Source organism: Bacillus suaedaesalsae, from assembly GCF_016890225.1.
Taxonomy (GTDB): Bacteria; Bacillota; Bacilli; order Bacillales; family SA4; genus Bacillus_BS; species Bacillus_BS suaedaesalsae.
The window spans coordinates 1-57671 of record NZ_JAFELM010000031.1; the positions used below are offsets into that span (position 1 = coordinate 1).

General features: G+C 36.2%; 57 protein-coding genes, 1 tRNA gene and 2 pseudogenes (1 of these 60 running past the window's edge). 12 read left to right on the forward strand and 48 right to left on the reverse strand.

Features of this window, described 5'->3' with window-relative positions:
- Window positions 1-648: 648 nt before the first annotated feature.
- On the reverse strand, window positions 649-906 hold the full coding sequence (locus tag JR050_RS11630) for a hypothetical protein (RefSeq protein WP_204203676.1): 258 nt from the start codon (window positions 904-906) through the stop codon (window positions 649-651).
- Window positions 907-1022: 116 nt separating this feature from the next.
- Between JR050_RS11630 and JR050_RS11635 the strand changes: the two genes are divergently transcribed.
- The gene (locus tag JR050_RS11635) at window positions 1023-1172 is read left to right on the forward strand and encodes a small acid-soluble spore protein P (protein WP_149219090.1); all 150 of its coding nucleotides are present in this window, start codon (window positions 1023-1025) and stop codon (window positions 1170-1172) included.
- Here JR050_RS11635 and selA read toward each other — a convergent pair whose 3' ends face one another.
- Window positions 1173-2573: an L-seryl-tRNA(Sec) selenium transferase gene (gene selA, locus JR050_RS11640; protein ID WP_204203677.1), complete on the reverse strand. Its 1401-nt coding sequence runs from the start codon at window positions 2571-2573 to the stop codon at window positions 1173-1175.
- Between the two features lie 157 nt (window positions 2574-2730).
- On the opposite strand from selA, the gene JR050_RS11645 reads away from it, so the two are divergent.
- Entirely contained in the window at window positions 2731-3129 is a 399-nt protein-coding gene (locus JR050_RS11645) for an Hsp20/alpha crystallin family protein (RefSeq protein ID WP_204203678.1), read from the forward strand.
- 115 nt (window positions 3130-3244) lie between these two features.
- On the opposite strand, the gene JR050_RS20430 is transcribed toward JR050_RS11645, so the two are convergent.
- Window positions 3245-3478: a SelT/SelW/SelH family (seleno)protein gene (locus JR050_RS20430; RefSeq protein ID WP_346726752.1), complete on the reverse strand. Its 234-nt coding sequence runs from the start codon at window positions 3476-3478 to the stop codon at window positions 3245-3247.
- Window positions 3479-3618: 140 nt separating this feature from the next.
- On the opposite strand from JR050_RS20430, the gene selD reads away from it, so the two are divergent.
- Window positions 3619-4671 carry a selenide, water dikinase SelD gene (selD, locus tag JR050_RS11655; protein ID WP_239454330.1) on the forward strand — a complete coding sequence of 351 codons (1053 nt, stop codon included), beginning with the start codon at window positions 3619-3621 and terminating at the stop codon, window positions 4669-4671.
- Between the two features lie 14 nt (window positions 4672-4685).
- On the opposite strand, the gene JR050_RS11660 is transcribed toward selD, so the two are convergent.
- The 6 genes from JR050_RS11660 to selB all read right to left on the reverse strand — a co-directional run bounded on the left by JR050_RS11660 (window position 4686) and on the right by selB (window position 10478).
- The gene (locus tag JR050_RS11660; RefSeq protein ID WP_204203679.1) at window positions 4686-4952 is read right to left on the reverse strand and encodes a hypothetical protein; all 267 of its coding nucleotides are present in this window, start codon (window positions 4950-4952) and stop codon (window positions 4686-4688) included.
- Window positions 4953-5105: 153 nt separating this feature from the next.
- Window positions 5106-5837, reverse strand: coding sequence for a phosphonate ABC transporter ATP-binding protein (gene phnC, locus JR050_RS11665; RefSeq protein WP_204203680.1), 732 nt, complete (start codon window positions 5835-5837; stop codon window positions 5106-5108).
- A complete protein-coding gene (gene phnE / locus JR050_RS11670; RefSeq protein WP_346726747.1) occupies window positions 5837-6592 on the reverse strand; it encodes a phosphonate ABC transporter, permease protein PhnE in 756 nt (251 codons plus the stop codon). The genes phnC and phnE overlap by 1 nt, the downstream gene beginning before the upstream one ends.
- A 16-nt stretch (window positions 6593-6608) precedes the next feature.
- Window positions 6609-7511, reverse strand: coding sequence for a phosphate/phosphite/phosphonate ABC transporter substrate-binding protein (gene phnD / locus JR050_RS11675; protein ID WP_204203681.1), 903 nt, complete (start codon window positions 7509-7511; stop codon window positions 6609-6611).
- Between the two features lie 74 nt (window positions 7512-7585).
- Window positions 7586-8590, reverse strand: a complete 1005-nt coding sequence (locus JR050_RS11680; protein ID WP_204203682.1) for a glycosyltransferase family 4 protein — start codon at window positions 8588-8590, stop codon at window positions 7586-7588.
- A complete protein-coding gene (selB, locus tag JR050_RS11685) occupies window positions 8583-10478 on the reverse strand; it encodes a selenocysteine-specific translation elongation factor (protein ID WP_204203683.1) in 1896 nt (631 codons plus the stop codon). The genes JR050_RS11680 and selB overlap by 8 nt, the downstream gene beginning before the upstream one ends.
- 172 nt (window positions 10479-10650) lie before the next feature.
- Between selB and JR050_RS11690 the strand changes: the two genes are divergently transcribed.
- Window positions 10651-10747, forward strand: a tRNA-Sec gene (locus JR050_RS11690).
- 322 nt (window positions 10748-11069) lie between these two features.
- Here JR050_RS11690 and JR050_RS11695 read toward each other — a convergent pair.
- Window positions 11070-11307: pseudogene (locus JR050_RS11695) on the reverse strand (YqaE/Pmp3 family membrane protein).
- A gap of 244 nt (window positions 11308-11551) precedes the next feature.
- Here JR050_RS11695 and JR050_RS20330 point away from each other — a divergent pair.
- Window positions 11552-11722, forward strand: a complete 171-nt coding sequence (locus JR050_RS20330; RefSeq protein WP_239454332.1) for a DUF8096 family protein — start codon at window positions 11552-11554, stop codon at window positions 11720-11722.
- A gap of 245 nt (window positions 11723-11967) precedes the next feature.
- Window positions 11968-13134 (forward strand): GGDEF domain-containing protein, encoded by a 1167-nt coding sequence (locus tag JR050_RS20705; RefSeq protein WP_346726748.1) that lies wholly within the window; start codon window positions 11968-11970, stop codon window positions 13132-13134.
- A 184-nt stretch (window positions 13135-13318) separates the two neighbouring features.
- Here JR050_RS20705 and JR050_RS20845 read toward each other — a convergent pair whose 3' ends face one another.
- Window positions 13319-13504, reverse strand: a complete 186-nt coding sequence (locus tag JR050_RS20845) for a peptidoglycan-binding domain-containing protein (protein WP_204203952.1) — start codon at window positions 13502-13504, stop codon at window positions 13319-13321.
- Window positions 13505-13675: 171 nt separating this feature from the next.
- Here JR050_RS20845 and JR050_RS11710 point away from each other — a divergent pair, with 171 nt between their 5' ends.
- A complete protein-coding gene (locus tag JR050_RS11710; protein WP_204203685.1) occupies window positions 13676-14185 on the forward strand; it encodes a hypothetical protein in 510 nt (169 codons plus the stop codon).
- A gap of 21 nt (window positions 14186-14206) precedes the next feature.
- Here JR050_RS11710 and nadE read toward each other — a convergent pair whose 3' ends face one another.
- From nadE to JR050_RS11735, 5 genes are all read right to left on the reverse strand, one after another.
- Window positions 14207-15034 carry an NAD(+) synthase gene (gene nadE / locus JR050_RS11715; RefSeq protein WP_204203686.1) on the reverse strand — a complete coding sequence of 276 codons (828 nt, stop codon included), beginning with the start codon at window positions 15032-15034 and terminating at the stop codon, window positions 14207-14209.
- Between the two features lie 12 nt (window positions 15035-15046).
- A complete protein-coding gene (gene nadD, locus JR050_RS11720; RefSeq protein ID WP_204203687.1) occupies window positions 15047-15661 on the reverse strand; it encodes a nicotinate (nicotinamide) nucleotide adenylyltransferase in 615 nt (204 codons plus the stop codon).
- Between the two features lie 26 nt (window positions 15662-15687).
- A complete protein-coding gene (locus JR050_RS11725) occupies window positions 15688-17163 on the reverse strand; it encodes a nicotinate phosphoribosyltransferase (RefSeq protein ID WP_204203688.1) in 1476 nt (491 codons plus the stop codon).
- Between the two features lie 55 nt (window positions 17164-17218).
- On the reverse strand, window positions 17219-17767 hold the full coding sequence (locus JR050_RS11730) for a cysteine hydrolase family protein (RefSeq protein ID WP_204203689.1): 549 nt from the start codon (window positions 17765-17767) through the stop codon (window positions 17219-17221).
- A 61-nt stretch (window positions 17768-17828) separates the two neighbouring features.
- Window positions 17829-18605 (reverse strand): NUDIX domain-containing protein, encoded by a 777-nt coding sequence (locus JR050_RS11735; protein ID WP_204203690.1) that lies wholly within the window; start codon window positions 18603-18605, stop codon window positions 17829-17831.
- Window positions 18606-18959: 354 nt separating this feature from the next.
- On the opposite strand from JR050_RS11735, the gene JR050_RS11740 reads away from it, so the two are divergent.
- Entirely contained in the window at window positions 18960-19169 is a 210-nt protein-coding gene (locus tag JR050_RS11740) for a methionine aminopeptidase (RefSeq protein ID WP_204203691.1), read from the forward strand.
- Between the two features lie 138 nt (window positions 19170-19307).
- Here the strand turns inward: JR050_RS11740 and JR050_RS11745 are convergent, their stop codons facing one another.
- The 3 genes from JR050_RS11745 to proC are packed head-to-tail and all read right to left on the reverse strand — an operon-like array spanning window position 19308 to window position 22584.
- Window positions 19308-20570 (reverse strand): glutamate-5-semialdehyde dehydrogenase, encoded by a 1263-nt coding sequence (locus JR050_RS11745; protein ID WP_204203692.1) that lies wholly within the window; start codon window positions 20568-20570, stop codon window positions 19308-19310.
- A gap of 18 nt (window positions 20571-20588) precedes the next feature.
- Window positions 20589-21701 (reverse strand): glutamate 5-kinase, encoded by a 1113-nt coding sequence (proB, locus tag JR050_RS11750; RefSeq protein ID WP_204203693.1) that lies wholly within the window; start codon window positions 21699-21701, stop codon window positions 20589-20591.
- 34 nt (window positions 21702-21735) lie between these two features.
- On the reverse strand, window positions 21736-22584 hold the full coding sequence (gene proC, locus JR050_RS11755) for a pyrroline-5-carboxylate reductase (protein WP_204203694.1): 849 nt from the start codon (window positions 22582-22584) through the stop codon (window positions 21736-21738).
- Window positions 22585-22944: 360 nt separating this feature from the next.
- On the opposite strand from proC, the gene JR050_RS11760 reads away from it, so the two are divergent.
- Window positions 22945-23379: a DUF2621 domain-containing protein gene (locus JR050_RS11760; protein ID WP_346726749.1), complete on the forward strand. Its 435-nt coding sequence runs from the start codon at window positions 22945-22947 to the stop codon at window positions 23377-23379.
- 42 nt (window positions 23380-23421) lie between these two features.
- Here JR050_RS11760 and JR050_RS11765 read toward each other — a convergent pair whose 3' ends face one another.
- The 4 genes from JR050_RS11765 to JR050_RS11780 form a co-directional block, all read right to left on the reverse strand.
- The gene (locus JR050_RS11765) at window positions 23422-23895 is read right to left on the reverse strand and encodes a CcdC family protein (protein WP_204203696.1); all 474 of its coding nucleotides are present in this window, start codon (window positions 23893-23895) and stop codon (window positions 23422-23424) included.
- Between the two features lie 101 nt (window positions 23896-23996).
- Entirely contained in the window at window positions 23997-24356 is a 360-nt protein-coding gene (locus JR050_RS11770) for a response regulator (protein WP_204203697.1), read from the reverse strand.
- Window positions 24357-24392: 36 nt separating this feature from the next.
- The gene (locus JR050_RS11775; protein WP_204203698.1) at window positions 24393-24821 is read right to left on the reverse strand and encodes a Na(+)/H(+) antiporter subunit B; all 429 of its coding nucleotides are present in this window, start codon (window positions 24819-24821) and stop codon (window positions 24393-24395) included.
- 76 nt (window positions 24822-24897) lie between these two features.
- A complete protein-coding gene (locus JR050_RS11780; RefSeq protein ID WP_204203699.1) occupies window positions 24898-25605 on the reverse strand; it encodes a cytochrome c biogenesis protein CcdA in 708 nt (235 codons plus the stop codon).
- 196 nt (window positions 25606-25801) lie between these two features.
- On the opposite strand from JR050_RS11780, the gene JR050_RS11785 reads away from it, so the two are divergent.
- Entirely contained in the window at window positions 25802-25969 is a 168-nt protein-coding gene (locus JR050_RS11785) for a Spo0E family sporulation regulatory protein-aspartic acid phosphatase (protein WP_204203700.1), read from the forward strand.
- A 464-nt stretch (window positions 25970-26433) separates the two neighbouring features.
- Here the strand turns inward: JR050_RS11785 and JR050_RS11790 are convergent, their stop codons facing one another.
- From JR050_RS11790 to yneA, 9 genes are all read right to left on the reverse strand, one after another.
- The gene (locus tag JR050_RS11790) at window positions 26434-28242 is read right to left on the reverse strand and encodes an ABC transporter ATP-binding protein (protein WP_204203701.1); all 1809 of its coding nucleotides are present in this window, start codon (window positions 28240-28242) and stop codon (window positions 26434-26436) included.
- A gap of 4 nt (window positions 28243-28246) precedes the next feature.
- A complete protein-coding gene (locus tag JR050_RS11795; RefSeq protein ID WP_204203702.1) occupies window positions 28247-29995 on the reverse strand; it encodes an ABC transporter transmembrane domain-containing protein in 1749 nt (582 codons plus the stop codon).
- A 385-nt stretch (window positions 29996-30380) separates the two neighbouring features.
- Window positions 30381-31451: a tRNA 2-selenouridine(34) synthase MnmH gene (gene mnmH / locus JR050_RS11800; protein ID WP_204203703.1), complete on the reverse strand. Its 1071-nt coding sequence runs from the start codon at window positions 31449-31451 to the stop codon at window positions 30381-30383.
- Window positions 31452-31687: 236 nt separating this feature from the next.
- A complete protein-coding gene (locus JR050_RS11805) occupies window positions 31688-31906 on the reverse strand; it encodes a YneF family protein (RefSeq protein ID WP_204203704.1) in 219 nt (72 codons plus the stop codon).
- 74 nt (window positions 31907-31980) lie between these two features.
- Window positions 31981-32421, reverse strand: coding sequence for a sporulation inhibitor of replication protein SirA (sirA, locus tag JR050_RS11810; protein ID WP_204203705.1), 441 nt, complete (start codon window positions 32419-32421; stop codon window positions 31981-31983).
- A 167-nt stretch (window positions 32422-32588) separates the two neighbouring features.
- A complete protein-coding gene (gene tkt, locus JR050_RS11815) occupies window positions 32589-34592 on the reverse strand; it encodes a transketolase (RefSeq protein ID WP_239454337.1) in 2004 nt (667 codons plus the stop codon).
- A 65-nt stretch (window positions 34593-34657) separates the two neighbouring features.
- Window positions 34658-34894 (reverse strand): DUF896 domain-containing protein, encoded by a 237-nt coding sequence (locus tag JR050_RS11820; protein WP_204203707.1) that lies wholly within the window; start codon window positions 34892-34894, stop codon window positions 34658-34660.
- 143 nt (window positions 34895-35037) lie between these two features.
- Window positions 35038-35682: a YneB family resolvase-like protein gene (locus JR050_RS11825; RefSeq protein ID WP_204203708.1), complete on the reverse strand. Its 645-nt coding sequence runs from the start codon at window positions 35680-35682 to the stop codon at window positions 35038-35040.
- Window positions 35683-35687: 5 nt separating this feature from the next.
- The gene (yneA, locus tag JR050_RS11830) at window positions 35688-36014 is read right to left on the reverse strand and encodes a cell division suppressor protein YneA (protein ID WP_204203709.1); all 327 of its coding nucleotides are present in this window, start codon (window positions 36012-36014) and stop codon (window positions 35688-35690) included.
- 156 nt (window positions 36015-36170) lie between these two features.
- On the opposite strand from yneA, the gene lexA reads away from it, so the two are divergent.
- Window positions 36171-36794: a transcriptional repressor LexA gene (gene lexA, locus JR050_RS11835; protein WP_204203710.1), complete on the forward strand. Its 624-nt coding sequence runs from the start codon at window positions 36171-36173 to the stop codon at window positions 36792-36794.
- Between the two features lie 36 nt (window positions 36795-36830).
- On the opposite strand, the gene JR050_RS11840 is transcribed toward lexA, so the two are convergent.
- The 5 genes from JR050_RS11840 to hflX all read right to left on the reverse strand — a co-directional run bounded on the left by JR050_RS11840 (window position 36831) and on the right by hflX (window position 41756).
- Entirely contained in the window at window positions 36831-37022 is a 192-nt protein-coding gene (locus JR050_RS11840) for a hypothetical protein (protein WP_204203711.1), read from the reverse strand.
- A gap of 343 nt (window positions 37023-37365) precedes the next feature.
- Complete coding sequence (glnA, locus tag JR050_RS11845) at window positions 37366-38700, reverse strand: type I glutamate--ammonia ligase (RefSeq protein ID WP_204203712.1); 1335 nt, start codon at window positions 38698-38700, stop codon at window positions 37366-37368.
- A gap of 47 nt (window positions 38701-38747) precedes the next feature.
- Window positions 38748-39146 carry a MerR family transcriptional regulator gene (locus tag JR050_RS11850; protein ID WP_204203713.1) on the reverse strand — a complete coding sequence of 133 codons (399 nt, stop codon included), beginning with the start codon at window positions 39144-39146 and terminating at the stop codon, window positions 38748-38750.
- Between the two features lie 134 nt (window positions 39147-39280).
- Window positions 39281-40549 carry a methionine gamma-lyase family protein gene (locus JR050_RS11855; RefSeq protein WP_204203714.1) on the reverse strand — a complete coding sequence of 423 codons (1269 nt, stop codon included), beginning with the start codon at window positions 40547-40549 and terminating at the stop codon, window positions 39281-39283.
- Window positions 40550-40562: 13 nt separating this feature from the next.
- Window positions 40563-41756, reverse strand: a complete 1194-nt coding sequence (gene hflX / locus JR050_RS11860) for a GTPase HflX (protein ID WP_239454377.1) — start codon at window positions 41754-41756, stop codon at window positions 40563-40565.
- A gap of 301 nt (window positions 41757-42057) precedes the next feature.
- Between hflX and JR050_RS11865 the strand changes: the two genes are divergently transcribed.
- Entirely contained in the window at window positions 42058-42681 is a 624-nt protein-coding gene (locus JR050_RS11865; RefSeq protein ID WP_204203715.1) for a trimeric intracellular cation channel family protein, read from the forward strand.
- 42 nt (window positions 42682-42723) lie between these two features.
- Here the strand turns inward: JR050_RS11865 and spoVK are convergent, their stop codons facing one another.
- From spoVK to JR050_RS11920, 11 genes and pseudogenes are all read right to left on the reverse strand, one after another.
- Window positions 42724-43665 (reverse strand): stage V sporulation protein K, encoded by a 942-nt coding sequence (gene spoVK / locus JR050_RS11870; RefSeq protein ID WP_204203716.1) that lies wholly within the window; start codon window positions 43663-43665, stop codon window positions 42724-42726.
- A 386-nt stretch (window positions 43666-44051) separates the two neighbouring features.
- Complete coding sequence (hfq, locus tag JR050_RS11875) at window positions 44052-44282, reverse strand: RNA chaperone Hfq (RefSeq protein WP_204203717.1); 231 nt, start codon at window positions 44280-44282, stop codon at window positions 44052-44054.
- 41 nt (window positions 44283-44323) lie between these two features.
- Complete coding sequence (gene miaA / locus JR050_RS11880) at window positions 44324-45259, reverse strand: tRNA (adenosine(37)-N6)-dimethylallyltransferase MiaA (RefSeq protein ID WP_204203954.1); 936 nt, start codon at window positions 45257-45259, stop codon at window positions 44324-44326.
- Window positions 45260-45467: 208 nt separating this feature from the next.
- Window positions 45468-47330, reverse strand: coding sequence for a DNA mismatch repair endonuclease MutL (gene mutL / locus JR050_RS11885; protein WP_204203718.1), 1863 nt, complete (start codon window positions 47328-47330; stop codon window positions 45468-45470).
- Window positions 47331-47346: 16 nt separating this feature from the next.
- A complete protein-coding gene (gene mutS / locus JR050_RS11890) occupies window positions 47347-49926 on the reverse strand; it encodes a DNA mismatch repair protein MutS (protein ID WP_204203955.1) in 2580 nt (859 codons plus the stop codon).
- A gap of 671 nt (window positions 49927-50597) precedes the next feature.
- Entirely contained in the window at window positions 50598-51137 is a 540-nt protein-coding gene (locus tag JR050_RS11895; protein WP_204203719.1) for an outer spore coat protein CotE, read from the reverse strand.
- A gap of 391 nt (window positions 51138-51528) precedes the next feature.
- Window positions 51529-51975, reverse strand: coding sequence for a YlbF/YmcA family competence regulator (locus tag JR050_RS11900; protein ID WP_204203720.1), 447 nt, complete (start codon window positions 51973-51975; stop codon window positions 51529-51531).
- Window position 51976: 1 nt separating this feature from the next.
- Window positions 51977-53515, reverse strand: coding sequence for a tRNA (N6-isopentenyl adenosine(37)-C2)-methylthiotransferase MiaB (gene miaB, locus JR050_RS11905; RefSeq protein ID WP_204203721.1), 1539 nt, complete (start codon window positions 53513-53515; stop codon window positions 51977-51979).
- A 338-nt stretch (window positions 53516-53853) separates the two neighbouring features.
- A complete protein-coding gene (locus JR050_RS11910; protein ID WP_204203722.1) occupies window positions 53854-54720 on the reverse strand; it encodes a 2-oxoacid:ferredoxin oxidoreductase subunit beta in 867 nt (288 codons plus the stop codon).
- A pseudogene (locus JR050_RS11915) lies at window positions 54707-56460 on the reverse strand (2-oxoacid:acceptor oxidoreductase subunit alpha). The gene JR050_RS11910 and the pseudogene JR050_RS11915 overlap by 14 nt, the downstream one beginning before the upstream one ends.
- Window positions 56461-56809: 349 nt before the next feature.
- On the reverse strand, window positions 56810-57671 hold the 3' portion of the coding sequence (locus JR050_RS11920) for a membrane dipeptidase (RefSeq protein WP_204203724.1). It continues 62 nt past the right edge of the window; 862 of the gene's 924 nt are visible here — the last part of the coding sequence; the start codon falls outside the window, past its right edge; the stop codon is at window positions 56810-56812.

Below are 57671 nucleotides of genomic sequence, written 5' to 3' on the forward strand. Positions count from 1 at the left end.
GCATGTATTAGGCACGCCGCCAGCGTTCGTCCTGAGCCAGGATCAAACTCTCCAATAAAGTGTTTGATTGCTCATTTACTTGCTGGCTATCTATTTAAATAGATAGTTTTAAAAATTTTTGCGTTGGTTAGAAACCAACACGCTTGACGTTTTGTTTAGTTTTCAAAGAACTTGTCTCACCGCTTAACTGGCGGACTATTAATATATCATGTTTCGGTAATAACATTCAATATGAACTTTTTTCCAATTTCTCAACTCTTTCTTTTAAAAGAGCAGATAATTACTATATCATGGCCTGCATTAAGTTTCCATGTGCAATTTTTTCCAAACTCACTCGAAAGCAAGATAGATTCTCTTAAACTACCAAAAGGACATTCTTCCGTTTTTCTAAATACTATAAAAATATTAGAAGAAGTAACACTTTGTTAAGAGAAGAAAACAACTATAACACGTTTTTCACCAATTACACAACATGAAGTTTTTTCCAGTTATTCCAGTATCGCTTCAAACATTTACAGTTGAGTTATTAACCTTAACGGTATTTATTAGGATATCCTAACAAGTCGTTTTACAAAAGAATTGCTATCCTTTATATGTTTTTTGGATAAACACAAATAAACTGCCGCACATTCACGGCAGTTTTAATTTCTAATGCTGATTCACTTCATTCACAATAGACTGAATGTCTTGCTGAAATTTAGCTAGTTGGTTCTTTTGAGTTTCAGAAGCTACTTCTAATGCATTTGTAATTTGTCCATATGCTTCGTTAATTTCACTTTTCAAGTGATTTAACTGAACTCCATAGTCACCACTTGTCACATCAATAGCTTGTGCGAGGTCCATTACTTCTTTCGTTCCTTGTTGCGCAGCTTGGAAAGCTTGCTGTTTATCCTTTTGATATGGCATAATGTTCTCCCCTTCATGGAAATTGTACTTTCATATTCTTCTCTATTGTTCAAGTAATCATTCGAAGAATAAAAATCGTATTTAATTTCATCCTATATATGAAGGAGGGATAACACATGACTAATAAAAACGATCATAAGGATATGGTTCGAAATTCACCAAAAGGTCAACATAGCGCAGGTCAACCCGAGCCGCTAAGTGGATCAAAAAAGGTGAAAAACCGCAATCACACTCGTCAAAAGCACAACTCTGGACATGATATGTAATTAAGCAAGATCAACTAACGCTTGCAGAATTACTTCGATTTCCTCATCTTGTAAAGTACGGAAATCAAATAAAACTTTGTCGTATTTTACTCTAGTTATAATACTTGTGGAATATAGGCGGAGTTCTCTTGATAGAGTCTCCGCATTTTTCCGTTCGTGCGATACTTCTGCTACAAAAGTTGGAAGCTCAACATCAGGAAGTGTACCACCGCCCACTTGCGAAAATGCTTCTCGAACCTCAACTTTAAACTGACCTCCAGTTAGCTTTGATCCGAAACGTTCAGCACGTTCTTTAATTACCATAGGCTCCACTAGCAAATCACGGATAACAGGAATGTCTTGCATCTTATGTTTGCCTTTGAGATAAGCAACGAGAGTAGCTTCTAAAGCAGCAAACGTTAGCTTATCAACACGCAACACTCGTGCCAGTTGATGTTTTTTTAATTTATCAATATATTTTTTCTTCCCAGCAATGATTCCCGCTTGTGGACCACCTAGTAGCTTGTCTCCACTAAACGAAACGATATCAGCCCCTTGCTTTATCACTTCATCTACAACAGTTTCATCACCTATTCCGTGTTTCCTGAAGTCGTATAAAGCCCCGCTACCTAAATCTTCATAATATATAATATCAGAATGTTTTTGAGCTAATTCAATTAAATCTTCAGTACTTACACTTTTCGTAAACCCAATCGTTTTGAAGTTACTCGTATGTACTTTCATTAGCATTTTTGTCTCTTCACTGATCGCATTTTCATAATCAAATAGGTGTGTTTTATTTGTTGTCCCCACCTCGATTAAATTAGCACCACTTTCCTCCATAATGGAAGAAATTCTAAACGAGCCACCAATCTCAACTAATTGACCTCTTGAGACAATAACTTCTTTGTCCTTTGCTAAAGCACGTAAAATCAAATACACAGCTGCTGCATTATTGTTTACGACCATTGCGGCTTCAGCTCCAGTTACCTCTTTAATAACCTTTTCAATAATATCGTGTCTAGATCCGCGCTCACCTTGTTCAATTTTATATTCTAAATTTGAATAATGGGTAGCGATCCTTACAACATGCTCTATTGCCTCTTTACTTAATCTAGCACGTCCTAGATTTGTATGTAGAATCGTCCCCGTTGCATTAATCACTTTTTTCAAAAAGCACTGACCGTACTCGTTTGCATCTTTTTCTAGTTCATCAAAAATATACGTGATAAAGTCTATTTTCGTCGGTTCACTTTTTTCAAATGTTCCTGCTAATAATTGTTCACGTATTTTATTTAAGGATTGTTGAGTCAACAAAGTTAATTTTTCTTGATCAAGCTTTAAGCTATTTTGTATGTCAGCAAAGCGCTCATGCTTTTGCAACTCATGAATTGGTGGTAAATATCTTAAGAATTGTTTCAAAACGTCCCCTCCGTATCTTGTCCTATCATTATAAATGGCTTTCAATCTTTACTCAAACTAACATAATAAAATTTTTCATATGTTCCCTACTAAAGTCCCACACAATTACTTGAAAGGCTGAATAAGATATTCATAAGACCAAGTTGGGGGGCTTGTAATGGATGAAGAAAAAAAGGAAGAAAAGCTACTAGATGTAGATGGAATTGAGGAATGGATGACCCAGTTTATCATTGACCCATTTTTTGATGGAAATGCTGATGGGATTCGTATGGAATTGTTCGAGACTGATTCTTCATACATTATAGAAGCAATTGTTCCAGGATTTCATAGACGTGAGATCATGATAAAAGTAGTGCAGGACGGTATTCATATATATTTTATAAAAGATGGTACCGAAATAAGGCGCTTTGTAAACCTCCCCTTCTCTCTATGCAAAAAGAGAATAACTGCCTCACTCGAACACAATATACTCGAAATCATGATTCATAAAAACAAGAAACAATTATCAAATTCAATGTCTCGTCATATAAAAATAAAGGAAGGAAGAAACCGATAATAAGGCTTCTTCCTTTTTTACATTTGGCTTTTCTCATAGCGCACTGTTATTTCGAACAAGTCAAGAACAACCTATATTGACCTAACAACGTTGACCAAAATGAATAAGCCTTACACTAACGAGACATTGTTTCAATAATTTCAGTTTCAGTAGGAAATCTTCCAACATCTAGTTTTGAAAAAACCTTCTCCCCATCAACAGTTACTTCAAACGCTCCACCTGTACTTGGTACTAATTCAAGGTTTTCAATTTCATGACGAAAATGAGAAAATAATTCTTCTGCGAGACCCGCAGCTTTTGGTGCGAAGTTTCACATCATACAAAATTCGATTTTCACTTTGTAACTCATCATATTGCCCCCTTAAGAACATTCTTTATCTCTATTTTAGTACAAGTTTATGTTTGAATCAAAATATAAAGTGATTTTAAACCATATTATTTGGAAAAATAGAAGGAGAACTTATATACTATGAACAGGGGGTGCGAATAATGAGTAATAAAAATGTTCGTCTAACACAATTATCCTCAAAGGCTGGTTGAGGATGTAAAATTGGTCCAAGTGACCTTGCGCAAGTTTTGCGTCAATTACCTGAAAGAGAATATGATCCAAACCTTCTAGTAGGTCTTGATACATCAGATGATGCTGGAGTATATAAATTAACGGAAGATATCGCGATTATTCAAACAGTCGATTATTTCACTCCAGTAGTGGATGATCCATATATGTTTGGTCAAATTGCTGCAGCAAACGCTTTGAGTGACGTGTATGCAATGGGTGGAAAACCTAAAACGGTTATGAATATCGTTGGCTTCCCTATAAAAGAATTAGGACCTGACGTATTGGCTGAGATTCTAAAAGGTGCTGCTGATAAAACGAAGGAATCTGGAGCCCTTATTGTTGGTGGTCATTCCATTGATGATAAAGAGCCTAAATTCGGTCTTTCTGTAACAGGATTAGTTCATCCAGACAAAATCCTTAAAAATGTCGGGGCAAAGCCAGGAGATGTACTAGTTCTCACGAAGCCAATTGGAGTTGGAATCATGACAACTGGTGTGAAGCGTGATGCGGTTACACCTGAGCAACTTCAAAAAGTGACAGATACAATGGCTACTTTAAACAAGGTTGCAGCTGAGTGCTTAGAAGGATTAAACCCAAATGCAGGTACAGATGTTACGGGCTTTGGTCTTTTAGGACATGCTAGTGAAATTGCAAGAGGCAGTGATGTTAGCTTAACGATTTACTACAACCAAGTACCTCTTCTCGATGGTACGGAAGAGCTTGCTAAAAAAGGCATTATTCCTGGTGGTACAAAGTCAAACTATAGCTGGCTTAGTGAATCAGTTCAGTATAGTGCTGATTTAACAGAAGAAGAAAAGCTTATTCTTTGTGATGCTGTCACTTCTGGTGGTCTGCTCGTAAGTTTGCCGAAAGATGAAGCAGAAGCTTACGTTCAAAAGCTACATGAAAATGGCGTTGTTGAAGCCGCTATTGTCGGTGAAGTTACAGAAAAACGTGATTGCTGTTTATACGCAGAAAAATAAGAAACAGGGAGACCTTAATTCCAAGGTCTCCCTGTTTTTATAATAAGCTTTTGGATGAGTATAGTAAGGAAAGCCACTCCGAAAAATGTGATGACAAAAAAGAATGGTGAACTAGTAATCCCAAATGCTACTTCTTTTGATAAAGTTTGAACATTTCCAAACTCGTTAGAAAACCCAGGTTTGTAATTCCATGTTTTTATAAAACCAATTGCAAAAGACCCAAGTATATAAATGGTGTGTACCACTAATGAAATGATTAATCCCCTCACAACTACCTTCATATAAGTCCCCTTTTACTCCCTAATAGAGCTAATCAATTATGATATCAAAAACTCCCCTTTATACCAGAATTACTCCTCCCCCATATAAAAAATGTAAACGAAGTGTATGAAAAGTGAAATAAAAAACGAGAACTCACATAGTAGTTTCTCGTTTTAATAAATATTCTCTAAATCCCCTTGTGTTAACTCATCTGGTTTCCCGTCAAAGACTACTTTACCATTAGCAACCCCAATGATCCTCGTTGCAAAATCTTTTGCTAATTTTACATCATGCAAGTTGATAATCATTGTTATATGATCTTGATCATTAATTTCTTTTAGAAGAGACATGACTGAAATAGATGTAGTCGGGTCCAAACTTGCAACAGGCTCATCACCTAAAATAATCTTCGGCTTTTGCACAAGTGCCCTTGCAATCGCAACTCGTTGTCGTTGACCACCACTAAGCTGACTCACGCGATTTTCTGCAAAATCCTTAAGACCAACTCGCTCTAACGCAAGAAGTGCTCGCTCTTTTTCTTCTTTTGTAAAAAGAAAGAACAATGCTCGGCCCAACGAGATGTTACCAAGGCTGCCTACAAGGACATTTGTTAATGTTGAAAGCCTGTCAATTAAGTTAAACGATTGAAAGATCATCCCAATCGAGCTTCTATAATGACGAAGTTTTTCACCTTTGTATCCGATGACACTTTCACCATTGTAACTTACATCACCACTCGTCGGTTCAACAAGGCGGTTTATACAACGTATTAACGTTGATTTTCCCGCTCCACTTAAACCTAGCACGGCAACAAACTCACCTTGCTCTATCGTAAAATTTATATCTTGCAGTGCAGGTCTATCAGATTTTTTATATTGTTTTTGTAATTGATTAACTTCGAGCATTATATCACCTTCTTACGTATCCACGCGCCAGTGAAATCAACAATCATAACAAGAACCATGATAAAGATTACTTCTGTAGCAACCATTTGGTAGTTAGCAATTTTGAAATCGACGAAAAGCATACTACCAATACCGCCTCCTCCAATAAAGCCTAAAATAAGAGATGCTCTTATCCCAACTTCAAGTCGATAAAAATAATTGGATAAGATATTGGGAATAATTTGCGGCAAGATACCGTACGTCGTAATCAACACTCTCTTCGCACCAACTGATCGTACCGCTTCCTGTGGTCCTTCATCAGATGCTTCAATGAGTTCTGAAATTAACTTTCCGAGAACTCCAATATTATGAAGTGCAATGGCGAGGACGGCTGGAAATGGACCTAATCCGAAAGTAGGTACTAACAGAAGACCAAATACAATTTCAGGAACTGATCGAAAAAAGTTTAATATCCATCTGGTCGTTGTATAAACCCACCTTGCAGGAGCCGTATTCCAAGCTCCTAAAAAACTCAATGGTAATGCAAAAATCAACCCTAAAAACGTCCCCATTACCGCAATTTGTAACGTAATGACAGATGCTTCAAGTGCATATTTTGCATTTGTAAAATCTGGTGGCCACCATTGTGTTTGTAAGAAGTCGATTGTTTTCCCTATGTCTAAAAATTCCCTAAAGGAAAATTCAACTCCATAGCCACTCCATAAAAGAATAGCCGCTGACAACACTGCCAACGACCATTTATTCATGTGTTTCATGTACTACACCTTCTTTTTAATTTGCAGCTGCTTGTTTTTTGGCTTCTCTAATACTTTCGTAATCAGAATCTGTTGCTTTCGTAAAACCTGATGCTGCAAATGCATCTAATATCTCTTTATCTTCTACCCTTAAGAAGGCATCTTGAATTTTTGCTACAAGCTCATCATCTACTGCTTTACTCACTGCCCAAGGATATTGGAAAAGCTTCTCAGATTCCCAGATAACTTTATAATCATCGCCAATTTTTCCATTCTTTTTCAATGTATTAAAAATGGCACTATCGATTGCACCTGCATCCACTTGGTTGTTTGCTACAGCAATAGCTGTTGCATCATGTCCACCAGTATATAATACTTGTTCAAATTGATGTTCATTTTGGTTTGTGAACACACCTTGTTCCTTTAATTCGATACTCGGAATTAAAGAACCCGAAGTTGAAGATGGATCACCAAATGCAAAGTTCAATTCCTTACTTTTTGCCACTAAATCATCTATTGATTGTAATGGTGAATCCTTATGTGTAATGATGTACGAATAGTAGAATGGCTCACCATCTATTAATTGTGTCATAATTGCTCTTGCACCACTTTGTTCATTAGCATCAATATAAGTGGCTGGGCCAAAATATGCCATGTTTACATCATCATAGTTCATTGCTTGAACAACTGCCTGGTAATCAGGATAAACCGTTACCTTTACTGGCATATCTAGTTCTGCTTCGAAGTGTTTTGATAACTTATCCATAGCGACCTGCATATTACCTTGGTTTAATGTTGGAATTACCCCAACAACTAATTCCTCAAGTTCTGCAGTTTCTGTTCCCGTTTTTGCTTCTTCTTTTTCAACCTTCTCTTCTCCGCCACATGCGGCTAAAACAAGAAGAACTACAATTGAAAGCATTCCCCAAAACTTTTTCATTTACATAACCCCCTATTTAATAACTAAACCTTACTTATCATAAAAAAACTTATTACTTTTGTCTATTAATTCGCTCAGACTAGTTGGTTATATAAAGCGATATAATGTTCAATTTCTTTCTCAAGGGAATGATGGTCTAAGATATATTGTTTTGCGCATTGAGTTAACTGATTAGTCTTTACGACGTCTGTTAGAAGAGAATAAGCCATTTCTACAAACTCTGATTTATTAGTAAACACCAATCCTGTTCTATTATGATCAACGACACTAATATTTCCTTCGTTATTTCTTACTAACACAGGACATCCACAGTACATCGCTTCCATAATTGAAGAAGGTTGCCCTTCTGATATAGACGTGTTTATCGTTAAATCAGCTTGCTCGTACAGCGACTTCATTTGCGAAAAGGGTACATCCTCTAAAAAGTGAACCCAATCATGATTTTGACAGAGACGTAAAACTTCTTTCGAAACTTCCTCTTCAATAACCACTCCAGCAATGATGAATTGTAAATCAGGAAAATGCATTTTTAGCCCTTGAATTTCATCCCACACATAAAGTGGGTCTTTAACTGCCCTTAGCCCTGCTGGTAATAGGATGATTGGTTTACCGGCAGGAACCTCCAGCGAAAGCTTTTGTTCGTTTTCAAACCATACACTTTGGGGGATAATTTCAACTGAACTGTTCGGATACGCAGCTAGTACCTTTTCTTTACCATCTTGTGTAAATACTGAAATGAAAGCTGCCCCTTCTATCATTTTCTTCATTTCTTCTAGCTGAGCAGGATTGGCTAAATCATGGTTAATATCTGTACCACCGTTTGTAAGAATGTAAGGTTTGTCTAGCGGAAGCTCCCGGCACATATTCCATTTAGCAAAGCGATACAGATGCAAAATATGGTATATCTCGCATTCTTTTAGTATTTCCTCTTTTTTATCTGTCCATCTTTCTTCTAAATAAGGAAATACATGAACATCAATTCCTGCCTCTTTTAAACCATGAACAATTCTTTTGGTTGTCGTTGCATTTCCTCTGTTACTTTTATAATAAGGCGTAAAAAAGGCTATTTTCTTATTCAATCGTATCTCTCACCCATACTCGATTTTGTTCTTCTCTACGTGTAATTTCTAATGCATCAAAAAGCTCCATCAATGGTATTAAGTATTTCCTTGAAAGATCTAGACTATCCTTTGCCACTTTTAAATCAAACGTGTTCTCAGTAGCTGCTCGTAGCTTCTTAATAGCCATTTCTAGGTTTTCTCTCGTAATCGCATTTTTTTCATCAAGGAAATACAGTTTATTCGTTGTTTTTAAGTAATGTTTTAATTCTTCCAGTACATCCTTTGGAATGCCTGACGCATTGCCATACTCTTCCCACGTTTTTACATTGAGTCCATCTTGTTGAATACTACTCATCAGTGATTCAATTCGCTTTTTCCAGCTTGGTGGATATGATGGTTCATAGTCCATTGTTGCAACGAACTGACTTTGTTTTTGTAAAAGGTTGTTTTGTAAGCCTTCATCTATTACTGTCGTTACCCATTCCTTTGGTACTTGATGACTAAGCACAGCAACAAGCTCTGCTTTACTCATACCAAATCGTAATGGATATTTTTCTTGGTATCCTTTTAACTGTTCATTAGCTTTTTGCAATAAAGAATCCTTTTCTGATTGTAAAGTAAACCCCTGCATCATTTCGATTAAATCATCCGAATCTTGTTTCAGTTCTTCAAGTTGCTCTTCCTTAAGAGAAGTTAATTGTAAAAGTTCTTTCTTCGGTAAGTATTTCTTTTCCTTTAATATGTCGATTACACGTTGAGTAGGCGTTCCTTCTTTTTTATTATGAAGCATTTGAATCGTTTCTTCACCGAATCGATATTTCTGACCATGTGGATCGAGGACCCATCCTCCTCCGATTGTCTCTGTTGGCGTAGGTCTTCTTAAAATAAATCGGTCACCACGTTTTGTTACAACATCTTCATCCAGTCGTAATTGACAAAGTACTTCCCCGCTCGCACCTGTCGCTTCATTTCGATCAAAGAAAATGATTTTCCCCATTACTTCTGAAGTTCCTAAGTGAAGCTTTATCGGTGTACGTTGTTTAATTGGATGCTTTAAGCTCTGTACGAAGGAAAGTGAAATATCAATCGTATTGGTAACAACGAAGTGCTCTTTATCAACAAGAACATCTCCACGTTCGATTTGATCCTTTGTTATATTGGATAGGTTAATTGCAACACGTTGCCCAGCAACTGCTTTTTCAGCCGGCTTATGGTGAACTTGTAGTTGTCGAGCCTTTGTCTCTTCTCGCGAGGGTAGGATCATTAACGTTTGGCCCTCAATTACAGTTCCTTCATATACTGTTCCCCTCACAACTGTACCTTGACCTTTTACGGTAAACACCTGGTCAATTGGTAGACGGAACGCACCACTCGCATTTCTCATCTCAAGTTGTTCGAGTTCTTCTTTTATTTTAGCTCGTAATTGGTCAATTCCAATACTTTTTAAACTATCTACTAATATAATGGGAGAATCTGCAAATACTGTACCTTGCAGTTGCTCCTTAATTTCTTCTTCTACAAGGTCTACAAACTCTTCATCTACCTTATCAATTTTAGAGACAGCAACAATACCTTTTTTAATGCCTAGAAATGATAAAATATCTAAATGTTCCTTTGTTTGCGGCATAACTCCTTCATCTGCCGCAACCACAAGGATAACTAAGTCAATTCCAGCAACCCCTGCAATCATTTGACGAATAAATCGTTCATGCCCTGGAACGTCAATGACAGAGGCTGATATGTTGTCTCCTAACTCTAGTGGAGCAAAACCTAATTCTATTGAAATTTGTCTCTCTTTTTCTTCCTTGAGACGATCTGTATCTACATTTGTTAATGCTTTCGTTAATGACGTCTTACCATGGTCAATATGACCCGCCATCCCAACTGTAAAATAATGCTTGTCCACGTATGCTCACTTCCTTCATCTAATCCAACCTTAACTTTACATGGAATAAACGATTGTTTCAAGCAGAAGCAACGTGATTTTAGTACAATAAGAAATCTCCTTAATTAATAGGTAAATAATTTCCTCTTGATTTGGTAAAACAACAGAGTTATACTATTAAAGTTCCTTAAATGGGGCTGAATGGGGTACTGGTGTCCCCCTCGGTCTTCAAAACCGCATGTGAGGCGCGTGCCGTCTCAGGTGGGTTCGATTCCCACGCAGTCCCGCCAAAGTATGTTTCCAAAATGAAATTACATATTAATAGCGCGAAATAAAATATATAGCCACCATTCATAATTAGAATGGTGGCTTTTTTATGTCAAACAGTACTATTTTCAACTATATTAATATTAATTATGTAGCAAATTCGCGGGTACTAATCGTCAAACCCTATTTTACGGATATTTGTAAATAATATTGGTTTTACACTACACACCCTTTAATAATTACCTCAGGTTTCTTGATCCTATGATATCAGCTATTACTCTAAAAGTTATCTCCGCAACTATTCCTTATGTACTTAAAGACAAGAATCCCCCCCCTTTAGGCGGCTTATTCTTGTCTTTTAACAATGATGAAAATACTATTTGGCTTATTTATATCGTTCCATCATTTGTACTTGCTTCTTTAAACGATTATCCGCTTTTTTATCATGTACAACGAGTATTGCATGAATTGCACCAGGTATATAGAAGAATAAGCATAAGACAAAGTTTAATAGTGCTTGAACGGGTCTCCCCACAAATAAAACAGCTACAGGTGGTAACAATATGGCTAATAGGTATAACATATAATCTCCTCCAATAAAGGTAAATTGTTATTTTACTTACTTTATATACGAATTATCTTTAAGGATGTTTCAAACAGAATTAAAAACTTTATTAGTTGGAGTATGACAGCTTTTCATTTTCATGGCCAGCACCACTAATAGTAAAAAATATGATCATCTACCACTTTGTCAAAGTATGTTTGTCAAACTTTCAACCAAGCTTTAAATATGGTTCCCTTTCTGTTATTCTAACTTGGGTGATAAAATGACAAATGAGAACAGATATGATTTAGAGAAAGTGTATGATTTCAAAGAACTTCCTGATAAAAACAGCGGCCGGTGTGATAATTGTGGTAATACTTTATTTAAGTCCTCTGTGAATGCAGGGATATTCTTGCGTGAATGTCGGCAGTGTGGAATGAAGAAAAGTATATAATTAGAAATAAGTTCAGCAGAGAAATTTGACTTTCTCTGCTGTTTTTATTCTAGCTTCCAAGATTAAAAATTAATTTACTACTCACTTCATAGTCTAAAATACTTATTTTCCATAAAAGAAAGTTTCAATAATAGGTAATAGGTTGTAGAAATATTCATTCAAGTTCTTTAAAATTAAAAGAGATGAATACTACATATTCGGTTACAAAAAGTAACCTTCAGAACTTATTGGAGGCTGTGAACACGGTGAAGCTTTTACTAAAAAATGGGACTCCTTTTGTGTTAATCGTACTACTACTATCATTAAGTGTTTATTTTTCTACTATCTTATCCACCCTACCCGCAACTTCTATTTCTATTTTTCAATATGTTCTATTGGGTTTAATTGCTATGTTGTTAGGTCTTGGGTACGGATTTAATAAATTAAAAGTCTTTTATTTAGGAATCCATGTTCTTGTAATGTTCTTTTTCCTAAAGGAGTATTTGTTCGATTTACATCCTTCTTTTCAAGAAATTGTTTTACCTTATGTAATTGCCCTCAACATTGCAATCATTCTCATGATTAAGGACGGTGCAGTATTATCTATTCAAGGTAAGGCTGTTGCTTTTTTTCTAATGTTTGAAGCATTACTTGTTTATATATTTTATAAAAATATATTGAGCTTTTTATTAGTCCAGTCCTTTCCTTTTCAGTTGAAGTTTATTCAGATCCCTGACTACTCTGCACTATTTTTTTTAATCATCTTAATGATTTACATTCTTAACATCGTCAGGTCTTTCACTACTTATAAAGTATTTCTTTTAGGGTCTATTATCGCAATTCTATTGAGTCTCCCTATAGACAACAATATAGGTTCACAGCTCTTCTTAATAACCAGTTCGATTTTATTATTACTTGCTGTTGTATTTAGAACCTATGCTATGGCCTACATAGACGAGTTAACTAAAATCCCATCGAGGCGGATGCTAAAAGTAGACTTAATGAAGCTTGGGAGCAAATACTCGATCGCCATGTTAGATATTGATTTCTTCAAGAAGTTTAATGATAAATATGGTCATGATGTTGGCGATGACGTGCTCATCCTTGTTGCAAAAGGGTTAATGAATGTAACAGGGGGCGGAAAGGCATATCGTTATGGTGGAGAAGAATTCACCATTGTTTTTCCCAAAAAAAATAGTGAAGATGTACTTTCTCATTTAGAGGATTTACGAGAGAAGATTTCTAAAAAAGAGTATCTATATAAGAAAAAGAATAGAAGTGGGGACACTAGTATCCAGAAATTAAAGGTAACTATTAGTATCGGTGTTGCCGAGAAACAAGGCAAAACAAAGTCTCCTTCTGAAGTACTAAAGGCAGCGGACAAAGCATTATATCGCGCAAAGAAGAAAGGTCGAAATTGTGTAAGTAAATGATTCATCCAAATCATATTCTCAATCAGCTTTATGGCGTTGCTAGTTACAACGCCTTTTTCATCTCTAAAACATATATTTTCCTAACTCACCCGAATCGTAATAACCTGTCCCGCATAAACGAAATTTGGGTTCAGTATTTGCGGATTCACCTTTAAAATATCCTGCACAGACAATCTAAACCAGATCACAATTTCATAGAAAGAATACCAGGGCGTACAATATATTGTGCAAGTTTCGGTCTTACTTCACATTGAAATCCTAATGACATCCATGTATCCGGATCTACATATCCAGTAACCTCTAGCTCTCTTATATTTTGTTGCCTTGTTATAACAGCATTCTGTATCAGTGGTCCATATATGCCGTCAATTGCACCTTAATAAATTTCTAAGATTTTTAATAATTGTATTGTATTTCAACGCTATAGTGTAAAGTGTATCCCGAGGTTGAAAACATACCCGTTATAATAGCCTTTCTCCTAGAAAAAAACTTCACTTAATTTCATACTTTTCTGATAATATAGTATTGGAGGTGTAATAAAATGGTAGATGATAAAAAAAATAGTATTGCTCTTGCCCTCACAACACTTGGGATATTAGCAATAGTAATTGGCATTATTTTAGGGATTTCCTCTAGTATTAGTAATGACCCATACATAGAAGGAGAGTTAGTTCAGTCCAGTTTTGGGTGGGGAATAGCCATTAATGGTATTATTGTGGGTATCTTATTTCTTGGTTTTGCTGAGATTATTAAATTATTACAAGGAATTTATAACCAGCAGCGCTATCAAAATGGCTTATATGAACAATTATCAACAGATAGAAAAGAATCTTCGAATAGTAGGGATGCAAGTTCTGATATAGTTTCAGATCAAGAGCGACATGAAATTACAGAATACTTTCATGCTGATAAAGTAGAAGAAATTAAACGTACCTCTCAAGAGGATATTTACCTAGTAACAGTTAATCAGCAAAAAGTGGTTGTAGAATTAGGCGGATTTAAACCTGTTGTCATACCAGAGGAAAAAGCTAAAGAATTAGGAATACTATAAAAGCAGCCTCTTGGGGCTGCTCTACTTTTTCCACCAATCATCAAACATCGTTGCTGGTAATTGGCGTTTATGCTCAGTCATCAAGTAACGATTCTCAAGCTTTGCTTGTGATTCGACTGATATCGTTTTTCCTTCAAGGTAGTCATCAATTTCTTCATACGACATTCCTAATTCGGTTTCGTCTGTTTGCAGGGGTTTTTGATCTAATAAATCGGCTGTTGGAGCTTTTAAGTATAATTGTTCTCCTGCACCAAGCTCCTGCAATAATGCTCTGCCTTGTCGTTTACTTAACCCGCTTAAAGGTAAAAGGTCTGCCCCTCCGTCCCCATATTTTGTAAAGAATCCTGTAATTGCTTCAGCTGCATGGTCTGTTCCGACAACTAATAGTCCGTATTGTCCACCTATTGCATATTGAGCAATCATTCTCATTCTAGCTTTTACGTTACCTTTATTAAAATCAGATAATGACTCGTCAGCTGTAGTGTGATAATCATCAGCAACAGCATCAACTGCATTGAAAATATTAAACGTCATTTGGCGGTCAGGTCTAATAAATTGCAATGCCGCTTGTGCATCCTCTTCATCTTGTTGTGTGCCATACGGTAAGCGTACCGCAATAAACGTAGCCTCTTTTCCCTCACTGCGCAGTTCCTCTACTGCCATCTGACATAAACGACCCGCTAGAGTAGAGTCCTGGCCACCACTTATACCTAATACAAATCCCTTCGCCTTAGAAGTGTGTAGATAGTTTTTCAGAAAATCCACTCTTGCTCTAATTTCTTCTTTTGGGTGAATTACAGGCTTTACGTGTAATTGTGCAATGATTTTACTTTGTATGCTTTCAGACATGATAAACCCCTCCTATTTATACAGCAAATGTTGTTTAATATAGTTATAGCAGCTTTCAGGAAGTAAATAACGAGGCTCACCGTCAAGTGCAAACTCTTCACGGATATAAGTTGAACTAATTTCCATCGCTAAGCCCTTATCTATTAAATGAAACGTGTTTCCGTCATCATGATTACGTAGTAATGGTGATCTGCCAATTGTTTTTAGCATATCTATTCCGTCACGAGCCATGACTATAAAACGGTTTTCTTTAACAAGCAGCTCTTCATTTCCCCATTTCCCATCACCAATATCAACAAGTAGGTCCGCACCCATAATAAAGAAAATTTCATCATTTGCAAACTTATTTTTGTAATGTTTTAAAGTTTCATATGTTGTAATTTTCCAAGCTTCTTGCTTCATTTCGTAATCATCTGCGATAAATCTATCATTCTCCTCAATCGCTAATTGAACCATGTTCCATCTATGTTCGTCTTCTGTGTTCATCGTTTTGTCTTTACGTTTACTTGAACAAGGTAAAAAAATGACTTGATCTAAGTGACAGCGATGCGCAACTGTACTTGCCGTCCAGAGGTGTACATTTGTAATCGGATCGAATGAAGAGCCGTAAATCCCTATTCTCGCCATGTTTGAAAACTCCTTTTCGAGAAAACTTACTTACTTGCAATCATCTCTTCTACTTTCAGTTTCACTTCCTCAATTTTCTTCATCTTGTTATTCCAACATTCTTGACTTAAATCAACCGGGTATTCTTCTGGCATAGTAGGTCGTTTATATTCATCCCACAGTAATTCTAAGTTTTCCTTTACAAACACTCGTATCTCTTCGAGAGTCGGGATTGTGTAGACTAACTTTCCTTTTTCAAAAATCGTATGATGTAGCTCTTTTGCCTCAAAGTTTGTGACAAATTTGCTTATATACGTATGAACTGGATGGAACATTTTGAGACGCTTTTCTTGCTCGGGTTTCTCGTGTTCTAATGCAATATAATCTCCTTCAGATTTCTGATTTACCTTATTGATAATTCTATAAACTTTTTTACGGCCTGGTGTTAAAACCTTTTCTGGATTACCACTTATTTTTATCGTATCAACCATTTCACCATTTTCATCTTCAATTGCAACTAGCTTATATACAGCACCTAATGCTGGTTGATCATATGCCGTAATTAGCTTTGTTCCAATCCCCCAAACATCGATACGTGCTCCTTGAGCTTTTAAGTTCATAATTGTATATTCATCTAAATCATTAGAAGCCGCAATTTTCACATGCTTAAATCCAGCTTCATCTAGCATTTTTCTGGCTTCCTTTGACAAATAAGCTAAATCTCCACTATCTAAGCGAATACCTTTAAAGTTAATATTTTCTCCTTCTTCTTTTGCAACACGAATAGCATTTGGTACTCCAGACTTTAGCGTATCGTACGTATCTACTAAAAATGTACAATCTTTGTCCTTTTGTCTAGCAGCATATTTTTTAAAGGCTGTGTATTCATCACGGTACGCTTGCACCATAGAGTGAGCATGAGTTCCAGACACAGGAATTCCAAATAGCTTACCTGCCCTTACATTTGAAGTTGAATCAAAGCCAGCAATATAGGCAGCTCTCGTACCCCATATTGCCGCATCCATTTCTTGTGCTCTTCTCGTACCAAATTCCATCGCAATATCATTTCCCACAACTTGCTTAATACGAGAAGCTTTTGTCGCAATTAACGTTTGATAGTTAATAATATTTAGTAACGGTGTTTCGATTAGTTGAACCTCAGCTAATGGGGCTGTAATACGTAGTATCGGTTCATTAGCGAAAACTAGGTCCCCTTCTCTCATTGACTGCAGTGTCCCTGTAAATCGAACACTTTTTAAATAATCAAGAAAATCTTCCTTATACCCCTCTTCTCTTAGGTACTCGATATCCGAATCGGTGAACTTAAATTCTTCTAGAAACTGGATAATTCTTTCTAATCCTGCAAAGATCGCATATCCGTTTTTAAATGGCAATTTTCTAAAATATAGTTCAAACACAGCTTCTTTATTATGAAAGCCATCATACCAATATGCCTCAGCCATATTTATTTGATATAAATCAGTATGCAGCGCTAAACTATCATCCGTGAATTTTGTCATCATTATGACCTCCCATTGTTGATTCAGTTTATAACACCCGCTACTTTCCTTTGTCCTGTTAAATTACTTCTGCTCCAATCGAACCAGTAAAGTGTCCTAATGCCCACTCATGACCTGCTTGGTTAAAGCTCGCCACTGCATCTTTGTATACGACCACTTTAAAGCCTTTATTGTAAGCATCTACAGCTGTGTGCAGAACACAAATGTCTGTACACACACCTACTAAATGTACTTCCTGAATTCCACGTTCTCGTAATTTGATTTCAAGATCTGTACCGGCAAAAGCTGAATATCTTGTTTTATCCATCCAATATACATTTTGGTCATCTTTAGACGATTGATAAACATCATTTAACTTTCCGTATAAATCTCGTCCTTCTGTATGCTCAATGTTATGTGGTGGAAAAAGCTTCGTTTCTGGGTGAAACTCATCATTTTCTTTATGCATATCAATTGCAAACACAACGTAATGACCATTGTTAATAAAATCTTCCGTAACTTTTACAATTGAACTCTCAATTTCTTGTCCTGGTACTCCACAAGTAAGTGCCCCATTTGTTGCAACAAAATCATTTGTGTAATCAATGTTAAGTAACGCCTTTTTCATCTTTCATTCCCCCATTTTTACTATTGATGTTTTGATAATTGTTAATCAATAAATACAAATATTAATACCTCGCTGTATAGATCGGCTTCACTATTTCCATATCTATAAATTCATACAGTTGTGCAGGTGATTTAGAAGTACGTTGTGTTTTTTTGCCTTCAACTTGTTTGATAAAAGGAAGTGACTTAATCTTGCGTGCAAATCCTGCTTCACTTGCAATCGCTGTATCGTTTGTAACTGTAAGCAAAACTGCCTGCAATTCCGAATACGTAAATTCTTTCGGTAAAAATCTTCTTGCGATTGTTGTTTGAAGTAGATCATTCGTAATCATTGAAACTGCATCTTGTATAATTTCTCGATGGTCAAACGCTAAGTCTAAATTAAACACTTCTTCAATCGAAAATAATTCAACTTCATCTGCATCATCATTTGCCTCTCTTGAAGAAAGTGAATGATCAGGTACAATTGCATAATGCCCATTAGTTATAATCCAACCCCTAGGATCTCTTCCTGGCTTATCGTATATCCCAAAATGCTTTATGTGAATCCCTTTAACTCCAGTTTCTTCTTCTAACTCACGCTTTGCTGCTTCGAAGGCTGATTCATCCTCTTGAACAAATCCACCAGGCAAGGCCCACTTTCCAGCCTCAATATTTATGTGACCCTCATCATTAATCACAGATCGTTTTATAAGCATTAGCTTTAATGTCATATGTGGTGGTTTGTATTCTTCGACCTTTTCAGAAACAATTGTAAAAACTGCGATATCAGATGTATAACCATCAGGAGTTCGATATCTTTTTACATCGTATTGCTTTAGTGCATCCTCGTTTGACATTTTCTCCACCCTTCACTTCTGTATAATTAACAATATGTTAATCGTTAATTTATTTATATGCTATTTTTTAACAATTGTCAACGTTTCATACATATTTTTTAGCGTTTCTTCGGTCTCGGCCATATAAAATAACTGACATAAAAAAGAAAAGCAATAACTAATACTACCGTCCACACATTCAGTATTGAAAAAAGGGCTTTATTACTTCCATCTTAATAAAAAAATGCATAAATTGGAATAATCATCCTAATTTAAAACCAAACTAAAATAAATACTTGTCTGACATCATGTCGTTGATCGCAGAAAGATTAAAGTCTTTTATAAGCCAAGGAAAATTTGTTTGAGGTGATGATAATGGGGTTATTGAATTCCATAACTGAATGGAATAAAGCTCGGCAAGAAAAGCATGTGTCGAATATGAAAGAAAAGGGCTATTGTCCACAGTGCTATGGGAAAGGATTTCACGCATATCCTGGGCATGAGTTTTCATTTTATACTGCATCGCTTGATTGCCCTGGCTGTGATGGAAGTGGATTATATGCAGATTGGGAAGCATTAAGTTAGAATAATTTTGCTGAAATGTTGTAAACTATCAATAGGATCTCTTCCGAAACATTCGCTTGTTGCGGGACACTTAACCATGTACGGGTCGGAAGAGATCCTTTTTTAACCCCAAACATTTGATGTTTGGGGTTTTTACTTTTATTCTCTTATTTGTCCTGTTCCGGACATTAAATATTTAACTGTCGTTAATGCAGGTAGCCCCATCGGACCGCGGGCATGAAGCTTTTGAGTCGAAATTCCGATTTCAGCACCAAATCCTAATGCCCCACCATCTGTAAAACGTGTAGAAGCATTATGATAAATGGCAGCCGCATCTACCTGTGACATAAAGTATTTTGCCGTTTCGGCATTATCGGTAATTACGGCTTCAGAGTGCTTCGTACCATACTGATCGATATGATCAATTGCTTCATCGACACTTTTTACTGTTTTAATGGCGATTCCTAATCCTAAGTACTCTTCAGCCCAGTCTTTCTCCGTCGCTAAGGATGCCATTGGAAATGAATTAACTACTGCCTCATCACCAAAAACATCAATCCCTTGCTCTTTTAACATTTCAAACAATTGTTTGTGATGTACATTAAACCACTCTTCATGAACAATAAGTGTTTCTGCTGCGTTGCATACAGCTGGCCTGTCTGTTTTCGCATTGATGAATATCGGCAAGGCTTTATTAATATCTGCATTTGCATCAATATAAATATGACAATTCCCTACTCCTGTTTCTAATACTGGAACCGTTGCATTGTTTACAACAGCAGAGATTAATGAAGCACCACCTCTAGGGATTAAGACGTCAATGTGTTCCTTCATCGTAAATAGCTGCTTTGTTACTTCACGATTTGTTGACGAGATAAACTGTACCGCTTCTTTAGGGATTCTTGTTTCCTCAAGAGCATTATGCATGATTTGTACAATCATTTTGTTAGACTCTAAGGCAGACGAGCCTCCTTTTAAGATCACAGCATTCCCTGACTTCAAAGCAAGACCAGTTGCATCAACAGTTACATTTGGTCTCGCTTCGTAGATCATTCCAATTACTCCAAGCGGAACGGTCACTGTATCGACCTTTAACCCGTTTTCCAGTGTCCAGCTAGATTTTACAATTCCCGTTGGATCCTCTAGCTCAGCAACTTGACACAAACCATCAGCAAAATCATTAATTCTCTCATGTGTTAACGTTAATCGATCGATAAGAGCGGAAGTGAAATTTGCTTTCTCTCCTTTTATCAAATCAAGTTTATTAGCTTTAAGTATAAGATTAGCATTTTTCTTTAACATACTAGCTACATGAAGAATCGCTTCATTTTTTTCTTCCGTTGATAGTAGATTTAGTATTTTCGCTGCTTTCTTTGCTTCTATTGCTTGCTGTTCAATTAAATTTGTTGTGGCAATAGACATCTAATACCTCCTTTATTTTTAAACTCCTACTGGTAGTGAAACTCCCAATTGACATACTAAATCATCGTAGTCGACAATTTGATTTCCTCTTTTATAGTCCATAGTTTCTAATTGTTCTGATGAGTATTTAGAAACCCCTAACCCAATCGAAATATGATTGTTATCCATAATTTTAACGACTGCACCTTGTTCAAATGTACCTTCTATTTGTGTTACTCCAGATAAACAAAGACTCTTTTTTTCCTTTACGATTTCATCTCGTCCATGTTTATTTACGACAATAACTCCTTTAGGTCCTGAATGAAATGCGATCCATTGTTTCTTTTGCGTTAGATTCACTACTTCATCTTTTGGTTCAAAGTAAGTACCTTTTGCTTTCCCTTGGATCGCCTCAATAAGTATGTTCGGCACTCCTGCTTTTCCTAAAAAGGTTTTAAGACCAGATGCCATTGCAATTTTCACTGCATCTATTTTAGATTTCATTCCACCTGTACCGACAGAACTTCCAGGTTCTCCTGCAGCTGCTTCTATTTGAGGTGTTATGACGTGTACCTTTTCAAGTAATTTAGCATGTTCATTTTTTCGAGGGTCATCATCATAAAGACCCTCGATATCAGATAGAATCATTAACTGAGCAGCACCTATTAAACCTGCTACCTTCGCAGATAGTGTGTCATTATCACCAAACTTCAAACGATCGACTGTAACCGTATCATTTTCATTAACAATCGGGATAATACCTCGTTCTAGTAATACATTTAATGTGTTTCGTACGTTTAAATAACGATTTTCATCTGAAAAGTCACTTCTTGTGATTAAAATTTGTGAGGCAACATAACCGTGAGATAAAAACAATTCAGAGTATGCTTCCATTAGTAATCCTTGACCAATAGAAGCAGCCGCTTGCTTCTCTGGAAGTTTATCCGGTCTCTCTAAAAATCCTAGTTTTCTATATCCTGCAGCGACGGCTCCAGATGATACAAGTAACACTTCATGGCCTGCATCCTTTAACTGAACAATTTCATCTACGAGTCGTTCTAGTTTTTTTCTGCTTATTTCTCCATGTAAACTCGTTAATGAGCTACTTCCAATTTTTATGACGATTCGAAGCTTACTGGCTTCAGAAATCATGTTATCACTCCTGTAATCTTCTTCTTCTGCTTTTCTATTGTGCTTTTGGTAGTAGCTTTTCTTCAAGTTGACTACTAATCTCATGTGATCGATTGGATGCCTGTTTGATTGCTTGGGTAATGGCCTTTCCTCCACCGTGCTTAGCAAGCGCCGCTAATCCAGCAGCAGTGGTTCCATTCGGTGAGGTTACATTTTCTCGTAACGTAGCAGGTGTTTCGTCCGCTTCCATAATCATTTTTGCCGCTCCAAGTATTGTTTGTGCCATAATTTCCCGAGTCGTTTCTGTATCTAGGCCACCTTCTTTACCGGCACGCTCCATATGCTCCATTAAATAATAAAAATATGCTGGGCCACTTCCGGCAATACCTGTGAAGATGTCCATTTGCTCTTCCTTAATTTCGAAGACCTTTCCAATACAAGTAAGTAGTTCTTTAGCAATGGTTATTTGACTTTTTTCTGTAAATGTTCCCGGGGCAATGGCAGTAGCTGATTCACTGATCATGCTAGAAGTATTCGGCATGACGCGAAGTACTTGCTGGCCATATTTTAAGTGGTGTTCCATAAATGAAGTAGTAATACCCGCTAGTACTGATATTATGAGTTGGTGTGGTTGAAGTTCATTTCTAATCGAATCGAGTGCAATTTGAGCATCTTTTGGCTTCATAGCAAGCACAATGATATCTAGCTCTTTCATTGGGAGCTCTTCTCTTTTCACTCCCTTTATTCCATAACCTGTTTCAAGTTCTCTTAAACGTTCAACATTACTTTTATTTGAAACATATATGTGATCCTTTGGTAATTTTTTTGCGTTTACAATTCCGGCAATCATTGCTTCTGCCATTGATCCGGCACCTATAAATCCAATTTTTTTGTTTTTTAACATCCAATCTCCCCTATGTTTGTTCTTATTTTTGTTCTCATTTTTAAAGCATGATTTTATCCTAACATGTTCAAAATTTGTTTCAAGGGCTTTTGAAAATGTTAGTAGTATATGGCTCAGAAAGTGAGTGAAAGCGCTAACATTTACCAATAATGTCACGACATCCTATCTGAAGAGGAATTATCATCGATAATCAGAGTATTCAATGATATTTCATTTTTTCTAACAATCTCTTCCATGTCGAATATGGAGGAAAAGTGTCATTCGCTCAATAAATTTGAAACTTTTTATTCTCGTCACTTGAACTTAGTGGAAGATTTGAAGATAATAAACACATAGGTTTAAATATAGAGGTGAATGTTTGTGGTGAAGTTAGAAGGTTGGTTTTTATGGTTCATCCTTTTTTGGGTCGTGTTTTTAGTAACGATGATGTCTATTGGCGGCTTTTTCATGTTCCGTAAGTTCTTGAAGCGACTACCAAAAGAAGATGGAATGAGTGAGCTTGATTGGCAGGATGCATTCCTTGAACAAACTCGACATTTATGGCCACAAGATCAAAAGGATTTACTAGAAGAATTAGTTGAGCCAGTACCAGAGCTTTTCAGAGATGTGGCAAGGCAAAAGATTGCAGGGAAGATTGGGGAACTAGCTTTAAATGAAAAAGTTTCTAAAATTACACAGGACCTTGTAATTAGAGGCTATATAATTGCAACTCCGAAGAGAGATTATAAGTTTTTAGTAAAAAAGTTAAATGAGAAGAAGATAGATTTAGAGCCGTATGAAGAATTACTATCTTAATATCAAAAAAGCTCTAGCGACTGTGAGCCGCTAGAGCTTCTTCTATATTACGGGTGTTTGGACTATTTCATTTTGCAGCCTCTTAAAGGAGATATACATGGAAATTCTCCATGGAATAATCATGCCTAATGCTAATAAATAGAACATTCCACCCAACTCACCAATATCAATTGTATTGCTCAGGAAGAACTTTAATATAATACGAAGAATTAATAACCCAAATAAAATAAAAATAAATGCTTTAGAACGCTTTAAATAGATTCCATTCTCTTTTACTTCAAATTGAGATGTCTTAATTAATAGAATTGAAAATATCATACCCACACTTATTGCTTCTATTATTTCAAGAGGAGTAACACGAAACATCGGAAATAAAAACATGAGAGATCCAGTACTCATAAATAGGGGTGGTAATATTATTTTCCTAGCTGTAGCTGGTTTTTCAGCTGCCTTTATTCGTATAAATATAGCAAAAATAGCCATCATCGTTGCGAGTATGGTTGAAAGTATAAGCAATGTTACCAATCCTTTATTTAGATATACCAATATCCTCTATTATAACTCTTTTTTCATTGAAAAAGCCATTTAAGAATATCTTAAATGACTTATCACTTTATTTAACTTAGTACTCGTTGTATTGCTTCTAGTACACGGTTCTCTTCAAATGGTTTTACAATGAAATCTTTCGCTCCAGCTTCGATTGCTTCTACAACCATTTTTTGCTGCCCCATTGCCGAACACATGATTACCTTCGCAGACGAATGATTTTGTTTAATTTCTCTTAATGCATCGATGCCATTCATTTCAGGCATTGTGATATCCATCGTCACTAAATCTGGTTGCAACTGATTAAATAGAGAAATCGCTTCTTTTCCATTTTCTGCTTCCCCTACTACTTCGTGATTCCCTTTTTCAAGGATGGTGGAAAGTGTCATTCTCATAAATTTAGCATCGTCTACTATAAGAATTCTAGCCATGTCTAGTTCCCCCTTATTCTATCCGAATGTGTCTTTCTACTCGGAACGATCCTCTGCAATTGAAAGGATAATGGTCATCGTCACACCAACAACAGTTAAATAAACACCAATATCAAATAATACTGCTGTTGCCAAATGTGTTTTTCCTAGTATTGGTAAATAAAAGTAATCATCTGTATGACTCAAAAAAGGCTGATCGAAGAAAAACGAACCAATTCCAGTCGCAACTGCAATGGCTAGTCCAAGTCCAATTAGAAATATAAAACTAATTCGAGTCATCTTCTTAATAGGTGCAATTCCATATGTAATATACATAAGTATTAGTGCACCAGCTGTCATTAACCCTCCTATAAAACCTCCACCTGGCATGTTATGCCCAGCAAGAAATAACTTAAAAGAAAAGGCTAATATAATAAATACAATAATATTTGTGGTAGTTTTGAGAATTAGATCATTCGTTCTCACTCTCTCACTCCTAACTTATGGTAATACATGTAGTCTTTTTATTATAATACAATTTCATCCATGATGTAAAAAAACTTTAGAAACCAGTAAAGCCACCAAACATATTCGTAAAGAAAATGGTGATTCTTGTCATCCAGTCGAAGAAAAGAAATATCCCCATCACAATCATTAAGTAGCCGCCTACCTTCATAATGATTGCATTATGTTTCTTAATCCATTGAAGTTGGCCAATAAAAAATGAAAGTATAAAAAACGGAATGGCAAATCCTAAAATATAAGCAACCATATAAATAACGCTAGATCCAGGGTTCGTAGCTGCTAACGCAAAAACAGATAACAAAATAGGTCCAGTACACGGAGTCCATCCAGCAGCAAAGGCAAGGCCAATGACAAATGAACCAAGATAGCCAGCAGGTCTATTTTTGACATTCACTCTACGGTCAATCATCATAAATTCTGGTGTAAAAACTCCTATAATCACGAGTCCCAGGAATACGATTAATATTGCTCCAATTTGGCGGATTAAGTTATTATAATCTGCAAAAAACGACCCGATAAACGTCGCAGAATATCCTATTGCGATAAAGATGACGGAAAATCCAATAAGGAAAAACAATGTATGTAAGAAGCTTTTTCTTCTCAGCATTGCATTATCATTTTTCAAATCACTCACACTCATACCTGTAATATAAGATAAAAAGGCAGGATATAGAGGTAAGCAGCACGGTGAGATAAAGGATAAAAACCCTGCTCCAAATGCTAAAAATATATTTATATCGGTCAATCCCTTTCACTCCTAGTTTCTTTTTTATCATTGTATCAAATCTTAGGCAGATTATCTCCTCAAAAGCTTGACGACTTTGTGTCATACAGGTGAGTTTGCTTCATGACTTATTCTTTTTTCCTTTGTTTGGAGATTGAAATTATTACCATCCTTTTGTATACTTGTCCTAAAGGTTACTCGGAAAGGAACATGACCCGTGAGAAAACACGAATTACTAGCACTTATCGAACAGAAACGCCAAGAATTAATTCAAGTAGTTGCTGCAAACGGGCTTGCTTCTTCAGTTACAATTAAATGTAGCAAACAATTAGACGATCTATTAAACACATATAATCGTAAACACTTACAAGGAATTCACAGTTAAACTAGCCTATATGGCTAGTTTTTTGTTTTATATGACCCCAAAAAGGTTCTGTTACAACTAACATGTATATTTACTTTATACGGATGTATTTATTAAGACACGTTAGTAATAACACCCTACATAAATTCTAGTACTGTGGTAATGATTATACTTTGAACCAAAAGAATAGAAATAGATTTCATACTTACTTTATGGTCAGTTTTCTTCATCAAATAAGTTTCAAGAATATAATTGATGATCAATACAAAAACAAATACGATTATAAAGGAAAAATAAAAATGCACAGAATACGTTGCCATAATGCAAAACTCCTTTTTAGTCATTATTAACATATTCTAATTATCTCAAATTCAGCTGGAATAATAGAATGATAAATATTTGAGGTAACATTACGGACAAAGAAATCGAGTACAAAACCTTTGTGATTTTATACTCGATTACAAATGCATTATTAGAACTACTTTTTAATGTGATACGATATCCTGAATTTTATCATTCGCTTGGTTTTGCAGTAAGTACATCTTGTAATACAAACCTTGTTTTTCGAGTAATTGTTGGTGATTACCTCGTTCTACAATTTCTCCTTGATGTAGCACGAGTATTTGTTCAGCATCTTGAATGGTTGAGAGACGATGTGCAATCGCAATGGTTGTTCTACCTTTTCTCATCTTCGAAAGTGCTTCTTGGATGTATCCCTCTGTTTCTGTATCAATGTTTGCTGTCGCTTCATCTAATACGAGAATTTTGGGATTTGTCGCGATTGTTCGAGCAAATGCAACTAGCTGTCTTTGTCCACTCGAGAAGGTTGTTCCTCTTTCAGTAACTTCTTGATTATACTGCTCAGCAAGCTTTTCAATGAATTGATCTGCTTGAACGAACCTAGCAGCTTCCTTTACGTCTTCGTCCGTAATGTCCTCATTATATAACTGAATATTTTTCTTAATTGTTCCTGCGAAAAGGAATGGATCTTGTAAAACTAATCCAATCTTTTTACGAAGTTCATGATCTTGATATTCCTTTAACGAAGTACCATCAATGAGGATTTCCCCTCGATCTTCAATATCATAAAATCTCATAAACAAGTTGATAATCGAACTTTTCCCGCTTCCTGTGTGACCGACTAAAGCAACCGTTTCACCAGGTTTTGCTGTGAATGAAATATTCTTTAATACGTCACGCTTTCCGTCGTAGGAAAAGCTTACATTATTAAACTCGATTTCACCTTTTTTAATTTCGGGATTCTTTTCTCCAATCGCAGTCGGTGCATTTTCCTTGTCATCTAGCAAATCAAACACACGCGTAGCCGAGACGATTGCCTGTTGATATAGAGATAATCGCATCATCATATGATTAATAGGTTCAAAGAAACGATCTAAATAGTTCACAAAGGCGTAAATAACCCCAATTTCAATCGGACTATTAAATGAGGAGATTCCAAAAAAGCTTAACACTAAAATTAGTGAGACTACATAAACAAAATCAATCGCTGGTCGCAAAAGAATACCATCTAATTTTATGTTACGAATTCCTGCTTTAAAATGACCTTCATTAATTTCAGAGAATTCCTTTCGTAGTCTTCTCTCTTGCCTGAACACTTGAATGATCGCCATCCCTTGTAACGATTCATTAATCTTAGCATTCAGTTGGCTCAACTTTTCTCTCATATCATGATAATAGACGGAACTATACTTTCGATAGGCCCTCATGATGAAGAAAATGATCGGAATGATTACTAAGCAAAAAAGTGCTAACTTAACATTCAATATAAACATGGCAATAAAGATACCAATTAAGAAAAAGATATTTTGAATAAATACCGATAATACACTCGTAAACATTTCTTTAATAGCTTCTGTATCGTTTGTGACTCTTGAAACGATACTTCCACCTGGAGTTTTATCAAAAAACTTCAATCCTAGCTTTTGTACTTTAGAATACACATCAATTCGTAATTGTTGAATAATTTTCAACGCGATTTTATTAAATAAAAACAGTTGAAAATATTGTACAAACACCTTCGCAATATGCACGCCTATATAAATGATTGCTAAATATAATAAGGGCTCAAACGGAAAGTGCTCCTTCACAAGGTAATCATCAAGAAATATTTTGATTAAATATGGACCTAGAAGTTCAAAAATTGTACCAAAAAATAATAAAACAAACGCAATTACGATAGATTTTTTATGTGGTACGCTGTATTTAAGCAAACGCCATAACACGATTCGTTGTTCTTTTGCACTTGAGTTTGAAGCCTTTTCATTTTCTGTCATACGTTTAACCTCCATGTTCCACAAGAGATTCTAGTTGCTGTCTGTGGTACATATCTTTATACCAACCTTCTTCTTCCATCAATTGTTCATGCTTTCCTCGTTGTACGATACTTCCGTCTTCTAACACGATAATTAGATCAGCATGCTCAATTGCACTTAATCGGTGAGAAGTAATAATCGTTGTCTTCCCTTCACGATTCTCTCTTAAAGAAGATAAAATCGCCTCTTCCGTTTTTGCATCCACTGCTGATAAAGAATCATCAAGTATCAACACTTCTGGATTCACTAATAACGCACGTGCAATCGAAATCCGTTGCTTTTGTCCTCCGGAAAGTGAAACACCGCGCTCTCCTACTACCGTTTCATATCCATCTGTAAAGCCAACAATGTCGTCATGAATATGTGCGGCTTTTGCTGCATCCATAATCTCCTTCATCATCGAAGCTGGTCTTGCAAAAGCAATATTATCTCCTACAGTTGCCGAGAATAAGAAGTGGTCTTGTGGAACATATCCAATTGAAGCTCTCAGTGCATCACGAGTGTATTCATCGATGTTATGATTTCCAAATTTTATTATTCCATCATAGCCTTCAAATTCACGAATGAATAGTTTTAGTAACGTCGTCTTTCCAGCACCTGTTTTCCCAACAATCCCTAATGTTTGACCCTGTTGTAATTGAAAACGTATGTCCCGTAATAATGCTTCGTGAGAGGTTGTATACGTAAAGTTCTGTATGTCATATGTAATATCACCCGTTGGAGGTGTAGTAACTGCATCACTCATATCCGTAATATCCTCTTTTTCAGCTAGCAGGTTTTGGACACGGTCATATGATGCTCTTCCTCGTTCCACAATGTTGAATAGCCACCCAAATGCTAGCATTGGCCATATTAATAATCCTAAATATGTAGTAAATGAAATCAATTGTCCAATCGACATTTCACCTGTAACAACATATCGAGCACCAACCACTACTGCTAGAATAAAAGAAATTCCAACAATGAATGATATCGTCGGATCAAATAATGCATCAATTTTCGCTACAGCAATATTTTTATTTACGACATCCTCTGATTGTTCAACAAATGAGTCAGTATCTTCTTTTTCTTGACCAAATGTTTTAATTACCTTAATACCGCTAATGCTTTCTTGTACCTTGTCATTTAACGAGGAAAATGCTTCTTGGGCTTTAAGGAATTTTGCGTGTAATAATTTTCCGTAATGACTTGTTAAGATAGCCATAAACGGCATCGGAATTAAACAAATGAGTGTCAGTTTCCAGCTAATCGTAGCCGCCATCGTAATAATGACAAAACCACCCGTAATGATTGAATCAGCTAATGTTAGGACACCAGCTCCAGCCGTTTGTTGAATAGCTTGTAGATCATTCGTTGAATGTGCCATCAAGTCTCCAACTCTACGACGTTGATAAAAATTTTGAGACATTTTTGTAAAATGTTCATACAGTTGATTTCTAAGCAATCTTGCTAATCTTACCGAAGAGCCGAAGATCATAATTCTCCAAAAATAACGTAAAACATAGATTGCAATTGCCATAGCTAATAGCGCAAATAGCCAAGTACTTAAAATCTCCTTTGTTAGTGTGTTTTCGTTTATATGGTCCACTACAATACCAATAACCTTTGGAGGCAGTAATTGCAGGATTCCTACAAAAACTAAAAGCAGGATACCTATTGCATATGCTTTTCCTTCTTCTTTAAAAAACCACCATAAGTCTTTAAAAATGCTCATGTTCGCACCACCCTAGTCACTTATCGAACACTAGTTTAGCACAGAATGATGAAGAATTGGTGAAAACAAAACTGAAATATCGAAATTATTTATGATATATAAATTTTGCAAATACAAAACACCACAGTAAAAACTGGGGTGTTAGACAACTTCAAGGGGACTTAAAAAATTGTCGATGCAGGCGATGCTTACTTTTGCAGCTGTGAATCTAAAAAAGATGGCAACCTTGACGTGGCAAGGTCCAAACTATGTTTAAGTACATGCCTCCGAGAGGTCTGAAAACTATTTATTAATGATAAAAAGCTAAAAGGCAATTCGAATGATTACATTCGAATTGCCTTTTGTCGACAGTCTGACACCACAGTAAAACTGTGGTGTTGTTTGATTACACATATAAAAATTCGTTTGAGATTGTTTTTAACACATCTTTTACTTTCTGAACACCATCACGAACAGAGTCAATAAAGACTGTATGAATATCTGTCTCATATTGCTGAGAAGTATAGTCATATCTTGGATCGTAGTATTCTTTGAGTAGAAGTAAAACAATTTGATAAATATCCTTCTTTTGTAAAAGGTCTGATATTTGTTCAAATAAATCTTGGTGTAATCTCTTTTTTAGGTGAAGAATTGCTTCTTGAAATTGGTCAAAATGAAGATCGAAGCGATACGCATCACAAATATTCTGCGCACGTTTTTCTAACTCCATTTCAATATGAATTCGCACACCTTTTTCTTTTCCTTTTAAGAGGAAATCGGGAAGTACTACTGCACCAATTCGTTTACTTTCTGCTTCAATGATATAAAAGGGAGAATCTCGTAGCTCATGCAAACGATGGTACAACAAACTTTCAAATTCTTTTTGACTTCTTGGTTCTAGTCCAATATGTCCAAAGATTGATCCTCTGTGGTTTACAAGTCTTTCTAGATTAATTACTGGGTACTGTTCATCTTCAAGTATCGTTAAAATATCTGTTTTGTTTGTACCCGTTAATCCTTCCAGAACGATATAACGCTTTTCCATATGACTAGGAACTTCTAGCTCTTCCATGATCAATTGACGATAAGATCTTATTCCGCCTTCTAGCTGAAAAATTGGAACATCCATCATTCCCATTACAGATGCAATCGATTTACTTCTCATTCCTCCACGCCAGCAGTACACAACCATTGATTGATCAGCGTATTGCTCGTGTAATTGTTTGACTTGATTATAAAGGGTAGAAAGCTTAGATCCTAGAATTTCAATTCCACGATCCCTTGCATACTCCCTCCCTTTTTGTTTATATAACGTTCCAACCTCTGCACGTTCTTCATCTGAGAAGATTGGTATATTTACAGCGCCTGGAATATGAAATTCTTGAAACTCACTCGGAGATCTAACATCAATCATTGGATACGAATTTTCTAGAATATCGACTATCTTTATTGTAGGAACTGTATGCTTATTATTCATATTTTTGTTTCATCTCTTTCTTTATCTAACTATGCTTATTATACGTCTGTAAGGACAAAAAGAAAAGCGCACGGTCTAATGGAAAAACGCTCGCTTTTTCTTCAGTGCGATACACAGTAACCACCTTGGTAATCCCGGTACTTGAAAAACCTAGTGCTTCTGACGACAAGTGTATTCATTTAGTCATATTTGTGTGTACTAATAAGAAAAGCACCCCAAAAGGAGTGCTTGTCCAACTATTTCATTTGCTTGTTCATTGCTTGCATCATTTGATTGATTTTCTTTTGAGACGGTTTTTGTCCCATTTGCATCATCATTACCCTTAACATTTGTTCGTTAATAGGTGGGTTTTTCTTTAAGTAATTCATCATGTATTGACGTGCTATGAAAAAACCTAGTGCTACTCCAGCAACAAGTGCTAGAACACTGATTAAGATCCATACCCATGTATCCATCTTACTTCCTCCTTCAAGTTGTCTATCTTACAGTTTACTAAATGTATTTCGAATATACAATATGAAAGTATCAATTACACAAATTTTCGTTGTTTAACTGGTGAAATCCAGCCAAATCGTTTCTGCACAAAATCAATAGCCAAAAATCTAGAATCCCATTTTCTTAATAAATCAAAAAATATCATTTCTGCTTCATAGTTTCCTACTCCAACTAGCATAATAGAACGCTCATTTACAAACAATCTTGCTTTACTTTTTCCATTCTGAAGAGTTAAGCAATGGCCTTCTTTTGTTACCTCATAATTACCATTTTTGCTCATTTCAATCTCAATAAATTGATTTATATGTATGCCAGGAATTGATTTCGTTATATATTCCATTTGTTTTGTTAAGATAGAATCATTTTGTTGTGGCAGTTCATGTACTTCTTTAAACAATCTATAAAACATACCTTCACGGCCAAAATAATGATAAGCAAACTCTTCCTCTATCCAAAAGATCGTATATTCTCTCACGAAATCAGACCTCCATTCATAACCTATATATTTATGTCTCATTATAAGGCTTCATAACTGAAATGCTTGTCTACTTTTGGTAAGAACTTTCACTTTTTTTGTCGAAAGGCAATTTTCAAATGTTAGTAATAAAAAATCCCCTTATTTTCATAAGGGGAAGGACTTCATTAATTATTGAAGAGAGCTTTAGTTTTTGCTACAACGTTTGCTACAGAGAATCCAAATTCTTCTAAGACCTTGTTACCAGGTGCTGATGCTCCAAACGTATGAATTCCTAGAACATCTCCTTCATCACCTGTATAACGTTCCCATCCAAGCGGCGTTGCCATTTCAATTCCTAAACGCTTTTTAACTGATTTAGGAAGGACAGTCTCTTTATATTCCTTTGATTGCTGTTCAAAGCGGTACCATGAAGGCATACTTACGACAGAAACAGAGATTCCTTCTTTCTCTAATTCCTTTTGTGCTTCTACAGCTAACCCTACTTCAGAACCAGTTGCTAAAAGAAGCGCATCTGGTGTTTCTTTAGAAGAATTCGAGACAACATATGCCCCTTTCTTCACACCTTCATAGCTATCAGATTTTGTAGAATCTAAAGTAGGAAGGTTTTGCCTAGTTAATACAAGTAAAGTAGGTGTGTCTGTTGATTCGATTGCTAGCTTCCAAGCAGCAGCAGTTTCATTCCCATCAGCGGGACGAATTACATCTAAACCTGGCATTGCGCGAAGTGATGGTAATTGTTCGATCGGCTCATGTGTTGGTCCGTCTTCCCCTACTGCAATACTATCATGCGTGAAAACATACGTAACAGGTAACTTCATTAGAGCAGCTAATCGAATGGCAGGACGTAAATAATCTGAGAATACAAAGAATGTACCACCAAATACCTTTAATCCACCGTGCAAGGACATACCATTTAAAGCAGCACCCATTGCAAATTCACGAACTCCAAACCAGATGTTTCGACCACCATAATTTTCAGCTGAGAAATCAGTCGCACCTTTAATCATAGTATTATTAGAACCGGCTAAATCAGCAGATCCACCGAATAATGCTGGTAGGTTCTTTGCAATACCATTTAATGCTTCACCAGATGAAGCACGGCTTGCAATGCTCTTACCAGGCTCATACACCGGAAGGTCCTTATCCCATCCTTCAGGAAGTTGGCCACTCAATGCAACTTTTAACTCACTTGCTAGTTCTGGGTATTTTTCTTCATACGATTTAAATAGCTCATTCCATTCATGTTCTACAGATTGACCTTTTTCTACTACTTCCTTTTGGAAGTGTGCGTACACTTCATCAGGAACATGGAAGTCTTCCTCAAATGTCCATGTATAAGCTTCTTTAGTCAATTTTAGTTCGTCAGCACCTAATGGTTTGCCGTGAACTTCTGACGTTCCTGCCATATTCGGTGATCCATAACCAATAACCGTCTTAACTTCAATTAGTGTTGGACGGTCTTGATCTTCTTTCGCTGCTACAAGTGCACGACTAATTTCTTCAAGATTATTTCCGTCTTCAACACGAATAACCTGCCATCCATATGCTTTAAAACGATCTTCAACATTTTCAGAGAATGCTTTATTTAGCTCTCCATCTAAGGAAATGTCATTTGAGTCATATAATACAACTAGTCTACCTAGCTTTAGATGTGCAGCTAATGAGGCAGCTTCGGCAGATACGCCTTCCATTAAGTCTCCATCACCACAAATCGAATATGTATAATGGTCCACAACATTGAAGCCTTCTTTATTATATTTACCAGCTAAATGTCTTTCAGCCATTGCCATTCCGACAGCCATCGCAACACCCTGTCCCAGTGGACCAGTTGTCGCTTCTACACCTGGAGTGTGACCATACTCAGGATGACCTGGTGTTCTACTTCCCCATTGACGGAAATCTTTAATATCCTCCATTGTAAGGTCGTATCCTGAAATGTGTAGCAGGCTATAAAGTAACATAGACCCATGACCTGCAGATAATACAAAACGATCACGGTTAAACCATTCAGGATTTTTAGGATTATGATTCATGAATTTTGTCCATAGTTCATATGCCATTGGAGCAGCCCCCATTGGCATCCCTGGGTGACCGGATTTTGCCTTTTCTATTGCATCAATAGATAGAGTACGAATTGCATTAATAGATAACTTATCAATTGTTTCCATTTTATCTAGCATCCCTTCTAATTATGTATAGTCCCAATGTAGCTGATTTATTTAATCGCCACTTATTAGTGAAGACCTTTTCTTCTAAGTTTACTTTCTCTTAACTTCTTAGGAGTCACATCATTTCCTTTATCATCCACTACCTTTATAGTGTGTAATTGATCGCTCATTTGTCCTCTAAATACCTTTAGATATTCCTGACGCAATAGTTGCTGCTCTTGCTTTTCACCATCAGTCAATCCAACCTCTTTCGCCTTCTTCGCTAAGTGATTAATTCGTGCTAATTTATCTTGTGATAACATGGTTAGTATACTCCTTTATTCTATACTTAAACAATGAATATCCATTATATCTCACTCTATGTCATAAGGACATATTTTCCATAAATAGTTCATTGAATGAGATAAACGTATCATACTAAAAGAACCTGCTTCTATCAAGCAGGTTACCTCGTAGTCTTTACATATTCTAAGTAGCGTCTATTTACCGTTGCTTTAGAAACATTATACCCAAAGCCTCTTAACGTTGCAGCAATTTCTTCGAAAGTAAGGTTGTTGCTTCGTAATCTAATGATTTCATCAATTGGGACCTCTTTCTTTTCACGTCCTGTACTCGCAATTGAATGGTCTAAATTTTTAGTTGGTGAATATCCATTTCTAATTGCTTTTTGAACTCCTCTACTTATTTTTAAATTATGTATTTTGCGTTGAAACTCTTCTACTACACTAACAATATTTAATACCATTGAGTCACCATCTGAAAGCTCTATTTCACCTTGGTTAATTGAAGTATAAATAGATACACCTTCTTTATGTAGCAAGTGGAATAACGCTAGTTTCGCATTCCCTCTTCCAAGTCGCGTCTCATCCTGAATTAAGAGAACGTCGACATCCCGGCTTTTAATTACTTTTATCATTTCAAAAATACCGTCACGATCTATGTCAAACCCACTTGCTTTGTCCATTATAGATGTTATGACATTTATATTATGGAGGTTTGCCAATTGCATAAGCTCTTCTTGTTGTCTTTGTAATGATGTATCTTGTGATTCTTTATCAGTGCTAACACGGGTATATATCATTCCATTCATAATATTTATCTCTCACCGTCAGCAACGATTATGATTGAATTTCCTTTGTCTTTCTTTTCAATAGGAAGAATTAACACTGTCCCGATTGCTATATGGTCTGCGTCTACTTTATTTTTATCTTCGACCCATTTTACAAATTCCCATGTTGATAAGTTATGATCCTTTGCATATTTCTCAGCAAGTTCCCAAACCGTTTCATTAGCTGCAATCTCCATTTGTATGTATTGGTCCTCTAATCGATCATCATTAGTCATATATGAAATAAGATAAAAAGCTCCGATTGATAATATAAATGCTATATAAAAAGCTAGATTCATAGTTTTAATTTTCATTGTAATTCCTCCGATATAGAATGTTTGTTCGTTTCCTATACCATCATAATACGAACAAACATTCTAAGTCAACAGCTTTTTTCGAACTTATGTTTGTATATTTAATTGGTACATGTTATAATGTTTGTAATAATATGGAGGCAAAGAGGTGTCTAAATGAAGAAACTATCAAAAAGGCAACAAGATATATTAGAGTTCATAAAAAAAGAAGTGAATCAAAAAGGTTATCCACCCTCTGTACGTGAGATTGGAGAAGCTGTCGGACTAGCTTCTAGTTCTACCGTTCATGGTCACCTTGCTAGATTAGAAAGCAAAGGCTTAATTCGAAGAGACCCTACAAAACCAAGAGCGATTGAAATACTTGATCAAGATGTTGTAACGCCTATGTATTCCAGCTCAGTAGTTAATGTACCTATTATCGGTAAAGTAACTGCTGGTCAACCGATTACAGCAATTGAAAATGTAGATGACTATTTCCCAATTCCAGACCGATACGTATCACCAGACGATAAGGTATTTATGCTTGAGATTATGGGAGACAGTATGATTGAAGCTGGAATTTTTGACGGAGACTTAGTACTCGTCCGTCAACAACATACAGCGAATAATGGAGATATTGTAGTCGCAATGACAGAAGAGGATGAAGCAACTGTTAAACGTTTCTTCAAAGAAAAAGATTATTTCAGACTACAGCCTGAGAACTCAAGCCTATCTCCAATTATTTTAAAGAATGTATCGATACTTGGAAAAGTTATCGGCGTTTATAGAACACTACACTAAAAATAAAAGGGCACATTATGTGCCCTTTAGCTTTGGTTACATTCCCTTATTTTTCTTCACTTCATCTACCATATCAATGTATAATACACCTACTATAAACGGCCAAAATACAATAACTGCAGCTAATTGAAGAAATTCAAATAACGATTTTTCCTTCATTATGAATTGACCTCTTCTATCCGCAATTAAAATCCCAGCTAACAAATAGATGCTTATCATTAATATCATAATTGAACCTCCTAATAGTGGCTCTCGTTTGTATAGTATATGTAAGAAGATGTGAAAATGGGACTATTTTTTGTTAAAAATACAGATTTTTCTGAATACTTTTTACTTATTGTATCTCTATTCAAAAATTTAGCTTTATCTAAGAATTATGTACTATACTCCTTTTGAAAAATGCTTCGTTTAACAATAATATTTGCTTCAGTTTTCCACAGGACGCAGCATACCTTAGCAATGATAATTACCCGAATTTCCCACTACACCTATTGCATAAATTCAACATAGTTAGTAATCACAGACAATAAAAAAACCTTAGCACGAAATATAGTGCTAAGGCTTCACTTTATTAATACGTAGTCATATACTGTTCACGTTCCCAAGGATGAACTTGTGTGCGGAACATATCCCATTCGATTTCTTTTGCTTCGATGAAGTGTTCTAGTAAGTGCTCACCTAATGCACCTTTAATTACTTCGTCAGCCTTTAACAGATCAAGAGCTTGTGCAAGAGTTGCTGGAAGGTCTTCAATTCCATTTTCTAAACGCTCTGCCTTATTCATTACATAAATGTTTCTATCAACCGGCTTTGGAGCACTTAATTTGTTTTTAATTCCATCTAGACCAGCAGCTAACAATACGGCCATCGATAGGTATGGATTTGCTGCAGGGTCTGGGCTACGAACTTCAACACGTGTACTTAATCCGCGAGAAGACGGAATACGAATTAACGGACTTCTGTTACGTGCAGACCATGCTACATAACAAGGTGCTTCATAACCAGGAACTAAACGCTTATATGAGTTTACCGTTGGATTTGTTACAGCTGTAAAAGCAGGAGCATGCTTAAGGATACCAGCAATAAAATGACGGGCTGTTTCACTTAATTGTAAATCTCCATTTGGATCAAAGAATGCATTTTCGTTACCATTGAATAATGAAAGGTTGGCGTGCATTCCAGAACCGTTAACTCCAAATAATGGTTTCGGCATAAATGTTGCATGCAATCCATGCTTACGAGCAATTGTCTTAACTACTAATTTAAACGTTTGAATATCATCACAAGCTTTTAATGCATTTGCATATTTAAAATCGATTTCGTGTTGCCCTGGTGCTACTTCGTGGTGAGAAGCTTCAATTTCGAAACCCATTTCCTCAAGCTCTAAAACGATATCACGACGACAATTTTCACCTAAGTCGATCGGTGCAAAGTCGAAATAACCACCTGCATCGTTAAGCTCTAAGGTTGGCTCACCTTTCTCATCAAGTTTGAAAAGGAAGAATTCCGGCTCAGGTCCAAGATTAAAATCTGTGAATCCTAGCTCCTCCATTTCTTTTAATACACGCTTTAAATTGTTACGTGGATCCCCTTCAAATGGAGTTCCATCAGGATTATAAATATCACAAATCAAACGTGCTACTTTCCCTTTTTCAGCAGTCCAAGGGAAAACTACCCATGTATCAAGGTCAGGAAACAAATACATATCAGACTCTTCAATACGAACGAAACCTTCAATAGAAGAGCCGTCAAACATCATCTTATTGTCTAGCGCCTTCTCTAATTGACTAGATGGAATTTCTACGTTTTTAATAATTCCTAGTAAATCCGTGAACTGAAGACGAATGTATTTTACATTTTCTTCTTTTGCAATACGAAAAATATCCTCTTTTGAAAACTTTGACATTGGTATTCCTCCCCAATAATTTAAAATTATTATAAATCAAGGTTAACTTAGTGAAAGAACCTCGACATATCACCTTGTCTTAAGGATGTACGATTAAATCGTCCAGCTTGAATGAGTTCGTCCTTTAATAGCTTGCGAAGTTCATTGTCGCTCAATTCCTTCTTTACAACTTTTTCTTCTTTCTCTTCTTCATCTGATTCGGTTGGATTTGGAATAAGTATTTTCTTAATACCAGCCATATTCACACCTTGATCAATTAAATCTTTGATTTCTAGTAATCGGCTGACATCATTAAAAGAAAATAATCTTCGATTTCCTTCTGTTCTGGCTGGATTAACCAATCCATGCTCTTCGTAATAACGGATTTGACGAGCAGACAACTCTGTCAAGCTCATTACTGTTCCGATTGGAAATAAAGGCATATTACGACGTATATTGTCACTCACTTCAAATCCTCCTTTTTTATACTTCTTGATTCCATTGTATGCGATGTAAGAAAAAGTGTCAATATGATGTTAGATTTTATAACACGAAAAATAAAAAAGGGAAATGTATGCTACAACATACATTTCCCCACTCTCTAAATTGTAAACAAACCTTTCTCCATTAACGAATCGACGGCAGAGCAAATCGCCATTTTCACATGGCTATAGGTTAATCCTCCTTGAACGTATGCTACAAAAGGACTTCTAAGTGGACCATCTGCTGATAATTCAATACTTGCCCCTTGTATGAACGTTCCTGCCGCCATAATAACATCATCCTCGTAGCCCGGCATATAACTTGGATATGGTGTTACATGACTATTAATTGGAGAAGCGTATTGAATCGCTTGACAAAATGCTACCATCTTGTCGCGATCATCAAATTGAATTGACTGTATTAAGTCTGTACGGTTACTATCCCATTTGGGACTTGTATTGAATCCCAGTTTTTCTAAAAATGCTGACGTAAACACAGCACCCTTAAGCGCTTCTGCTACAACATGTGGCGCCATAAAAAACCCTTGATACATTTCTTGAAGGCTATATAAAGAAGCCCCTGCCTCAGCCCCAATACCAGGAGATGTCATTCGATAGCTACAAGCTTCAACAAGTTCTTTCTTTCCTACTATATATCCACCCGTTTTAGCTAAACCACCACCAGGATTTTTTATTAAAGATCCTGCCGTTAAATCTACACCTGCATGACACGGTTCTTGCTCTTCTACAAACTCTCCGTAGCAATTATCAACGAATACAACAACATCTGGCTTAATTCCTTTCACAAATCGAACCATCTCTTCAATTTCTGAAATAGTAAATGAAGGTCTTGTTGCGTAACCTTTCGAACGTTGTATGCCAATCATTTTTGTATGAGGTTTTATTGAATTCTTAACACCATCAAAATCAATTTGACCTTCAGTCGTTAAATTTACAGTATTATATTCAATATTAAACTCTTTTAATGATCCTACTCCGTTTCCTCTAAGTCCAACAATCTCTTCTAACGTATCATAAGGCTTACCAGTTATGTATAGTAATTCGTCTCCTGGTCTTAATACTCCAAACAAACAAATAGAGATTGCATGTGTTCCAGAGATGATTTGAGGTCTAACTAATCCTGCTTCTCCCCCAAATACCTCTGCATATATTTCTTCTAACGTATCTCTACCACGGTCATCATATCCATAACCTGTTGATGGGATAAAGTGTGAGTCACTCACTTGATGCTTTTGAAAACTTCTAAGTACTCGAAATTGATTTTTTTCAGATCTTCCTTGTATTTCGTTATGTACCTTTTTAATTTGTTGTTCAATTTCTTCAACGACTGGCTGAAGCTTTAATCCATGATTCAAATACTCTAACATATGTTTCTCCTCTTTATTTCATGTAATTCCGAAGCTGACTGTTTAAAGAGAGGCTTGGTTGAATATACCCTTTACAAACATAGCAATCTTTTTCTTCTTCGTACGATAGCTCAGTTAAAACTGTACTAGTTTTCAATTGAGCAAGAAGCTTTCCTTCAGAATTCGGCAAACAAACTTTAAATTCTTCCATACTTTCCTTCATGAGAGATTGTACCTTTTGACGAAGGTTCTGTAAATCCTCTTCCTCAAATGCTGTAACTAAAATCGATTCATGCTTTGAAGATGGGACAAAATCATGATGTTTTTCATCTCTCTTGTTGTACACAGTCAACATAGGAATCGTATCTGCCTCAAGTTCTTCTAATAGTTTATAAACTGTTTGTTCATGATTAAAGTAATCAGGATTTGATGAATCTACTACATGCAATATCAAATTCGCTTCTTTTGCTTCTTCTAACGTTGAGCGGAAGGCTGCAATTAATGAAGTGGGTAAATCTTGAATAAACCCTACCGTATCCGTTAATAACGCAGTAAAACCAGATGGAAGAATACATCTTCTTGTCATCGGATCGAGTGTGGCAAACAATTGATTCTCTTCAAATGAATCAGCTTCTGTTAAGCGATTAAATAAAGTGGATTTACCAGCATTCGTATAACCAACTAGGGCAATTTGAAACGTTTGATTATGTTTTCTTCGTTCTCTATATCTCTCACGATGTTGTACGATCACTTTCAGTTGGTCTTTAATATCATCAATACGACGGCGTATATGACGGCGGTCCGTTTCTAGTTGAGTTTCACCCGGTCCTCTCGTTCCGATACCTCCTCCAAGTCTTGATAATGCTAATCCTTTTCCGGCAAGCCTCGGTAATAAATATTGCAACTGCGCTAACTCCACTTGCAATTTACCTTCCTTAGATCTTGCACGCTGAGCAAAAATATCAAGTATTAATTGTGTACGATCAATCACTCTTGCATCTGTAAGGTTAGATAAGTTACGGATCTGACTAGGAGACAATTCATCATTAAAGATAATAACATCAGGTTCAAGCTCTTCCTCTAAAGTTATTAGCTCTTCTACCTTCCCTTTCCCTATATATGTAGCAGGATGTCTTGCATTTCTTTTTTGAGTAACTGTAGCTAACACCGTTCCTTTTGCCGTTTTCGTAAGAGATGCTAGTTCATCAAGAGAATATTCAAATCTCATGTCATCGTCATTAGGAAGTTGGCATCCAACTAGAATGACTTTCTCAAATTCTTGTTGTTTTATTTCTGTCAATTAAATCCCCTCACTCTGTCATATTTTACAAGTACTCTTATCATATCAAAATAAACTTCATTACGAAAACTTAAGCATTTTTCAGCACAAAGCAATCATTCTAAAAATAGTATGAACCATATGTATAGCATTTAAGAAAAAATGATTGAATTTTACGTTAGAACTGATACAATCAATACGTTAAATATGATTTTTTCACCATAGAAACTTCAGAGGAGTAAAACCGAATATGACATGGGATGTTATGACGATAATCGGTACTGTCGCGTTTGCTATAAGTGGTGCTATCGTTGCGATGGAAGAAGATTATGATATATTAGGAGTTTATATTTTAGGCCTAGTTACTGCCTTCGGTGGTGGAGCAATACGAAATTTACTTATAGGTGTTCCCGTTTCAGCCTTATGGGAACAAGGTATTATGTTTCAAGTAGCTATGCTATCTATTACAATTTTGTTTCTTTTCCCAAATCGTTTACTTAAGCATTGGAAAAGATGGGGCAATTTCTTTGATGCAATCGGTTTAGCTGCCTTTGCCATTCAAGGAGCATTATATGCTACGGAAATGAATCATCCTATTAGCGCCATTGTGGTTGCTGCCGTGTTAACAGGTAGTGGCGGTGGAATCATTCGTGATTTATTAGCAGGAAGAAAACCAGTTGTGTTACAATCTGAAATCTATGCCGTATGGGCAGCACTAGCAGGACTTGCAATAAGTTTCTCTATTGTTACAGACCCTCTTGGTTTGTACACTCTTTTTGTTGTTATCGTGACGTTACGAATGGCATCTCTTATTTATAAATGGAGATTACCTGTTAAGTCCCTAGGTAGACAAAAAGAACATCACAGTATGTAAAAAATTCAAATGGGAGTCTGGAAAAATCCAGACTCCCGTTTTTTATACGTCAAATTCTAAATCGTGCCTGTGGATCGTCAGTAAATCACTTCGATCATATGTCTCATTCACTAATAGTCTCATTGCTTGCGATCTTATCGTTTTTTCAATGACATTTCTAACATACCGTCCATTACTAAATGACCTTGGGTTACTCTGTAACAACTCTCTTAAGTGATTTCTTAATGCAAATTCTGCATCTAATGAGAATTGGTATTCCTTTTCTGATAGCATACGCTTTGATATCTCCATGAGTTGCTCTACAGAATAATCAGGGAAATCAAGCACAATTGGAAATCGTGATTTCATCCCTGGATTTAATGATAGAAAATGCTCCATTTCTCGTGAATAACCAGCTAAAATTAACACAAAATCGTGCTGTTTGTCTTCCATATGTTTGACTAAAGTATCAATTGCTTCCTTACCAAAATCTTTCTCCCCACCTCTTGCCAGAGAGTACGCCTCGTCTACAAATAAAATGCCACCCATTGCTTTCTTTACTAGATCGCGAGTTTTTTGTGCCGTATGCCCAATATACTCACCAACTAGATCTGCACGTTCAGCTTCAATTAAATGACCTTTTGATAATACATTCATATGAAAAAAAAGCTTTCCTAATAATCTTGCAACAGTTGTTTTACCTGTTCCCGGATTTCCTTTAAAGAGCATATGCAATACTTGTTTACCAGCCTTAAGTCCTTGTTCTTCACGTTTCTTATTAATATATAGCCACGCATAAATTTCCTTAACCATTTTCTTCATTTCTTCAAGGCCAATCAAGTTCGCCATTTCATCTTCTATGTTTTTAAGTTCCGTATGCTTCGTAGGCACCTGAAAAGATGTAGGTGCTTCTCGCTCCATCTTATTTACATGACCACGAGTTTTTTGATCATGAAGGATGATGTTTATTTGACCGTTATTTTTAAATTTAATTGGTTGATCCAAGGACTTTCACCTCTCATTTCCTTATATTATACGTCGCAAGTTTAAAAAATGTGACAAAAGCCTATTTTTATGGAAAAGTTTATTATGCATAGAGGAACAGCTTCTTCTTTTTCGATAAATAATTTTCAAAACATAGGTTAAATTGTCATTTCTTGCGGTTTCCCAAGAAATAAGAAAAGTACTTGGCCAATCAATCTTTTTCCACATTCAAAAAGTAGTCTTTGTTAAACTTGATTGTTGATTTCCGTTTCAAGCGGACGCCGGATACCACGTACGTCCGTTGTACTTTAACAGAGCCCACAAATAAAAAACCTCGTCATAGACGAGGCAATTTTAAGATGAATATGAAATTATTGTTAAGACTTAGCTTGCTGCAAACAAAACGATTATTGTTGTTCTAATTCTAGGTGAACATTCTTTTGTGGAACAAATGTTGAAATTGCGTGCTTATAAATTAATTGTTGTTTTCCATCAGATTCTAATAAAACTGTAAAGTTATCAAAGCCTTTGATTAACCCTCTTAGCTGGAACCCATTAAGTAAATACACGGTTACAAAGGAATTATCCTTACGTAGTTGGTTTAAGAATTGATCTTGAATATTAATTGGTTGCTTCATAGTAAGTCCTCCTCATTTCTCTATACTGTTTATTTCGATTTTTATTGTTGCTTTCCTGCTATATATTGAATAATTTCTTTTAACTTTTTCTCATAATCGAGATTTGTCATATCAAACCATGTAACATCCATCTTATTTCTGAACCAAGTTAATTGACGTTTCGCATATCTTCTTGAATTTCTCTTTAATAATTCGATTGCATCTTCTAACGAAACTTGACCGTCTAAGTAATTGTAAATTTCCTTATAACCAATTGCTTGGATGGACTGCACGTTTCGTAAATTTTGATCATGTAGGGCTTTTACTTCTTCAATAAGGCCGTTCTTCATCATGTGATCGACACGAGCATTAATTCGATCATATAATTTCTCACGTTCCATCATTAATCCAATCAACGTTGTATCATAAAGAAGCTCATCTTCGATTTGTTCCTCTTGGTTTTGTGACATCGTTTGGCCAGTTGTTAAGAAGACTTCTAAAGCACGAATCACACGACGATGGTTATTCGGATGAATTTTTCCAGCACTCGAAGGGTCAATTTGACGTAGCCTTTCATAAATCGATTCAATGCCATGCTCTTCTAGTTCCTTTTCAAGCTTCATACGGACGGATTCATTTGAACCTTGCTCCGAAAATTGATAATCATAAATGACAGATTGTATGTATAACCCTGTTCCTCCAACGATGATTGGTAGTTTGTTACGACTTGTAATTTCTGAAATAAGCGCCCTTACATTTACCTGGAATTCCGCAACTGAATAAGATTCAACTGGGTCTTTAATATCGATTAAATGGTGTGGAACTCCTTCCATTTCATCAGTTGTGATCTTCGCTGTACCAATATCCATTGTTCGATAAATTTGCATCGAATCACCACTGATGATTTCACCATCGAAATGCTTAGCAAGGTCAATGCTTAACTTCGTCTTTCCGACAGCAGTCGGTCCGATTATTACTAGTAACTTCTCTTTATTCATACTTACTTCGTTCCCTCGTTCCTTATACAAGATAACTTTTCTCTTATCATACCATAAGAATCTTTTAGTCAAGATGCTCAAAACGCCGAAGTAAATAGAATATAGCAACATCAAACTATTATTCCCATTATTTTCATTTCCATTCCAATATTTTTCACTATATTTAAGTTTTGGCAAAAGAAAAAAGCTGCATTTCGCAGCCTTTCCTTTACATCACTCGCTTAAATAGTTTTTCCATTTCATACGTTGAGAAATGTACGATAATTGGTCTTCCATGAGGGCAAGTAAAAGGGTCTTCACTTTTCCGAAGTGTTTCGAGCAACGTGAACATGTCTGTATTTTGTAAAAAATGATTCGCCTTTATCGACCCTTTACAACTCATCATGATTGCAGATTCTTCACGCAGTTTCTTAATGTCTACTTTTTTTAACGTAATGACTTGTTGAATAATTTCTTCAATAATCTCTACTTCGTATCCTTGAGGAAACCAGTTTGGATGGGATCTTACGATATAACTTTGACCTCCAAAATCTTCTAAGAAAATCCCTACTTCATTTAATAAGTTTTTATGTTCTTCGATGATCAAGTACTCTTGATGAGAATATTCTAATGTTATGGGAACAAGTAGTTCTTGTACTTCTCTTGTGATTTGTCCTACCTTTTCCCTGAAATATTCATATTTTACCCGCTCTTGTGCCGCATGCTGATCAATGATATATAAACCATTTTCATTTTGTGCCAATATATAAGTGCCGTGCATTTGTCCGATTGGATATAAAGGTGGAATTCGTTCTGTAATTGGAAGCTCTTGTTCAACTTCTTCCAAAACTGGTATTTCTTCTTCTTTAAACGATTCTTCTGGCAGTTCCTCTTCAAAGGTTGAGACCCATTGTGAAGCAGGTACTTCCAGCATCCGTTCAGTTTGAACAGAATGAGTACTAAAAGCTCCCTCTTTAATAGGTTGTGTTTCAGGCACATAATTTTCTCTAACTTGTACATTTGGGACATCATGAGTAAAGGTGAACGATTCTTGGACTGAATCATTCCTCCTGATGCTCCTTGGTATATCCACAGATGGAATAAGCTGTCTGTCTTTAAAAGCTGATTTAATTCCCTCTTTGATTAATTGATGCAGCTCTGCCTCTTTGCTAATTCGAACTTCTAGTTTGGCAGGGTGAACGTTTACATCGACTAATAATGGATCCATGTCAATTTGCAGCAATACTATTGGATAACGACCAATTGGTAATAACGTGTGGTACCCTTCTTGAATCGCTTTTGAGATTGGTATGTTTTTAATAAAACGTCCATTCACAATAATAGACATATAGTTTCTTGAAGCTCTTGTAATTTCAGGTAACGATATATACCCGCTGACCTTAAAGTCTAGTGATTCTAGATTAATTGGAATTAGCTTTTTTGCAATTGAGATACCATAGATCGAAGCTAATACCTGAAGAACGTCACCGTTACCATTTGTGTAAAACACACGTTTTCCATTATGACTTAACTTAAAAGAAATGTGAGGATAGGCTAGTGCCATTCGATTTAAGGTATCTGTAATATTCCCGAGCTCAGTATGAATGGTTTTCATATACTTCAATCGAGCTGGTGTGTTAAAAAATAAATTTTGAACGGTAATCTCTGTCCCTTTTCGACTATTGGTACTTTCATGCTTAATCATTACTCCGCCTCTTAAAGAAAGTAATGTCCCTGGACCGTCTCCAGTTGACGTTTTGATTTCTATTTCTGAAACAGACGCAATACTCGGCAATGCTTCTCCTCTAAACCCTAAAGTACGAATACGAAAAAGGTCATTTTCATCTTTAATTTTACTCGTTGCATGTCGTTCAAAAGCAACTAAACAGTCATCCTCTTGAATTCCATGCCCATTGTCAATGATACGTATTTTCGCTAAGCCCGCTTCTTCTACTTCGATTTCAATGACAGTACTTCCCGCATCTACTGCGTTTTCAACTAATTCTTTCACAACAGAGGCAGGACGCTCTACGACTTCCCCTGCAGCAATTTTGTTGGAGAGTGCATCATCTAGCTTTCTAATAATCCCCACTAGTTCTCCCCCTTTACTACTTCAGTTTCTTTTGGATTTCATAGAGCTGATTCATTGCATCCATTGGTGTAAGCTCCATGATTTGAATTCCTTTTAATAGTTTTACTACTTCTTTTTCTTGATCTGTCAATGTAGATTCTCGTTTCACCTTACGTTCTTCTTGAGTGAAGAACGATAACTGTTCTATCTCTTTTACTTGTTCAATCATAGGTGTGGATTCGTTTTTATTTTCAAACTCTGTTAATAGTTGTTGTGCTCTTGTAATAAGAGAATCAGGCAATTCCGCAAGTTGTGCTACATGAATACCATAACTCTTATCAGCTGCTCCTTCTTGGACTTTATGAAGGAAGACAACCTTACCATTTTGCTCTACAGCACGAACGTGTACATTGTTTAAATGTTTTAGTTCTCCTCCAAGGGCAGTTAATTCATGATAGTGAGTGGAGAATAATGTTTTTGCCCCAATATGTTCATGTATATATTCAATAATCGCCTGAGCAAGAGCCATTCCATCATACGTGGACGTTCCTCTTCCAATCTCATCAAATAAAATTAAGCTGTTTTCTGTAGCGTTTGCAATTGCATTTTTTGCCTCCAACATTTCAACCATGAATGTACTTTGGCCAGAAATAAGGTCATCCGCTGCCCCGATTCTCGTGAACACTTGGTCGAAAATTGGTAGAGTCGCTTCATCCGCTGCAACAAAGCAACCGATTTGAGCCATAATTGCAGTTAATGCAACTTGTCTCATATACGTACTTTTTCCAGACATGTTCGGTCCTGTTATTAATAACAATTGTCTTTCGTCATTCATGAAGCAATCATTTGCTACATACAGTCTAGCATCCATCATTTTCTCTACTACTGGATGTCTTCCGTTTTTTACATGTAGGACATTTTCGCTTGAAATAGTAGGTTTTACGAAATGACATTCTTCACTTACTTTCGCAAAAGATTGGAGAACATCAATTTCGGATATGATTTTGGCTAGAGCTTGCAATCTAGGAATATATTCTTTTACCTGCTCTCGAACTTGTAAGAACAAATCGTACTCTAGTTGTACAATTTTCTCTTCTGCTTCTAGGATAAGAGATTCTTTTTCCTTTAACTCAGGGGTAATATAGCGTTCAGCATTCGCTAACGTTTGCTTTCTTTCATAGCGCCCTTCACTTAATAGCCCAATATTTGCCTTTGTAACCTCAATATAATAACCGAATACACGGTTATAGCCTATTTTTAATGTCCTAATTCCTGTTAGCTCACGTTCCTGCTGTTCAAGCTGTGCAATCCACGTTTTTCCGTTTCTGCTCGCATCACGATATTGATCTAGTTGTTCGTTGTAGCCGTCTTGGATCATATCTCCATCTTTTACACTTAGAGGTGGGTTTTCCTTTAACGATGTTTGGAGCAGGTCTAATAAATCTTCACATGCATCAACCTTGCTTGATAGTTCTTCTGCATATGGTAAACGCAACTGTGCAATGATAGATTGTATGTTTGGAACTTGCTCTAGCGATCTTCTTAGCTGAACTAAATCACGCGCATTTACATTTCCATATGCAACTCTTCCAGCTAATCGTTCTATATCATACACTTCTTTAAGTTTCTCTCTTAATTCCTCTCTCTCGAAGTACTGAGATTGCAAAATCTCTACCATATCATGACGTTTCTTAATTTGATCCGCATTAATTAGAGGACGGTCAATCCATGACTTTAGCATACGCCCACCCATAGCAGTCATCGTTTCATCAAGTAGCCATAGCAAAGAGCCTTTTTTCCCTTTTGAGCGAATAGTTTCTGTTAGCTCAAGATTTCTTTTTGAATATACATCAATTTTCATAAATTGATGAACTTGGTAATATTCAACCCTTTGAAGGTGGTCTAAAGTTCTTTTTTGTGTGCGTTTTAAGTAATGAAGCAATCTTGAAACGGTTTGTTTAAGCTTGTCCTTTTCAATGTTTTCCAGTAATTCATTTGCCTCTATTGGAGCCGTTGTGTCATCTTCAAATGAAACAGTCACAAAACAGCGTTCACGTAATTGTTTTTCTTTTTCCTCATCAATGGATGTTGCTGAAACCACTTCTTTTGTACCCGTCGATAATATTTCTCCAAGCACATCTTCCCAAGAGTTTAAAAGCGTTACGTGTAATTCACCTGTAGATAAATCATTATAGGAAAAGCCGTAAATCCCGTCTGGAAACACAGTAAAGGATGCGATATAGTTATTTTGCTTATCGTCCAGTCCACGACCTTCCATTAACGTTCCAGGTGTAATTAATTGAACGACCTCGCGTTTAACAACACCTTTTGCTTGCTTTGGATCTTCTGTTTGTTCACATATGGCAACTTTGTAGCCCTTTTCCACTAATTGTTCTATATAATTACGAGCAGCATGATACGGAACTCCGCACATTGGAATGCGGTCCTCCGTTCCACCTTCTCTACTTGTTAATGTAATTTCTAATTCTTGCGACGCTTTAACTGCATCATCGAAAAACATTTCATAAAAATCGCCTAAACGAAAAAATAAAAAGGCATCCTGATACTCTGCCTTAACCTTTAAATATTGTTGTATCATTGGCGTATACTGTGCAATGGCCATGTTAAACCTCCAAAACTTATCAATCAAATCTTTCATTCTATTATAGCATATTCTCTTTTCTAGTTACGGTAACTTCGATTAGAAAAAGTTGGTTGGAGGAAATAGTAAAATTTGAAGGAACTATTTGAGGAATTATAGGAATTTATCATTTCTTTTAGCTATTTTCGTATAGGTTGTTGCTTTTTCAATAGGCTCTTTTCACAAAGATTGTTGCTATTTGGATAGCGCTGTTAAAACATACAGTTGATTGGAGCGGAAGGCACTCGACTCCTGCGGGAGATAGAGGGAATCGTGAGACCCCGCAGGCGAAGCCGAAGGAGGCTCACGTCCCTCCCCGCGGAAAGCGTGTGCCTGAAGCGGAAATCAACGGACCTAAAATAAATTCTTTTTTTGTAAAAATAGCAACAAAGTATGCGAAAACAGCCTTTCAATATAACCTAATTTCTCTAACATATGAAGCGAAAGACACTTTACTCCTGTGGGAAATAGTGAAAAGATCTATGGCCCCATAGGCGACATCGAGGCGATAGATTTTTTTCATAATAGTGAAAATAATCTCCTATTTATCCCAACGGAAAGCAAGTGTTTAGAGCAGAATGGAACGACATTTTATCTAGCCAAAAAACAACAAAAAAAACTAGGAAGTAGGACTCCCTAGTTATGGATTACTCTTCATCGCCTAATATGAAATCTGGATTTAGATCTTCGAAATCTTCTTCCTCAACATCGCAATCCCAATCTGATTCGTCACATGCGTCAGGACTTACATGTACACAAACTTTTGTTTCTCCAATTACTTCAACAAGGAATTCTCTTTCCACTTGAACAACTACTTTGTTTCCGTTAGGAGAAATTGTTGCTTCTAGACAATTTGGATGCTGAACTACTCTTGCAATTACTTCATGATCATCACCAAAGAAGTTTTCATCGCGATAGCGTAGCTTTACTACATCCTTGTATGATACTGTTTCCGTGACAACTTCTGTCTTTGTATTGTCGTTGTAAGAGTACCAAGTGTTAATATCATATTTACCTTCTACTTCGACTACATCTCCGCATTTTTCTGCATCATATACGTGGTTGATGACCCAGCACCCTAAAATGCTTGTTGGTCTATGCGAAGGTGAAATCGTATGTGTGGACTGTGTGAATTTCTTTCCTTTTCCAACGACAGCCTTTGTAATAATCTCTCTGTATTGGGACATAAGAACAAACCCTCCTCAATTCAATCTTCATTTCATCCTATGCGTGACAAATGACTAGTGTGCTACAATTTTTCTAAGAAAAAGAAAAAAGTTCTTAATCGAGCGTAATTAGGCGGTATAGTTCATTCTATGCACAGTAGCCCAGATATGTACCTAAAAACTGTGATAAGTGAATATTTTATTTGTAGGACAACACATTTCGGATGCAGGAAGTGAAATAAAGAAATACATATCGCTTGTCTACATAATGATTAGAAAGACTAAGCTATCACCAAGTCCTTGGACGCTGGTGATAGCTTAGTCTTTTTTATGCTTATCAGAATTATGGATATAAATGCTGATAAGCTAATAAAAAAGACGTGGACTCATCCACGTCTTCCTTCATGTTCTATTAATGACAGCCGCAACCGTCTCCACAGCTACCGCCTGACCCATTTACTTTAGAACCAGTTTCGCCTCTTAATAAATCTCCACCAGTTGATTCAATAATTTCATCTGTTACTGTGTTTGAAATTGTTGATGCAACTAGCTGCAATAAATCGTTTACATCTAATTGAGAAGTTTTAAAGTCTTGAACAACTGGAATGTTATCTAAATCATCTTGAAGTGCATCAATTTTCTCTTCAACCTTCTTTAGAGCTTCTGTCTTTCCATAATGCTGATAGTTAACTGCTTGTTTTTGAAGTGCTTTAATTTGAGAAATCATTTCTTGCACTTTTTGATTTCGGTTAATAAGCTCTTCTGCACGTTTAAATAAATCCACTTCTTCTGTTTCTGCAATCATTTTTGCTAAATCTTTTGCACGATTAATTATTTCTGTTCTTGAATATGTTGTCATCTCAGTTCACCTCAACCGTTTCCTCTACCATTTCACCATCTAGTGTCCATGTTTTTGCTTTGATTACTTTTACTTTCACGATCTTACCAATCGATGATTTAGGACCTTTAAAGTTAACAAGCTTACTTTTCTCCGTATAGCCTGCTAAAACTTCGGGATTGTTTTTGCTTTCACCTTCAACAAGTACTTCAACAACTTTTCCTTCGTACTCTTTTAATTTCTTCGCAGAAATCTCGTTTACAAGGCTATTTAAGCGTTGTAGACGCTCTTTTTTGACTTCCATTGGAATGTTATCTTCCATTTTCGCCGCTGGAGTGCCTTCTCGTGGAGAATAGATGAACGTGTAGGCTGAATCAAACTCTACTTCACGATATAAAGAAAGTGTATCTTCAAATTGTTCATCTGTTTCATTTGGGAATCCAACAATTATATCTGTCGTTAAAGAAGCATTAGGCATTGCTTCTTTAATTTTACCTACAAGCTCAAGGTAATGCTCACGTGAATATTTTCGAGCCATTAGCTTTAATATTTCCGAGCTTCCTGATTGAACAGGTAAGTGAATGTGGTCTAACAAGTTTCCACCCTTACCTAACACTTCAATTAAGCGATCATCAAAGTCTCTTGGATGGCTCGTTGTAAAACGGATACGCGGAATATCAATTTTACGTAGCTCGTCCATTAAGTCACCTAGTCCATACGTCAAATCTTCAAAATCTTTACCGTACGCGTTTACGTTTTGACCAAGAAGAGTAATTTCTTGGTAGCCAAGAGAGGCTAAATGTCGTACTTCACGTATGATATCTTCAGGACGACGACTTCTTTCCTTCCCACGCGTATAAGGAACGATACAATACGTACAGAACTTATCGCAGCCGTACATAATGTTTACCCAGCCCTTAATACTTCCTTTACGTACCTTTGGGAGGTTTTCAATAACGTCTCCTTCTTTAGACCAAACTTCTACAACCATTTCCTTAGACATATAGGCTTCATTTAAAATTTGTGGCAGTCGGTGAATGTTGTGAGTTCCGAAGATCATATCAACGAAATGGTGCTTTTGAAGAATTCTGTTCACAACAGATTCCTCTTGAGACATACATCCACAAACCCCAATTAATAAATCTGGTTTTTCCATTTTTAGCGGCTTTAAGTGACCAAGTTCACCAAAAACCTTATCTTCTGCATTTTCACGGATTGCGCATGTATTCAGTAAAATAACATCAGCTTCATCACGATTATCAGTTGGCTCGTATCCTAATTGAATAAAAATACCTGCCATAACCTCTGTATCGTGCTCGTTCATTTGACATCCATACGTACGAATATAAAACTTACGTCCATTTCCCATACTTAGTAATTCTTCTGGAATACCAAAGTCAGAGTGATACTTTACTTCTTCTTTTCCACGCTTTTTCGCTTCCTTTAATGAAGGCGGAATATATACAGTTTCAAAGTACTTGCTATAGTCCTTGTCGGATTTTTTGTCCGATGAATCTTTTGCTTGTACTTGACTCGTTTCGAGACGTTGTTTTTCGTTCATTAACATGACTCCTTCCAAATTACTGTACCTATTTTCATCTTCTCTCTAGGCTTTGTTGACTTGTTTTAAAGGCAATCGCCATCTACAACAAAACACCAGTAGCTACCACTTCGTACATAAATTAGCCTATTCAATAATAAATGAATAAAAAATATCACACATTACCATAGTATATAGGTTTAGCTTATTTTAGACAATGAAAATCAGGATTTGTAGAAAATTGTACATCTTTTTAGTATAAAATGCGAATAAAAGTGTTTGAGGTTCATTGTTTATCTCTTTCATGATTCAAACTGATAAAAAAGCCATTTCTCACTGTGGAGAAATGGCTTTTTATATTACATGAATTCTGCTACAAGATCGTTAAACTGATCCTCAGACAAATCAAGATCTGATTTTGATAGTGGTTGTTCACTGTAACCAGAAATCAATTCTTGGTATGACTTTTGCTCAACATTTTGATAAATAAGACCTGTTACAAGACCTTTATTTTCCATTAATGTTTGCATTGCTACTAACTTGTTGTTGTGGTCATATCCTTCGATATCACTTAACTTAGTTAGGTTTTCTTTGAACCAATCATAAGTGTTCACCTTGTTGTATGTTACACAAGGACTGAATACGTTGATTAAAGAGAAACCTTTATGGTTAATACCTGCTTCGATTAAAGCAGTTAACTCTTTTAAGTCTGTTGAGAAACTTTGAGCAACGAACGTAGCACCAGCAGTCAATGCCATTTCCATTACAGAAAGAGCAGATTCAACTGAACCTTGTGGTGTACTCTTCGTCTTAAAGCCTACATCACTACGAGGTGATGTTTGACCTTTTGTTAAACCGTAGATTTGGTTATCCATTACAATATACGTAACATCAATGTTACGACGAATTGCATGTATTGTATGACCTAGACCGATTGCGAATCCATCTCCGTCACCACCAGAAGCGATAACAGTTAAGTCTTTATTTGCCATTTTCACACCTTGTGCAATTGGCAGAGAACGACCGTGAATTCCATGGAAGCCGTAAGCATTAATGTATCCAGAAATACGACCAGAACATCCGATACCTGAAACAACAGCTAAGTCATCTGGCTCTAACCCTACATTTGCAGCCGCACGTTGAATTGCCGCTTGAACTGAGAAATCTCCACAACCAGGGCACCAGTTTGGCTTTACAGAGTTACGAAAATCTTTAAATGTTGCCATTTTTTATAACATCTCCTTACTTCTGTTGTGAACTTCTTTAGGTAGGAATGGATCACCGTTATATTTTAATAGAGATGAAATCTTTTCACCGTAACCAACGTTCATTTTCATAATGTTTGCTAATTGACCAGTTGCATTATTCTCAACAACAACAACCTTTTTAGCAGACTTTACTAATGGAAGAATTTCTTCCGTTGGGAATGGGTGTAGTAAACGTACATGTGCATGGTTTACTTTGATTCCGTCATTTTCTAAACGACCCATCGCTTCTTCAATCGCCCCACGAGTAGAGTTAAAACCTACAAGAAGTAAATCAGCTTCTTCATGTGTTGCATTTACATGAACAGGAGTGTTGAATTTAATGTTATCTAGCTTACGCATACGCTTATCCATTTGATCATCACGGTTCGAAGTTGACTCTGATGGTCTACCTGTTTGATCATGTTCTACACCAGTTACGTGGTGAATTCCATGCTTCATACCAGGGATTACACGAGGTGATACCCCATCTTCTGTCACTTCGTAACGCTTAAAGTATTCTTTGTTTTCGATTTCTGGCAGTTCTCCAGTTTGAAGCTTACCACGACGAATTTCAATCTTATCATACTCTAACGGTTCAACTGTTTGCTTCCCTAATGATAATTGAAGGTCAGTTAAAAGGATTACAGGTACTTGATATTCTTCTGCAATGTTAAATGCATCGATAATATCATAGAATGCTTCTTGAACTGTACTTGGTGCCATTACCACTTTTGGAATTTCACCATGTGTACCATAAATCATCGCCATTAAGTCAGATTGCTCTTGCTTCGTAGGTAATCCAGTTGAAGGACCTCCACGTTGCGTATCAACAATTACTAATGGTTGCTCTGTAATACCAGATAACCCGATTGCTTCCATCATTAAAGATAAACCAGGACCAGCAGAAGCTGTTAATGCACGAACACCAGCGTAGTTCGCACCGATTGCCATTGTACATGCTGCAATCTCATCTTCTGTTTGGATAACAGTTCCACCGAACTTAGGAAGTTTTTTAATTAAATACTCCATAATTTCTGATGCTGGTGTAATAGGATATGCCGGCATGAAGCGAGCTCCACCTGCTAAAGCACCCATAGCGATTGCATCGTTACCAATTAGGAATAGACGTTTTTTGCCATCAGCTTTTTCAAGCTTCATTGTTTGCATGTTGTCACCAGCTTGGCTCGTAACAAATTCAAATCCTTTTTGAATGGCTTCCATATTCTTATCAACGATTTGTTGACCCTTACGTCCAAAGATTTCTTGAACTACTTCTTTGAAGACATTAATGTCAAGATCCATAACTGCACTACTTGCACCAATCGCAACCATGTTCTTCATTAAAGAAGTACCTAGTTCTGTTGCAATTTCAGTGAATGGAACTGAATATAGCGTTACTGTTGAACTATCAGGAATAGTCGGCTCGAATTTTGCATCTGCAATAACAATCCCACCATCACGTAATTCATGGAAGTTCACATCAATTGTTTCTTGGTCAAATGCTACTAAAATATCAAGATCATCAGAAATTGAACGAACTTGAGTCGTGCTTACACGAATTTTATTGTTAGTATGACCACCTTTAATACGAGAAGAGAAATGGCGATACCCGTATAAATAATAACCTAAACGATTTAATGCAATTGAGAAGATTTCACCTGTACTTTCAATACCTTCCCCTTGCTGTCCTCCAACTTTCCATGAAAGTTGATTGATCATGTGTACTACACCCCTTTGGATTCCGTTACTTCTATCAAATTATAGTATTAGAGATGTTCAAAAAGTCCAAGCCACACTTACGTTTTATAGATAAGAGTATCTTTTGTCACTTATAAGAAGTCGCCAACATGCAAAAGATTTTGCCTTTTATCACAACTGGCAACTTTTTGAACACACTTTTAGTTTAGCACTTTATTAATAGATACTCTAAATAAAAGCCCTAATTAATTATGTACTAAACGCTTACAATTCTAGACCTAACCTTTAAAAAAAGCAACCCTTTGACGTCAATTATTGACGAAAATATGAATATTTTTTTTATTTTTTGTAATAATTATTTTTTTACTGATTATTCAGGAAGATGATTCAAAAAATTCTGGTAAATAAATTTCTCAACTTGTACACTACTATAATGTTTCAAAAGCACTTCTATCAACGTTTCATATTTAGAATAATTCTCTAACCCCACCACAGTGCTTGATATTCCATCAAAATCTGAACCAAAGCCTACATTATTTTCTCCACCCAGTGCGCAAATATATTCAAGATGATTTAAAACATCTTTAATGGTTGCTTGTTCTTTTTCAGATAAAAAATACGGAACGAAATTTATTCCTATCATGCTATCTTTTTCAATTAAGGCCTTTATTTGATCGTCTGCTAAATTTCGAGGGTGGTTACAGAGTGATATCGAGTTAGAATGAGATGCAATGGGATATTCCGCTAGTTCTAACACATCCCAAAATCCTTTAACTGATAGATGTGAAACATCTGTCCATACTTTGAATCGGTTATTCTCTTCCACAACCTTCCTTCCAAATAACGATAATCCAGCTCCACGCGGCTCTAATATTCCGTCTGCAACAGCATTGCTATAATTCCATGTTAAGCCTACTGATTTAACTCCTAGATGAAATAACGTTCTTAATCTAGTGAGACTCGTGCCAATGGCATCGCAACCCTCTAAAGCCAGCATTACGCCAATGTCATCATCACCTAGCTTCTCAATATCTTTTTTTGTTTTTACTTGTTTCACTTCTTTATGAACACTCAATACTTTTTCGTGAAAAAGATTTACCATTTCTAAGGCAACTTCAAAACGGTTCTCATAATTCACCTCTTCTGGAATATAAAGTGCCATTAACTGTACCTTACCTTGTCCTTCTTTTAGACGATTTAAATTAGTATGTAGCTGTGGATCGTTCTCGAAG

Bases quoted from the DNA above. Each gene is read 5' to 3' on its own strand.
- JR050_RS11630 (WP_204203676.1), bottom strand. From the start codon at position 906: ATGCCATATCAAAAGGATAAACAGCAAGCTTTCCAAGCTGCGCAACAA.
- JR050_RS11635 (WP_149219090.1), top strand. From the start codon at position 1,023: ATGACTAATAAAAACGATCATAAGGATATGGTTCGAAATTCACCAAAA.
- JR050_RS11645 (WP_204203678.1), top strand. From the start codon at position 2,731: ATGGATGAAGAAAAAAAGGAAGAAAAGCTACTAGATGTAGATGGAATT.
- JR050_RS11660 (WP_204203679.1), bottom strand. From the start codon at position 4,952: ATGAAGGTAGTTGTGAGGGGATTAATCATTTCATTAGTGGTACACACC.
- phnC (WP_204203680.1), bottom strand. From the start codon at position 5,837: ATGCTCGAAGTTAATCAATTACAAAAACAATATAAAAAATCTGATAGA.
- phnE (WP_346726747.1), bottom strand. From the start codon at position 6,592: ATGAAACACATGAATAAATGGTCGTTGGCAGTGTTGTCAGCGGCTATT.
- phnD (WP_204203681.1), bottom strand. From the start codon at position 7,511: ATGAAAAAGTTTTGGGGAATGCTTTCAATTGTAGTTCTTCTTGTTTTA.
- JR050_RS20330 (WP_239454332.1), top strand. From the start codon at position 11,552: ATGACAAATGAGAACAGATATGATTTAGAGAAAGTGTATGATTTCAAA.
- JR050_RS11710 (WP_204203685.1), top strand. From the start codon at position 13,676: ATGGTAGATGATAAAAAAAATAGTATTGCTCTTGCCCTCACAACACTT.
- nadE (WP_204203686.1), bottom strand. From the start codon at position 15,034: ATGTCTGAAAGCATACAAAGTAAAATCATTGCACAATTACACGTAAAG.
- nadD (WP_204203687.1), bottom strand. From the start codon at position 15,661: ATGGCGAGAATAGGGATTTACGGCTCTTCATTCGATCCGATTACAAAT.
- JR050_RS11725 (WP_204203688.1), bottom strand. From the start codon at position 17,163: ATGATGACAAAATTCACGGATGATAGTTTAGCGCTGCATACTGATTTA.
- JR050_RS11730 (WP_204203689.1), bottom strand. From the start codon at position 17,767: ATGAAAAAGGCGTTACTTAACATTGATTACACAAATGATTTTGTTGCA.
- JR050_RS11735 (WP_204203690.1), bottom strand. From the start codon at position 18,605: ATGTCAAACGAGGATGCACTAAAGCAATACGATGTAAAAAGATATCGA.
- JR050_RS11740 (WP_204203691.1), top strand. From the start codon at position 18,960: ATGGGGTTATTGAATTCCATAACTGAATGGAATAAAGCTCGGCAAGAA.
- JR050_RS11745 (WP_204203692.1), bottom strand. From the start codon at position 20,570: ATGTCTATTGCCACAACAAATTTAATTGAACAGCAAGCAATAGAAGCA.
- proB (WP_204203693.1), bottom strand. From the start codon at position 21,701: ATGATTTCTGAAGCCAGTAAGCTTCGAATCGTCATAAAAATTGGAAGT.
- proC (WP_204203694.1), bottom strand. From the start codon at position 22,584: ATGTTAAAAAACAAAAAAATTGGATTTATAGGTGCCGGATCAATGGCA.
- JR050_RS11770 (WP_204203697.1), bottom strand. From the start codon at position 24,356: ATGGCTAGAATTCTTATAGTAGACGATGCTAAATTTATGAGAATGACA.
- JR050_RS11790 (WP_204203701.1), bottom strand. From the start codon at position 28,242: ATGACAGAAAATGAAAAGGCTTCAAACTCAAGTGCAAAAGAACAACGA.
- JR050_RS11795 (WP_204203702.1), bottom strand. From the start codon at position 29,995: ATGAGCATTTTTAAAGACTTATGGTGGTTTTTTAAAGAAGAAGGAAAA.
- mnmH (WP_204203703.1), bottom strand. From the start codon at position 31,451: ATGAATAATAAGCATACAGTTCCTACAATAAAGATAGTCGATATTCTA.
- JR050_RS11805 (WP_204203704.1), bottom strand. From the start codon at position 31,906: ATGGATACATGGGTATGGATCTTAATCAGTGTTCTAGCACTTGTTGCT.
- tkt (WP_239454337.1), bottom strand. From the start codon at position 34,592: ATGGAAACAATTGATAAGTTATCTATTAATGCAATTCGTACTCTATCT.
- JR050_RS11820 (WP_204203707.1), bottom strand. From the start codon at position 34,894: ATGTTATCACAAGATAAATTAGCACGAATTAATCACTTAGCGAAGAAG.
- JR050_RS11825 (WP_204203708.1), bottom strand. From the start codon at position 35,682: ATGAATGGAATGATATATACCCGTGTTAGCACTGATAAAGAATCACAA.
- yneA (WP_204203709.1), bottom strand. From the start codon at position 36,014: ATGAAAATTAAAACTATGAATCTAGCTTTTTATATAGCATTTATATTA.
- lexA (WP_204203710.1), top strand. From the start codon at position 36,171: ATGAAGAAACTATCAAAAAGGCAACAAGATATATTAGAGTTCATAAAA.
- JR050_RS11840 (WP_204203711.1), bottom strand. From the start codon at position 37,022: ATGATATTAATGATAAGCATCTATTTGTTAGCTGGGATTTTAATTGCG.
- glnA (WP_204203712.1), bottom strand. From the start codon at position 38,700: ATGTCAAAGTTTTCAAAAGAGGATATTTTTCGTATTGCAAAAGAAGAA.
- JR050_RS11855 (WP_204203714.1), bottom strand. From the start codon at position 40,549: ATGTTAGAGTATTTGAATCATGGATTAAAGCTTCAGCCAGTCGTTGAA.
- hflX (WP_239454377.1), bottom strand. From the start codon at position 41,756: ATGAGATTTGAATATTCTCTTGATGAACTAGCATCTCTTACGAAAACG.
- JR050_RS11865 (WP_204203715.1), top strand. From the start codon at position 42,058: ATGACATGGGATGTTATGACGATAATCGGTACTGTCGCGTTTGCTATA.
- hfq (WP_204203717.1), bottom strand. From the start codon at position 44,282: ATGAAGCAACCAATTAATATTCAAGATCAATTCTTAAACCAACTACGT.
- miaA (WP_204203954.1), bottom strand. From the start codon at position 45,259: ATGAATAAAGAGAAGTTACTAGTAATAATCGGACCGACTGCTGTCGGA.
- JR050_RS11895 (WP_204203719.1), bottom strand. From the start codon at position 51,137: ATGTCCCAATACAGAGAGATTATTACAAAGGCTGTCGTTGGAAAAGGA.
- JR050_RS11900 (WP_204203720.1), bottom strand. From the start codon at position 51,975: ATGACAACATATTCAAGAACAGAAATAATTAATCGTGCAAAAGATTTA.
- miaB (WP_204203721.1), bottom strand. From the start codon at position 53,515: ATGAACGAAAAACAACGTCTCGAAACGAGTCAAGTACAAGCAAAAGAT.
- JR050_RS11910 (WP_204203722.1), bottom strand. From the start codon at position 54,720: ATGGCAACATTTAAAGATTTTCGTAACTCTGTAAAGCCAAACTGGTGC.